The organism is Pseudogemmobacter bohemicus, from assembly GCF_003290025.1.
GTDB lineage: Bacteria > Pseudomonadota > Alphaproteobacteria > Rhodobacterales > Rhodobacteraceae > Pseudogemmobacter > Pseudogemmobacter bohemicus.
Window position 1 is genome coordinate 165054 of the sequence record NZ_QNHG01000004.1, and the last position, 54141, is coordinate 219194.

Annotated in this window: 61 protein-coding genes, 1 other RNA gene, 2 pseudogenes and 1 riboswitch (2 of these 65 running past the window's edge); of the genes and pseudogenes, 16 read left to right on the top strand and 48 right to left on the bottom strand. The window is 63.8% G+C overall.

Features of this window, described 5'->3' with window-relative positions; all coding sequences use genetic code 11:
* Positions 1-836, bottom strand: the 5' portion of a protein-coding gene (locus DRF71_RS19865; protein ID WP_112312701.1) for a vWA domain-containing protein. Its footprint begins 721 nt before the window's first position; only the first 836 of its 1557 coding nucleotides appear in the window; the start codon lies at positions 834-836; its stop codon lies beyond the left edge, outside the window.
* Positions 837-1013: 177 nt separating this feature from the next.
* Between DRF71_RS19865 and DRF71_RS19870 the strand changes: the two genes are divergently transcribed.
* Positions 1014-2582 carry an RNA repair transcriptional activator RtcR family protein gene (locus tag DRF71_RS19870; protein WP_112312300.1) on the top strand — a complete coding sequence of 523 codons (1569 nt, stop codon included), beginning with the start codon at positions 1014-1016 and terminating at the stop codon, positions 2580-2582.
* A gap of 15 nt (positions 2583-2597) precedes the next feature.
* On the opposite strand, the gene DRF71_RS19875 is transcribed toward DRF71_RS19870, so the two are convergent.
* From DRF71_RS19875 to DRF71_RS19885, 3 genes are read right to left on the bottom strand one after another with little or no spacing between them, the layout of a single operon-like run.
* Positions 2598-3110, bottom strand: coding sequence for a periplasmic heavy metal sensor (locus DRF71_RS19875; protein WP_157971199.1), 513 nt, complete (start codon positions 3108-3110; stop codon positions 2598-2600).
* A 12-nt stretch (positions 3111-3122) separates the two neighbouring features.
* The gene (locus DRF71_RS19880) at positions 3123-3554 is read right to left on the bottom strand and encodes a hypothetical protein (protein ID WP_112312302.1); all 432 of its coding nucleotides are present in this window, start codon (positions 3552-3554) and stop codon (positions 3123-3125) included.
* Between the two features lie 3 nt (positions 3555-3557).
* A complete protein-coding gene (locus DRF71_RS19885; RefSeq protein WP_112312303.1) occupies positions 3558-4172 on the bottom strand; it encodes an RNA polymerase sigma factor in 615 nt (204 codons plus the stop codon).
* Positions 4173-4578: 406 nt separating this feature from the next.
* Between DRF71_RS19885 and DRF71_RS19890 the strand changes: the two genes are divergently transcribed.
* Both DRF71_RS19890 and DRF71_RS19895 read left to right on the top strand, forming a co-directional pair.
* Positions 4579-4926: a DUF983 domain-containing protein gene (locus tag DRF71_RS19890; protein ID WP_232831637.1), complete on the top strand. Its 348-nt coding sequence runs from the start codon at positions 4579-4581 to the stop codon at positions 4924-4926.
* On the top strand, positions 4898-5512 hold the full coding sequence (locus DRF71_RS19895; RefSeq protein ID WP_112312304.1) for an NUDIX hydrolase: 615 nt from the start codon (positions 4898-4900) through the stop codon (positions 5510-5512). Before DRF71_RS19890 ends, DRF71_RS19895 begins: the two co-directional genes overlap by 29 nt.
* Before the next feature lie 69 nt (positions 5513-5581).
* Here DRF71_RS19895 and DRF71_RS19900 read toward each other — a convergent pair whose 3' ends face one another.
* From DRF71_RS19900 to DRF71_RS19920, 4 genes are all read right to left on the bottom strand, one after another.
* The gene (locus DRF71_RS19900; RefSeq protein ID WP_232831605.1) at positions 5582-6118 is read right to left on the bottom strand and encodes a lipocalin/fatty acid-binding family protein; all 537 of its coding nucleotides are present in this window, start codon (positions 6116-6118) and stop codon (positions 5582-5584) included.
* On the bottom strand, positions 6106-6789 hold the full coding sequence (locus DRF71_RS19905; protein ID WP_198672291.1) for a hypothetical protein: 684 nt from the start codon (positions 6787-6789) through the stop codon (positions 6106-6108). The genes DRF71_RS19900 and DRF71_RS19905 overlap by 13 nt, the downstream gene beginning before the upstream one ends.
* Positions 6790-6891: 102 nt before the next feature.
* Positions 6892-7932: an aldo/keto reductase gene (locus DRF71_RS19910; RefSeq protein ID WP_112312307.1), complete on the bottom strand. Its 1041-nt coding sequence runs from the start codon at positions 7930-7932 to the stop codon at positions 6892-6894.
* A 1464-nt stretch (positions 7933-9396) separates the two neighbouring features.
* Positions 9397-10953 (bottom strand): M10 family metallopeptidase C-terminal domain-containing protein, encoded by a 1557-nt coding sequence (locus DRF71_RS19920; protein WP_157971201.1) that lies wholly within the window; start codon positions 10951-10953, stop codon positions 9397-9399.
* Positions 10954-11166: 213 nt separating this feature from the next.
* On the opposite strand from DRF71_RS19920, the gene metG reads away from it, so the two are divergent.
* The 5 genes from metG (at position 11167) to DRF71_RS19945 (ending at position 15509) form a co-directional block, all read left to right on the top strand.
* The gene (gene metG, locus DRF71_RS19925) at positions 11167-12885 is read left to right on the top strand and encodes a methionine--tRNA ligase (protein WP_112312703.1); all 1719 of its coding nucleotides are present in this window, start codon (positions 11167-11169) and stop codon (positions 12883-12885) included.
* A 246-nt stretch (positions 12886-13131) separates the two neighbouring features.
* On the top strand, positions 13132-13563 hold the full coding sequence (locus DRF71_RS19930) for a hypothetical protein (protein ID WP_112312310.1): 432 nt from the start codon (positions 13132-13134) through the stop codon (positions 13561-13563).
* Between the two features lie 307 nt (positions 13564-13870).
* Positions 13871-14128 carry a hypothetical protein gene (locus tag DRF71_RS19935; protein WP_112312311.1) on the top strand — a complete coding sequence of 86 codons (258 nt, stop codon included), beginning with the start codon at positions 13871-13873 and terminating at the stop codon, positions 14126-14128.
* Between the two features lie 360 nt (positions 14129-14488).
* Complete coding sequence (locus tag DRF71_RS19940; RefSeq protein ID WP_198672292.1) at positions 14489-15073, top strand: hypothetical protein; 585 nt, start codon at positions 14489-14491, stop codon at positions 15071-15073.
* 133 nt (positions 15074-15206) lie between these two features.
* The gene (locus DRF71_RS19945) at positions 15207-15509 is read left to right on the top strand and encodes a DUF2218 domain-containing protein (protein WP_408634557.1); all 303 of its coding nucleotides are present in this window, start codon (positions 15207-15209) and stop codon (positions 15507-15509) included.
* A 1-nt stretch (position 15510) separates the two neighbouring features.
* Here the strand turns inward: DRF71_RS19945 and DRF71_RS19950 are convergent, their stop codons facing one another.
* From DRF71_RS19950 to scpA, 7 genes are all read right to left on the bottom strand, one after another.
* Positions 15511-16197: an ABC transporter ATP-binding protein gene (locus tag DRF71_RS19950; protein ID WP_112312312.1), complete on the bottom strand. Its 687-nt coding sequence runs from the start codon at positions 16195-16197 to the stop codon at positions 15511-15513.
* Positions 16194-16967, bottom strand: a complete 774-nt coding sequence (locus DRF71_RS19955; RefSeq protein WP_112312313.1) for an ABC transporter ATP-binding protein — start codon at positions 16965-16967, stop codon at positions 16194-16196. The genes DRF71_RS19950 and DRF71_RS19955 overlap by 4 nt, the downstream gene beginning before the upstream one ends.
* Entirely contained in the window at positions 16960-17931 is a 972-nt protein-coding gene (locus DRF71_RS19960; protein WP_112312314.1) for a branched-chain amino acid ABC transporter permease, read from the bottom strand. The genes DRF71_RS19955 and DRF71_RS19960 overlap by 8 nt, the downstream gene beginning before the upstream one ends.
* Positions 17928-18848, bottom strand: coding sequence for a branched-chain amino acid ABC transporter permease (locus DRF71_RS19965; protein WP_112312315.1), 921 nt, complete (start codon positions 18846-18848; stop codon positions 17928-17930). Before DRF71_RS19965 ends, DRF71_RS19960 begins: the two co-directional genes overlap by 4 nt.
* A 61-nt stretch (positions 18849-18909) precedes the next feature.
* Positions 18910-20061: an ABC transporter substrate-binding protein gene (locus DRF71_RS19970; RefSeq protein ID WP_112312705.1), complete on the bottom strand. Its 1152-nt coding sequence runs from the start codon at positions 20059-20061 to the stop codon at positions 18910-18912.
* Positions 20062-20200: 139 nt separating this feature from the next.
* Positions 20201-21031 carry a hypothetical protein gene (locus DRF71_RS19975; protein WP_112312316.1) on the bottom strand — a complete coding sequence of 277 codons (831 nt, stop codon included), beginning with the start codon at positions 21029-21031 and terminating at the stop codon, positions 20201-20203.
* Between the two features lie 66 nt (positions 21032-21097).
* On the bottom strand, positions 21098-23254 hold the full coding sequence (scpA, locus tag DRF71_RS19980; RefSeq protein WP_112312317.1) for a methylmalonyl-CoA mutase: 2157 nt from the start codon (positions 23252-23254) through the stop codon (positions 21098-21100).
* A gap of 80 nt (positions 23255-23334) precedes the next feature.
* Between scpA and DRF71_RS28770 the strand changes: the two genes are divergently transcribed.
* Positions 23335-23844, top strand: a complete 510-nt coding sequence (locus DRF71_RS28770) for a DUF4174 domain-containing protein (protein ID WP_232831606.1) — start codon at positions 23335-23337, stop codon at positions 23842-23844.
* A 97-nt stretch (positions 23845-23941) separates the two neighbouring features.
* On the opposite strand, the gene DRF71_RS19990 is transcribed toward DRF71_RS28770, so the two are convergent.
* The 25 genes from DRF71_RS19990 to bluB form a co-directional block, all read right to left on the bottom strand.
* Entirely contained in the window at positions 23942-25945 is a 2004-nt protein-coding gene (locus DRF71_RS19990) for an acetyl-CoA carboxylase biotin carboxylase subunit (RefSeq protein ID WP_112312318.1), read from the bottom strand.
* 130 nt (positions 25946-26075) lie between these two features.
* Positions 26076-26330: a hypothetical protein gene (locus DRF71_RS19995; RefSeq protein ID WP_112312319.1), complete on the bottom strand. Its 255-nt coding sequence runs from the start codon at positions 26328-26330 to the stop codon at positions 26076-26078.
* A gap of 193 nt (positions 26331-26523) precedes the next feature.
* The gene (locus DRF71_RS20000; RefSeq protein WP_112312320.1) at positions 26524-26922 is read right to left on the bottom strand and encodes a hypothetical protein; all 399 of its coding nucleotides are present in this window, start codon (positions 26920-26922) and stop codon (positions 26524-26526) included.
* 176 nt (positions 26923-27098) lie between these two features.
* Positions 27099-27230 (bottom strand): hypothetical protein, encoded by a 132-nt coding sequence (locus DRF71_RS29095; RefSeq protein WP_269814392.1) that lies wholly within the window; start codon positions 27228-27230, stop codon positions 27099-27101.
* Between the two features lie 222 nt (positions 27231-27452).
* Positions 27453-27593, bottom strand: a complete 141-nt coding sequence (locus DRF71_RS28180) for a hypothetical protein (protein ID WP_198672293.1) — start codon at positions 27591-27593, stop codon at positions 27453-27455.
* Positions 27594-27804: 211 nt separating this feature from the next.
* Positions 27805-28221, bottom strand: a complete 417-nt coding sequence (locus DRF71_RS20005; protein ID WP_232831607.1) for a DUF6497 family protein — start codon at positions 28219-28221, stop codon at positions 27805-27807.
* Positions 28222-28245: 24 nt separating this feature from the next.
* Positions 28246-29778, bottom strand: a complete 1533-nt coding sequence (locus tag DRF71_RS20010; RefSeq protein ID WP_112312321.1) for an acyl-CoA carboxylase subunit beta — start codon at positions 29776-29778, stop codon at positions 28246-28248.
* A gap of 410 nt (positions 29779-30188) precedes the next feature.
* Positions 30189-30860 carry a hypothetical protein gene (locus DRF71_RS20015; protein ID WP_157971202.1) on the bottom strand — a complete coding sequence of 224 codons (672 nt, stop codon included), beginning with the start codon at positions 30858-30860 and terminating at the stop codon, positions 30189-30191.
* 43 nt (positions 30861-30903) lie between these two features.
* Entirely contained in the window at positions 30904-31713 is an 810-nt protein-coding gene (locus tag DRF71_RS20020; protein WP_112309744.1) for a DNA adenine methylase, read from the bottom strand.
* Between the two features lie 162 nt (positions 31714-31875).
* On the bottom strand, positions 31876-32241 hold the full coding sequence (locus tag DRF71_RS20025; protein ID WP_112312323.1) for a hypothetical protein: 366 nt from the start codon (positions 32239-32241) through the stop codon (positions 31876-31878).
* Positions 32234-33055 carry a hypothetical protein gene (locus tag DRF71_RS20030; RefSeq protein ID WP_112312324.1) on the bottom strand — a complete coding sequence of 274 codons (822 nt, stop codon included), beginning with the start codon at positions 33053-33055 and terminating at the stop codon, positions 32234-32236. The genes DRF71_RS20025 and DRF71_RS20030 overlap by 8 nt, the downstream gene beginning before the upstream one ends.
* Entirely contained in the window at positions 33048-33335 is a 288-nt protein-coding gene (locus DRF71_RS20035) for a hypothetical protein (protein ID WP_112312325.1), read from the bottom strand. Before DRF71_RS20035 ends, DRF71_RS20030 begins: the two co-directional genes overlap by 8 nt.
* Position 33336: 1 nt before the next feature.
* A complete protein-coding gene (locus DRF71_RS20040) occupies positions 33337-33864 on the bottom strand; it encodes a hypothetical protein (RefSeq protein WP_112312326.1) in 528 nt (175 codons plus the stop codon).
* The gene (locus DRF71_RS20045) at positions 33864-36425 is read right to left on the bottom strand and encodes a hypothetical protein (protein WP_157971203.1); all 2562 of its coding nucleotides are present in this window, start codon (positions 36423-36425) and stop codon (positions 33864-33866) included. The genes DRF71_RS20040 and DRF71_RS20045 overlap by 1 nt, the downstream gene beginning before the upstream one ends.
* A gap of 25 nt (positions 36426-36450) precedes the next feature.
* Positions 36451-36585, bottom strand: coding sequence for a hypothetical protein (locus DRF71_RS29100; RefSeq protein WP_269814393.1), 135 nt, complete (start codon positions 36583-36585; stop codon positions 36451-36453).
* A 47-nt stretch (positions 36586-36632) separates the two neighbouring features.
* Entirely contained in the window at positions 36633-36977 is a 345-nt protein-coding gene (locus tag DRF71_RS20050; RefSeq protein WP_198672295.1) for a DUF7694 domain-containing protein, read from the bottom strand.
* Between the two features lie 2 nt (positions 36978-36979).
* Positions 36980-37225 carry a DUF2312 domain-containing protein gene (locus DRF71_RS20055; RefSeq protein ID WP_112312328.1) on the bottom strand — a complete coding sequence of 82 codons (246 nt, stop codon included), beginning with the start codon at positions 37223-37225 and terminating at the stop codon, positions 36980-36982.
* On the bottom strand, positions 37222-37806 hold the full coding sequence (locus DRF71_RS20060) for a phage protein Gp27 family protein (protein WP_112312329.1): 585 nt from the start codon (positions 37804-37806) through the stop codon (positions 37222-37224). Before DRF71_RS20060 ends, DRF71_RS20055 begins: the two co-directional genes overlap by 4 nt.
* A gap of 3 nt (positions 37807-37809) precedes the next feature.
* The gene (locus DRF71_RS20065; protein ID WP_198672296.1) at positions 37810-38112 is read right to left on the bottom strand and encodes a VpaChn25_0724 family phage protein; all 303 of its coding nucleotides are present in this window, start codon (positions 38110-38112) and stop codon (positions 37810-37812) included.
* A gap of 2 nt (positions 38113-38114) precedes the next feature.
* On the bottom strand, positions 38115-38477 hold the full coding sequence (locus tag DRF71_RS20070) for a DUF2730 family protein (protein WP_112312331.1): 363 nt from the start codon (positions 38475-38477) through the stop codon (positions 38115-38117).
* The gene (locus tag DRF71_RS27625; RefSeq protein WP_157971204.1) at positions 38474-38611 is read right to left on the bottom strand and encodes a hypothetical protein; all 138 of its coding nucleotides are present in this window, start codon (positions 38609-38611) and stop codon (positions 38474-38476) included. The genes DRF71_RS20070 and DRF71_RS27625 overlap by 4 nt, the downstream gene beginning before the upstream one ends.
* A 4-nt stretch (positions 38612-38615) precedes the next feature.
* Positions 38616-38852, bottom strand: a complete 237-nt coding sequence (locus DRF71_RS20075) for a hypothetical protein (protein ID WP_112312332.1) — start codon at positions 38850-38852, stop codon at positions 38616-38618.
* A 3-nt stretch (positions 38853-38855) separates the two neighbouring features.
* On the bottom strand, positions 38856-39065 hold the full coding sequence (locus DRF71_RS20080) for a hypothetical protein (RefSeq protein WP_112312333.1): 210 nt from the start codon (positions 39063-39065) through the stop codon (positions 38856-38858).
* Positions 39065-39295, bottom strand: coding sequence for a hypothetical protein (locus DRF71_RS20085; protein WP_112312334.1), 231 nt, complete (start codon positions 39293-39295; stop codon positions 39065-39067). The genes DRF71_RS20080 and DRF71_RS20085 overlap by 1 nt, the downstream gene beginning before the upstream one ends.
* A gap of 183 nt (positions 39296-39478) precedes the next feature.
* Complete coding sequence (gene bluB, locus DRF71_RS20090; RefSeq protein WP_232831608.1) at positions 39479-40240, bottom strand: 5,6-dimethylbenzimidazole synthase; 762 nt, start codon at positions 40238-40240, stop codon at positions 39479-39481.
* Positions 40241-40389: 149 nt separating this feature from the next.
* Positions 40390-40601, bottom strand: a riboswitch (cobalamin riboswitch).
* A gap of 291 nt (positions 40602-40892) precedes the next feature.
* Between bluB and DRF71_RS20095 the strand changes: the two genes are divergently transcribed.
* Entirely contained in the window at positions 40893-41294 is a 402-nt protein-coding gene (locus DRF71_RS20095; RefSeq protein WP_112312709.1) for a bactofilin family protein, read from the top strand.
* A gap of 78 nt (positions 41295-41372) precedes the next feature.
* On the opposite strand, the gene DRF71_RS20100 is transcribed toward DRF71_RS20095, so the two are convergent.
* On the bottom strand, positions 41373-41801 hold the full coding sequence (locus DRF71_RS20100; protein WP_112312335.1) for a DUF1489 family protein: 429 nt from the start codon (positions 41799-41801) through the stop codon (positions 41373-41375).
* 261 nt (positions 41802-42062) lie between these two features.
* Between DRF71_RS20100 and DRF71_RS20105 the strand changes: the two genes are divergently transcribed.
* Complete coding sequence (locus DRF71_RS20105; RefSeq protein ID WP_112312336.1) at positions 42063-44345, top strand: adenosylcobalamin-dependent ribonucleoside-diphosphate reductase; 2283 nt, start codon at positions 42063-42065, stop codon at positions 44343-44345.
* 55 nt (positions 44346-44400) lie between these two features.
* Here the strand turns inward: DRF71_RS20105 and DRF71_RS20110 are convergent, their stop codons facing one another.
* Positions 44401-45147: a YoaK family protein gene (locus DRF71_RS20110; protein ID WP_157971205.1), complete on the bottom strand. Its 747-nt coding sequence runs from the start codon at positions 45145-45147 to the stop codon at positions 44401-44403.
* 782 nt (positions 45148-45929) lie between these two features.
* Here DRF71_RS20110 and DRF71_RS20115 point away from each other — a divergent pair.
* A complete protein-coding gene (locus DRF71_RS20115; protein WP_112310399.1) occupies positions 45930-46862 on the top strand; it encodes an IS5 family transposase in 933 nt (310 codons plus the stop codon).
* 268 nt (positions 46863-47130) lie between these two features.
* Here DRF71_RS20115 and ssrA read toward each other — a convergent pair.
* Positions 47131-47479, bottom strand: a transfer-messenger RNA (tmRNA) gene (gene ssrA / locus DRF71_RS20120).
* 251 nt (positions 47480-47730) lie between these two features.
* On the opposite strand from ssrA, the pseudogene DRF71_RS20125 reads away from it, so the two are divergent.
* A pseudogene (locus tag DRF71_RS20125) lies at positions 47731-47855 on the top strand (IS5/IS1182 family transposase); the annotation flags it as partial.
* Entirely contained in the window at positions 47852-48217 is a 366-nt protein-coding gene (locus tag DRF71_RS29530; RefSeq protein ID WP_112312338.1) for a DUF3885 domain-containing protein, read from the top strand. The pseudogene DRF71_RS20125 and the gene DRF71_RS29530, both read left to right, overlap by 4 nt.
* 46 nt (positions 48218-48263) lie before the next feature.
* Here DRF71_RS29530 and DRF71_RS20135 read toward each other — a convergent pair.
* From DRF71_RS20135 to DRF71_RS20150, 4 genes and pseudogenes are all read right to left on the bottom strand, one after another.
* Positions 48264-49706, bottom strand: a pseudogene (locus DRF71_RS20135) (IS1182 family transposase).
* 376 nt (positions 49707-50082) lie between these two features.
* The gene (gene ppk2 / locus DRF71_RS20140) at positions 50083-50991 is read right to left on the bottom strand and encodes a polyphosphate kinase 2 (RefSeq protein ID WP_112312339.1); all 909 of its coding nucleotides are present in this window, start codon (positions 50989-50991) and stop codon (positions 50083-50085) included.
* A gap of 81 nt (positions 50992-51072) precedes the next feature.
* Positions 51073-51417: a DMT family transporter gene (locus tag DRF71_RS20145; protein ID WP_112312340.1), complete on the bottom strand. Its 345-nt coding sequence runs from the start codon at positions 51415-51417 to the stop codon at positions 51073-51075.
* The gene (locus DRF71_RS20150) at positions 51414-51992 is read right to left on the bottom strand and encodes a TetR/AcrR family transcriptional regulator (RefSeq protein ID WP_198672297.1); all 579 of its coding nucleotides are present in this window, start codon (positions 51990-51992) and stop codon (positions 51414-51416) included. The genes DRF71_RS20145 and DRF71_RS20150 overlap by 4 nt, the downstream gene beginning before the upstream one ends.
* A 939-nt stretch (positions 51993-52931) precedes the next feature.
* Here DRF71_RS20150 and DRF71_RS20155 point away from each other — a divergent pair.
* Positions 52932-53294 carry a DUF1428 domain-containing protein gene (locus DRF71_RS20155; protein WP_112312342.1) on the top strand — a complete coding sequence of 121 codons (363 nt, stop codon included), beginning with the start codon at positions 52932-52934 and terminating at the stop codon, positions 53292-53294.
* Between the two features lies 1 nt (position 53295).
* Entirely contained in the window at positions 53296-54051 is a 756-nt protein-coding gene (locus DRF71_RS20160; RefSeq protein ID WP_112312343.1) for a VOC family protein, read from the top strand.
* A gap of 75 nt (positions 54052-54126) precedes the next feature.
* Here DRF71_RS20160 and DRF71_RS20165 read toward each other — a convergent pair whose 3' ends face one another.
* Positions 54127-54141: the final stretch of an EF-hand domain-containing protein gene (locus tag DRF71_RS20165; RefSeq protein ID WP_157971207.1), read on the bottom strand. It continues 660 nt past the right edge of the window; 15 of the gene's 675 nt are visible here — the last part of the coding sequence; its start codon lies off the right edge, out of view; the stop codon is at positions 54127-54129.

A 54141-nucleotide genomic window follows, 5' to 3' on the forward strand; every position in this document is an offset into this window, starting at 1 on the left:
CGGGCCGGATCGCGCAGCACCGCCGCCACATGCTCTGTCACGCCGGCGACCTGGAAGGCGCCTTTGCGATGCAGCATGTTCAGCCCCTGACGCAGCATCTGCCAGGACCCTTTGCGCGCCACCTCCGCCCATTGATCGGGCGAGAGCGGCAGATCGGCCAGCATCTGGAACGGCACATCCGGCACATCGCCCGATGCCCCCGCCCGGAAGGCCAGCAGATCCCGCACCACCACCGGCAGCGCCGCCATATCGGCGGGTTTGCCGATCAACCAGGCATAAAACGCCGCCCGCGATGCCGTTTCCGGTTTGGGATGCACCATGCGGATCACATCCGCCAGCGAGGGGGCATTCCCAACCGAGGCCGCCAGCAATTGCGCATCGGTGGCCCGGTTCAGCCAGGCCTGCACCATCGCCTTGGGCCGTGAGCCCAGCGATTTCCGCCCCGTCTGCCCCGAGCGCAGGATCTGCACGAAACTCCGCAACATCCGGCCCGAGGTGATCACCCGCCCGAAAACCTGCGCAAACAGCGCCGGATCGCGGGCCGAGAGTACCGCAAGCAGCAGCGCCGGCGTATCCTTCATATGCCCCTTCTCGCGGACATGAAGTGCTGTCTGCGCCAGAAACAGCGGCTCGACCGCCATCGCGGCCTCAACCAGCGCCGAGACCTCGGCCTGCGCATCCTGATAGAATCCGCCGCCGAAAGTGCCGGTCATCGCCAGCTGCGCCAGCCGGTGTTCCGCCGTGTAATCATAGGCTATCGCCCCGGCGGCATTGAGGGAATTTGCCTGCGGCAGGAGCCGCCCCACCAGCGAAGCAAACACGGATTTGTTTGCCATGATCGTCGTCCTTTTCGTTTTCGCCCCCTCTTTTGCCGCAGTGGGCGGGGGAAAAGAAGAAAAAGGCGAAACATATGTAACCACATGATTTATATTGAATATTCGACTAGTCGGCGATTCTGTTGAAGAAAAATTATATCCTGTGGTATATAAATTTATCTCACAGGATCGTACCTCATGCGCAATATCGTCATCGGCTTTCTCGGCACCCAGCTCGATATGGGCAAAAGGCGCAGCTGGCGCCCCTCGGTGCAGCTTTGCGCCCATCCCGGTTTCCCGGTCGACCGGCTGGAACTGATCCATGACGCGCGCCATTATAATCTGGCCTGCACTGTTCAGGCGGCGATCGGCCATGTCTCGCCTGTAACCGAGGTGCGGCTGGTGCAGATCGACATGGCCGATCCCTGGGATTTCCAGGAAGTCTATGGCCGGCTTTACGATTTCGCCGCCGGCTACGGGTTCGACGAGGACCGCGAGCGCTATCATATCCACCTGACCACCGGCACCCATGTGGCCCAGATCTGCTGGTTTCTCTTGTCGGAAAGCCGCCATGTGCCGGCGCGGCTGGTGCAGACCGGCCCGCCCCGGAGTGAGGCCCAGCCCAGTGGCACGCTGGATGTGATCGACCTTGATCTCGCACGCTACAACGCGCTTCAGCGCCGGTTCGAGGCTGCCGCGCGCGCGCATTCCGCGCTGCTGCTGGAGGGTGTCGAGACCGCCAGCCCCGCAATGCTGGCGCTGGCCGAACGGCTCGACCTGGTCGCCACGGCGTCGGATGCGCCGATCCTGCTGACCGGCGAGCCAGGTACCGGCAAATCCGCCCTCGCCGCCCGCATCCATGAGCTGAAACTGATCCGCCGCCGGGTCAAAGGCCGGCTGGTACAGGTGAATTGCGCCACGCTTGCAGGGCCCGGCGCGCTGGCGGCCTTGTTCGGCCAGCGTCGCAGCGCCACCGGCATCCAGGGCAGCGAGCGGCCCGGCTTTCTGCGCGAGGCGGATGGCGGCGTGCTGTTTCTCGACCAGATCGACGCGCTTGGCCCCGCTGAACAGGCGGCGCTGTTGCAGGTGATCGAGACCGGACGCTATTGCCCCATCGGCTCCGAGGCCGAGGTGACCGCACGGTTCCACCTGATCGCCTCCTGCACCGGCGAACCCGGCGCGCTGGCGCAAGAGGGGCGGCTGCGTCCCGACCTTTACGCCCGGCTGTCGCAATGGGTCTTTCGCCTGCCCCCTTTGCGCGAAAGGCGCGAGGATATTGCGGCGCTGACAGCGGCGCTGCTCAGCGCCAGCGAGCGCGGCCTCGGCCGCCGCACCGGCTTCAACGCCGACGCGCTGGCGCGCTATCAGCGTTTCGCCAAAGACCCCGCCACATCCTGGCCCGGCAATCTGCGCGATCTGGATGCATCAGTGCATCGGCTTGCCGTCCTGGCCGAACGCGGCCGCATCACCGTGCCGATGGTCGAGGCGGAAATCGCGCTGCTGCAAGCGCAATGGCAGGCAGCCGGGGCGGATGGCGACAGGGCGCTGCTCACCGCTATCGTGCAGGATCCGGATTCCATTGACGAATTCGACCGGGCGCAACTTGCGGCTGTGATCCGCGCCTGCCGCGCCTGTCCCAGCCTCTCAGCTGCGGGGCGGCGGCTTTTCGCGGCCTCACGCAGCGAAAAATCCAGCCGCAATGATGCCGACCGGCTGCGAAAATATCTGGCGCGGTTCGACCTGGACTGGGGCATGATCTGCGCCTGAGCGCACAGGCCCTGGTCAGTCCTTTTTCTTTTTCGGCTGCAACGCCTTTTCCAGCCTTGCGGCATAGGCGCGGCGCTCGGTCTCGTTCAGGGTCGCCAGATAGGCGCCGATCACCTCGCTGGCGCTTACAAGGCGGCGGCTGTTGTTCTCCGAGATCGTCACCAGCGCGGCCTGCATGGCCTTCGCATCGAAAGGCTCGGCACGCAAAGCGGCCATCAGCGGGTCGTAATCGGCGAGCAGCTGTTCATGGCCGCGTTTCAGATCGGGATTCCTGCTGACCCAGGCCTCGCGCATCGCGCGCCAGTCCTCGCCGCGCATGGCGGTGGCCAGCGGGCCAAGCCCATTGTCGCGCCGCCCCGACCCATGCTCTTCGCTGCGCCCGCTGGCGCCGGTATCGGACCAGGCGCCCAGCCAGGCACCGGCAAAAAGCCCCGCAATCGCAAGATTACCCGCCAGCGAGAGTGCCAGCAGCGCCCTGACCCAGCCGCGGGTTCTGGCCTGCGGCACAGCAGTTTCCGGATCCGTCACCACGATACCCCCTCAGCCTCCGGCCAGAAAATAGATTGCCACCGGCTCGATCTCGATCCCGTCATCACCGTCCCCGGCAGGCGTGTCGGCCATGCCGGCAAGCGGCATCAGCGCCTCGGCGAGGATCCCGCCCGCGATGCCGGCGGGCGCGGTATAGCCGAGGAAAAGCGCGATGGCCGTCACGGCGCCAAGGCTTGCCACCACGCCGCTGCCGCCGAAACCGGCGCTGAACGAGGACCAGAGCTGTCGGAGGCTTCTCCGCATGCCCATGGCCGGTTGCGATGCGACAGGCGCCAGAGCCGCCGGCATCGCGGCCAGAGCATCGCGCATCACCCGCTCCATCAGCGCGTCAGAAGGGTCAGGCGCCCCGGCGCGCGCCCGGATGAACACCCGGTCGAGATCCGGTCCGGTCAGCGTTGCGCCGTTCAGCTCAGCATTGCCCATCGCTCATTCTCCTTCAAAACCCATCAGCGCCCGATACGGCCCAAGCGCCCGAGCCAGCCCCTTGCGGCCCCGTGCGGTCAGGCTTTCGACCGCCTCGACACCCACCCCCATCACCGCCGCGATCTCGGGGTTCGACAATCCTTCCAGATGGCGCAGCACCACCGCCTCACGCTGGCGCCCGGGCAATGCGGCCAGCGCAAGGTCCAGCGCCGCCATCCGCTCGGCCGCGATCAGCCGTGCCTCGACGCCGGGCGAGCCGTCCGCCGCCTCGGGCGCATCGCCCAGTTCCAGCAGCGCCCCGCCCGTATGGCGGTTCCGGCGCTGCCGGCTGCGGATCCGGTCGGTCACCAGATTGGCCACCACCCGGTAAAGCCAGGTCGAGACCTTTGCCTCGCCCTCGCGCCAGCCAGGGGCCGCGCGCCAGAGCCGGAGCATCGCTTCCTGCGCGACATCCTCGGCCTCGGCGCGGTCGCCGGCCAGCATACGGCAGGCAAAGGACAAAGCCGGCGGCAAGAGACGCTCGGTCAGGAGACGCGCCGCGCCGGCATCGCCAAGCGCGTAGCGCGCCAGCAGCGCCGCCTCATCCTCGTCATCGACCGTATCCCGGGGCATGTTCATTCCCATCTGTTAACCCGGAACACCGGTCGCCCGCAAAGCCGGCTTTTGCGCAATGACCGCGTACCGGGCCAATCCGCCCTGCCCTTTTCCTGACAATGCTGTAACGTGCGGGCGCGGCGCTTCCGTCGCGATTGCGGCGGTAAAAGTGCAGGCGACCGGGCACAGCTGGCACCCTGCCCGCCTGCCGGATGGTGGCTGCGACCAATCATCCCTGTGAAACCCGGTTCGAACTGCCTAATCTGCCGGCAGCGAAGAGAATCGAAATCGAAGAGGCAGTTGACGGATCATGCAAAGCAGCAATCCGAAATCCGCCTCCGGTCAGGATCTCAGGTCAGCGGGGATCGCCGGAGGAGCGGCGACAACGCTGGAGGGGGAGATCACCGGAGAAAGGCCGCTGAAACCAGCGATGCTGCGGGGCTGGCGTTGCCGCTGTCCGGCCTGCGGCGCCGGGCCGCTGTTTCTGGGCTATCTGAAAGTGCGCGACCATTGCCCGGTCTGCAATGAAGCGCTGTATCATCAGCGTGCCGATGACGGGCCGGCCTATGTGACGATCCTGATCGTCGGGCATATTATCGGGCCGCTGATGCTGGCGCTTTACGCCAAATGGACACCGGACCCGCTGATCACGGCGGCGCTTTTATCGGTGGCGAGCGTTGCGCTGTCGCTGTTTTTTCTGCCCCGGATCAAGGGCGCGTTCATCGGGCTGCAATGGTCGCGCCGCATGCATGGATTTGGTGGCAATGAGCGGGGATGAGCAAAGGATCCGCGATGCTGCTACCGTGATCCTCACGCGTCGGGATGGGGACGAGACGCGGATCCTGATGGGCCAGCGCGGCGCGAAGGCGGTATTCATGCCGTCGAAATTCGTGTTTCCGGGGGGAGGCCTTGATGAGGGCGATGAGGATGCGGGCGTGAGCGCGCTGGAGGAGAGCTGCGCCGCGCGGCTCGCCCAGGGCGGGGAGGCGCCGGGGCGGTTGGTCGCGGCGGCCCTGCGCGAATTGCGCGAGGAGACCGGGCTTGGCTATCTCCCCGGTGCCGCACGGCTGCGCTATGTGTTTCGTGCCATCACGCCGACCGGGCGCCCGCGCCGCTTTGATGCACGGTTTTTCCTGGCCGATGCGGCGGGGCTGGCCGGGGATCCGGATGATTTCTCGCAGGCCTCGGACGAGCTGTCGCATCTGGCCTGGCTCGGGCTGGCCGAGGCACGCGCGCTGGATCTGCCTTTCGTCACCGAGGTGGTGCTGGCCGAGATCAGCAATCTGCTGAAAGGCGGAGAGCAGCCCGGCGTGCCGTTTTTCGACAATTCCGGCGCGCGGCCGATGTTCCGGCGTATTCTCTGAGGCCGGGATCTCTGGCCGGCGGCGGATGCCTCCGGCGGGAGTATTTTTATCAAGAGGAAGGGTGCAGGTTCAGAAGGGTTTGAGGCGATCTTTTGCATAGCCGTTGAAATCGAAGATTTCGGCCGCCGCGCGCAGGCGGTCGGGGCCGATGCGGCCCCGGTCGAGCACGAAGCCGAATTCGCCTTTCGGGGTGGCGATGGCCAGGGTGCGGTAGCCGCTGTCGACCCAGATCACCCACCATTCCCCCATGCCCCGCACGGTGAAACGGCCGGGGCCGGTCAGGGTGACGGGGCCGGACGCTGTGACCTCGCGCCCGTCAAGGCAGAGCCGGGCTTTGACCAACAGCCCGCCCGCCGCATTGCGGCTGAACACCGCGCCGCCGGGGGCGCAGCCCTGCGCTGCGCCGGCGGTGAAGCCGGCGGCCTGGTGCCAGTCTCCCTCGATCCGGGCGGGCTGGAAGGCGGCGGCGGACCAGATCCCGGCCCCGGCTGAGCGGAACACTGTCCGGCTTACCGGATCTGGCGCGCGCGGACCACAGGCCTGGAGCAGCAGTACAAGACCGGCAAGTGCTGGCGCAAAGCGGCGCGGCAGGGTCATTGCAGGCATTCGGTCATCCTCCGCCCGCTGTCATCGAGAATCTCATTGCAGCCGAAAAGCGGTCTGTAGGGTGCGCAGGTGCCCGAGCGCGCGAGGCATTGGCCATCGCATTGGGTCGCGTTGGTGCAGCGTTTGCCGGAATCCTTTGTGGCCCATGCGCAGCTGTTGAAGCCGGTTCCGGTGCTGGCCCAAACGCCCTTGTCCTTTTCGCAGGCCAGGCGGGCGGCGGCATCGAAGGGGTTCACTTCGGGCGGCGCGGGTTTTGGATCAGCGGGTGCCGCCGCTGCAGCAGCGGCAGGATCGGTGCCAGCGGCTGAGGTTGGGTCTGCGCCTGAGGTTGTGTCTGCCGCCGTGGGATCGGGGTTTTTCCCCACCGCAGCCGCAACAGTGCCGCTCTCGCCTGCGGGTTTCTGGCCGGGCGCATCAGAGCTTTCTGCGGCTGCCGGGAGAGCCGCATCCTGCGCGCCCGCCTTCGCCCCGGCCTGTGCGGGCTTTGGCCCGCCGCCGCCGGGCAGCCCAAGCGGGGTCGCCTCGATCGCGTCGCCGGTGATGATATTCGTGCCGGTGGCTTTGCCCGCCCCTGTCTTGTCCCGTCCCGTCTTATCCAGCCCCGGCAGACACGCGGCCAGCGCCAGTGCCAGCATGACTGCCGCAACCGCAGTGAAAACCCGATACGCCATACCTGTCATCGGCTGACCCGCCGCTCTTGCCCGTGTTTATTGTTGCGCGCGAGACTGCCCGGAAACCGCCATATGGGCAAGCGGGAAGCAGCCGGGACGCGTTCAGAACGGGCGCGGATGGTCGCGATGCACCGCATCCAGATCGGCCAGCACCTCGGGCGACAGCGCCATCCCCGCCGCGCCGGCACAGACCGCCAGATCGGCAAGTTTCGTCGCCCCGATGATCGGGATCGTGGTGAAGGGGCGCGAGCGGCAAAAGGCAATCGCCATCTGCACCGGGTTCAGCCCGTGCTTTGCCGCCACCGCGAGACAGGCCGCCACCGCCGGAAACACCTGCGGCGTGATCCGGCCGCCCAGATCGGGCACCACCGCCCGCCGGCTGTCTGATGGCGTCACATCACCGGCATATTTCCCCGACAAAAGCCCGGTCGCCAGGGTGGAATAGGCCAGCAGCGGCACATCCTCTATCAGCGAAAGCTCGGCATGGTCGGTGTCGAATTGCCGGCACAGCAGCGAATATTCATTCTGACTGCTGACCATGCGCGGCAAGCCCAGCGTATCGGCCAGATGCAGCCAGCGCGCCGTGCCCCAGACGGTTTCATTCGACAATCCGATGGCCCGGATCTTGCCCTCGGCAATCAGGGCCTGGGCGGTGGTCAGGATTTCGGTCATCGCAGAGGTCTCGGCGGTGCGGTCGATGCCGGTCGGCGCATAGGCCCAGTTCTGGCGGAAATGGTAGCTGCCCCGGTTCGGCCAGTGCAGCTGATAGAGGTCGATGTAATCGGTGTTCAACCGCCTGAGCGAGGCCTCGGCCGCCTCGCGCAGGGAGGCGCCGCTGATCGGCTGGCCGGGGCGGACATGGCGCCCCCGGCCGGTGATTTTGCTGGCGATCACCAGGCGGTCACGCCCGCCCCGCGCCTTCAGCCAGGAGCCGGTGATCTCTTCGCTGAGCCCGATGGTCCCAGCCTGCACCGGATTGACCGGATACATCTCGGCCGTGTCCCAGAAGGTGATGCCGTGATCCAGCGCCAGATCGGCCTGGGCATGGGCCTCGGCCTCGGTATTCTGGCTGCCCCAGGTCATGGTGCCGAGGCAAAGTTCGGTCACGGTCAGGCCAGAGCGCCCGAGGGGAATCAGTTTCATATCCGCGCTCCATTTTCGGCAGGCCCGTATGGCAGACCTGGGGCGACACTGCCGGGAGCCAGCGGCAGAGGCAAGGCATGGACGCATCTGCACAGATATCATCGCGGGCAAATCGGCCCGGATTGCCCTTTCGCAGCCGCAAGATGACCTCATCAACAGCGGACGGGCCTGTCACATTCTATATCCCAAGGTGAAATCCGCGCATCCGTCGCCGTTAACATCCCGGAATAGTTTCGTAATCTTATTGGTGGCATAATAGATGTTGAGGTATTGGATTTGCAGCTTTCCGACCCGGCCGGAGCCCACCGGGACGAATGCGCCGCTGAAAGCCTGGCGCCGGTCAGATGGATATTGACCCCGATCCGCGACAGGTCGGTCAGGTGCTGGCCCTGCATAAAATCAATGATCCGGCTCCAGGACGGGGTATAGCCATTGTTCAGGCCGCTCCATCCGCCGGGCTCTTCCAACGCGAAAATGTCACGTCCGGCGCCACGATACCAGTCGCCGGAAATCACGCCACCGCGGTTATCGGGGCTGTCATGCCCCCCGTCACCCCATCGCCGATCAGGGCGCCGCGACTGCTGCCGCGAAACGAGCCGGCCTCCCCTCTGAAACCTGCCCCGGTTCAGGATGGTCGGGGATGGGACAATTGTCGCCGGATAGTCCAACGGGAAACCGCGATACCGCCCGGACAGGATCAGGCCATGGTTTTGAAAAAGGCCGGAACGCCGGTCAGACCCCAGGCGAGCGCCGCAGCCCCGGCGCCGGTCGCGCGGGGGGCGGTGGCGGTGGCGGGAAAGACCGCTTCAGGGCATCGGCATCCGCAGGGCAGCGCCGGCCCCGCTTGCGGCCCCAGGGGCCGGCAGCCTGTGATGCTGCCGGCACTGGAAAAGAGCGCGCCGCCATTGCCGTCGATGCTCAGCGGATCGGGTTCCGCTATGGTGCCGGATTTACACCCGGCGCCGTTGTCCGGGGTCATCAGACCGACGAGATCGGGTCTGTCGAACCGGCCGGGATGAACAAAGCGCCCATTTGGAACCGATGGTCAGCGCATGGGGCAAAGCCGCACCCGGGCAAAAGGACAAGCAATTGAAATAGTTTATCGCCAGGACCAGAGATCCACCATGACGGTCCCTTTGGCTCCGTTCAAAACCAGCGCATCCATGTTTTCCGGAGGGAAGCGCCGCTGCCCGCCCCCCTGCAACAGCCACCCCGACAGGGCCCGAACGTCCCCCCCCCGACAGGATCCGGATATGGGACGCCGACGCAGGGTGCTGACAGGCGGTGCCCAAAGGTCGGCATCCGGGTTGATATCCGTCACCGATCTTCTGAAGGCTCCGCGATAGATATGGGCCGGTTCAACAGGGATAGGATGCGCCTGGCCTTTGCCTGGTGCGAGGAGTGTTCAGATCCCCGGGGCGGAGGGCATCCGCCCCCGGGGCAAGGCGATCAGGTTCTGGCGGCTCAGAGGAAGAAATCAGCCGCCGAAAGCACCGCCGGGCGGGTGATGATCGCAAAGGCGAGATCGGCCACCCCGTCGCCGTTCACATCGCCGCTGACCAGCCCGGTCGCCGCATCATAGCGCAATTGCCCGGCGACACTGGAAAATGCCGCCGCCCCGATAAAGCTAAAGGCCTGATCGCCGGCGAGGGTTGTGTTGGCGTCGATCTGCGTCAGCTCGATCATATCCTCGCCGCTTACGAAATCCATGATCCGGTCGCGGTCGGCCACCACCGCAAAGGGGCTGTCCGAGACGCCGTTGAACACGAAAACATCCTGCCCCGCGCCGCCGTAAAGGAAATCACCGCCGGCACCGCCGACAAGGCGGTCATTGCCCTCATTGCCCTGGATCGTATCGGCGCCCGCGCCGCCAAAGACGGTATCATCGCCGTAACCGCCAGAGATATTGTCATTGCCCGCGCCGCCATCCACCAGATCCTGACCCTCGCGCCCGGCAATGACGTCGTCGCCCAAGCCGCCGTAAAGACTGTCATCCCCCTCGAAACCGACGATACGGTCATTGCCGTCATCGCCATAGATCACATCGGAATTCATCCCACCGAACAGGGAATCCGCGCCCGCGCCGCCATAGATCGTGCCATTCACCACCGCGTTGAGCATGCCATTATAGGTATCGGCGCCGTCTCCCAGCATCACATCGCCATCGACCCGGCCATTGCGGTTGTCGAACAGGTCGTTGCCGCTGCCCAGATCGACCCGGCCGCGCAAGAGCCCCCGATTCATCAGCGCATCGCCATTGGCGCTGCCCAGAAACGCCCCGTCACCACCGCTGATGCTGCCCCAGTTGAACACCCGGATCGCCGCGCCACTTTCAGGGGCAGTCTCAAGGCTCACCCCGAAATCCTGCAGCGACTCGATCAGCCCGGAATTCATCAGAACGCCGCCTTCAGTACCTGCTCCGAAGCGGACGCCGGCACCGGTTTCTCCGGTCGCGGTTATGACGCCTGTGGCCAGATTCGTCACCGAAGCAAAGCTGCTGTAATCGACGACAAGACCGTTATTGTAGCGGTAGTTGACCGACGCATCATTGGCGCTGGATGCCGCGATCCTGCCGCCATTCACAACCCGCGACGCGTTCGCATCATAGACGAAAACTGGTGAGGCAGCCGATATGTCACCATGATTCGTCACAATAATCCCGGGGGCACGCGCAAGAACGCCGATACCCATCGACGCGTTCAGACTGCCAAAATTCGTAAAACTGGCGTCGCTGCCAGAGAAAAACAACGCCGCATTGACAGCAGCCGTCTGAAAAGAGGTGAAGCTGCCGCCACTCAATATGGTCATATCCGCCCCGATGCGGAACGTCTGCATATTGCCGGAGACGACCTCGCCCGCGATTGTAAGACCGAGAGCTTCACGGTCGATACCCGCGAAAACCGGCCCCGTGGTCGAGGCGACCACAGCGCCGCGCGCGACATAAAGCTGATCACCATTCGCGGCAAAAGTGAACTGGGCACCGGCGCCGATAAGATTGGAGGTCACAATGGTAAGGGTCATCGGAATTGTCCTGTCATAGGGGCTGCCGATTTTCATCAGCCGGGGCAGCAGGCGGCCTGCATTGCCGGAAATCTACTCCGGCGCCGCACTCGTCCAAAGATGAATCTGCGCGGGCCGCAGACCCGGCCCCGCCCTGACCCCACGGCCTTTGCCGCACTGGCATGGCCGCGCATCCTGCGCTATGGGAGCGGGACGATTGCAAAGGGCACATCCATGGCACGCATTCTGATCACCTCGGCCATTCCCTATATCAACGGGATCAAGCACCTGGGAAACCTTGTCGGCTCGCAGCTGCCCGCCGATCTCTTCGCGCGCTACAAGCGCGGGCGCGGCGATGAGGTGATGTTCATCTGCGCAACCGACGAGCATGGCACGCCCGCTGAGCTGGCCGCCGCCAGGGCCGGCCAGCCCGTCGAGGACTATTGCCGCGAGATGCATGTCGTCCAGGCCGATCTGGCCAGGGGATTCCGGCTCAGCTTTGACCATTTCGGCCGCTCTTCCAGCCCGCAAAACCACCGCCTCACCCAGCATTTCGCCGGGGTGCTGGCCGATAACGGGCTGATCCGCGAGGTGAGCGAGCAGCAGTTCTATTCGGTCGATGATGGCCGCTTCCTGCCCGACCGCTATATCGAGGGCACCTGCCCGAATTGCGGCTTCGAGAGCGCGCGGGGGGACCAATGCGACAATTGCACCAAGCAGCTGGACCCGACCGATCTGATCAATCCGCATTCGACGATTTCCGGCTCGACCAATCTTGAGCTGCGCGAGACCAAACATCTCTACCTGCGCCAGTCGGCGCTGAAGGGCGAGATCGGGGCCTGGATCGACAGCAAGAAAGACTGGCCGATCCTGACCACCTCGATTGCGAAGAAATGGCTGCATGACGGCGACGGGCTGCAGGATCGCGGCATCACCCGCGATCTGAAATGGGGCATCCCGGTGCAAAAGGGTGACCAGCCCTGGCCGGGGATGGAGGGCAAGGTCTTCTATGTCTGGTTCGATGCCCCCATCGAATATATCGCCTGCACGGCGGAATGGGCCGATGCCCAGGGCCGCCCGGCAGACGACTGGGAACGCTGGTGGCGCACCGATAAGGGCGCGGCAGATGTCACCTATTACCAGTTCATGGGCAAGGACAACGTCCCCTTCCATACGCTGTCTTTCCCGGCGACGATCCTTGGCTCGGGCGAGCCGTGGAAGCTCGTGGACTACCTGAAATCGTTTAACTATCTGAATTATGACGGCGGCCAGTTCTCGACCTCGCGCGGGCGCGGCGTGTTCATGGACCAGGCTTTGTCGATCCTGCCTGCCGATTACTGGCGCTGGTGGCTGCTGAGCCATGCGCCGGAAAGCTCGGATGCGGAATTCACATGGGAGAATTTCCAGGTCTCGGTGAACAAGGATCTCGCCGATGTGCTGGGAAATTTCGTCTCCCGCATCACCAAATTCGCGAAGTCGAAATTCGGCGATGAGGTGCCTTCGGGGGGGGCTTACGGCCCGCAGGAGACTGCGCTGATCGCCGATCTGACGGCGCGTGTGCGCGAATATGAACGGCTGATGGATGCGATCGAGGTCCGCAAGGCGGCGGCAGAGTTGCGCGCGATCTGGGTCGCGGGCAATGAATATCTGCAATCCGCCGCGCCCTGGACGGTGGTGAAAACCGATCCCGAGGCCGCCCAGGCAATCGTGCGTTTCGGCTTCGGCCTGATCCGGCTCTATGCGGTGCTGTCGCGCCCCTTCATCCCGGATGCGGCGGCGGCGATGATGGCGTCCCTCGACCATGAAGACTGGACCTGGCCCGACGACGTCGCCGACGCGATGGCCGGGGTCGCCGCCGGCAGCCCCTTCAGCGTGCCGGAAAACCTCTTCCGCAAAATCACCGATGAAGAGCGCGCCGACTGGCAACAGCGCTTCGCCGGCATCCGCAGCTGACCCCCGGGGCCGGCCGCACAGGCAAGGCCGGCCCCGGCAGGGGCTGCAACGGGTGGCGAAAATCTCCTCCGATGACGGGCTGAAACAGCGGTCTGCCCGCCCATTCCGGCTTTGTGACGATGATTTTCATTTGCCGGAACTCTCTGGATCCAGCAGTCTTGCAGCGTGCCGCAGACAGATCCTGAGCGAAGCGACACACCCATTTTCAACCGGAGCACGACCGCCGTTCCGGAACCGGAGATAAAAATGAAACGCTTTTTCACCCTGCTGGCCTTTGCCGCGGCCGTAGCCACATCCGGCATTCCGGTAACCGCCGAAACCCCCACCGCGCCCCCCGCGATGAAGCCCGCCGAACAGGCTGAAAAGGGCTCCACCCTGCAAACCGCCAATGCGATAATCAACTATGGTCGCTCCAAAGGCGATGCACTGGCGATGATCGCCGGCGTGCAGATGATGCTCGACGTTTCCGCCGGCACCACGATTGAAACCAGCGGCACGCCGGTCGATCTGGGCAAGGTGCTGGACGAGGCCGTTGCGCTTGCCAAAGACGACGCCCTGGTCGTCGCCAAAGCCGAAAGCCTGCGCGATGCCGCCGAAACCCAGAACCGCGCCATGTGCTACTGGGAATACTGGTGCGACTGGTATGGCTACTGCGAATACTGGTATGTCTGCTACTGATCAGGATCACCACATCCTGTAGAATCCGACCCTGCCTGCGCAATCCGGCAGGGTTTTTCTATCGCTGTGCCCTCCGTCATGGCGCCGACGATCCTGCCTGCAGGACGCCGCAATGCTGCAGATGCGAAAAAATTCCCGCAGGCGCGAAGAATTCAACAGATGGATAGCCGGCCCTTACAGAATTCGGCAGAACACAGGAACATTTTCCCAAAACATCGCAATAAGTGAGAACCACAAAGCCCCTGTTTCATGCCAGACTGCTGCCATAGCTCGTTCCGGTTCCCGAAGCTGCCCGAGGGAGAATGACATGAACGATATTTCGCAGAAGCGGGGGCTCTTGCGCGGCCCCATAGTCGCCACGCTGCTTTTCGTGCTGGTCTATGGGGCGGTGATGCTGCTGGTGATCGCGCCGCGCAGTTTCCTGACCGGCCCGCAGGTGCTGGCTGAGGATTACGGCGTGATTTCGGATATCGCCGATACCGGCGGCACTGCTTCGCCGCAACTGCTCCGGGCCGGCTTCATCGCCGGGTCCTCCGACACTGTCACCTATGGGGTCCGCGACTGAGATCACGGCGCCAGATCTGCCCCTGCCGCCCGGCCCGGAGGATCCCGCGCCGGGCGGCCTTCCTTTTACGGAGGGCCACATGCGGCGGCATCCAGCCGCAGAGGCTCGCGATGCCCTGAAAAGGCAGGGTATTTTCAGCTTGCATAATTCCGAGTATTTTAATAGGAAATAATCGTCCAGCTTTCGCCAGATGTGCCAGGGCCTCAGCCATTCCACCACCCCGGCTGCCCCATCCAGGATGCCTGTGCGCGAATTGCCGTCCCCGTTTTCTGCAATCCCGTCCGTTTTCGCCTGACCTGACCTCATGGGCCAGGTCCGCGCTTTCGCGAAGCGGCCCCCCGACCGGAGCCCCCTGCCCCGATGCCTGACCATCTCGCCTCTGCCGATGCCATGCCACTTGCCACGCTCGGGCTTGACGCCTTCGAGACCGGACTTCTGGCCGTCACCCGCCATTTTATGACCGCTTTCGCCCGCCCGGAAAGCCAGGCCTGGCAGGGCGCCTATTCCATCGCCGCCGAACGCTGGGGCCAGGCGCGCGGGCCGCAGATCGCGCATGGACTGCTGGCGGTGATCCAGGCCCTGCGCCAGGCGCGCGAGGCCGATTTCCACTATGCCAACCCGCTTTGCATATCCTGCCGCGACCAGGTGACGCCGGAAGAGGCCGCCTTTTGCCTCATGCTGCATGCGATGCGGCGCGACCGGGCCGATCTGGCGCGCGGCCCGGTGCTTGAGGTGACCGGCGGCAGGATGGATCCGATGCTGATCCAGGTGGCGCTGTCTTTTGCCGCCCGCTTCCCGGCTGCGGATGCCGAGAAGACCGCAGCCGCCAAAGCCGCCGCCCGCGCCGAGAGCCTCGCCTCGATCCCGGCCAGCGCCGCCTCTCAGCGCCCGTCGCAACAGCCGACCCATCGCCCGGCAGCCCGGCATCTGCGTCTCGTGCACTGATCACAGCTTTGTCGCCACATGCCTCCCTTTGGTGCGCCAAAGCACGACAGGAAGGCCCCGTTCTGCAATTCCCGGCCTTGCCCACAGGGAATTCCCCTCTTAGATCCTGAGGGGTAAAGAAAAGGATCCCGCGATGCTGACATCCTCGGCCCGTTTCGAGACCCCGAATGGCTCGAAATATATGCAACAGCTGTTCAAACATTTCGCCCATAAGATCGAGGTCGAGGTCGATGCCCATCATGGCCGCGCCACGCTGGGCCCGGGCCCGGTCGAGATGGCGGCCGATGCCAGCGGCCTTACGGTGAAGGTCTCGGCCGAGGATGTGCGCGGGATCATCGAGGCGCGCTATATCGTCGACAAACACCTGGTGATCTTTGCCTTCCGCGACGGGTTTTCCGGTTTCGCCTGGACGCTGGACGAGACGGCGACCGCCTGAGCTACAGGCCCAGCCAGCGGTCGGCCTGATCCGGGGCAAGGCTTGCCGGCGCCCCTTCCCAGACCGGTCGTCCGCGCTCAAGGATCACCGCGCGGTCGGCCACCTGACTGATTTCCTTCAGAAGTTTATCGACGATCAGCAGCGACAGACCATCGGCTTTCAGCCGGTTGATCGCCTGCCAGATCTCCTGGCGCACCACCGGCGCCAGCCCCTCGGTCGCCTCATCCAGCACCAGAAGCTGCGGATTGGTCATCAGCGCCCGGCCAATCGCCAGCATCTGCTGCTCGCCCCCGGAAAGCGTGCGGGCGGGCTGTGCGCTGCGCTCTTTCAGGCGCGGGAAAAGCGCATGGACGCGGGCAAGATCCCACGGCCCCCGCCGCGCCGCCACGGTCAGGTTTTCCAGCACGCTGAGCGGCGCGAAACAGCGCCGGCCTTCGGGCACGAGGCCGATCCCCAGCCGCGCCGCCTGATGCGAGGCGAGGCCGGATATATCCTGCCCGGCAAAGCGCACCCCTCCGCCGGTCAGCGGCATCATCCGGCACAGCGCCCGGATCGTGGTCGATTTCCCCATGCCGTTGCGCCCCATCAGCGCCAGCACCTCGCCCTCGCCCAGGGCAAAAGACACGCCGAACAGCGCCTGGACGGGGCCATATCCGGCGGTGACCTGATCAAGCTGCAACAGGCTCATGCATCCCCCCCGAGATAGGAGTGGCGCACCTCCGGATTGGCGCGGATCTCGGCCACCGTGCCGGTTGCGATGATGCGGCCATAAACCAGCACCGAGATGCGGTCGGCGAGGGCAAAGACCGCATCCATATCATGTTCGACCAGCAAAACCGGAGCCTGATGCCGCAGGTCTGACAAAAGCCGCGTCAGGTCTTTCGCGCCCTCGGCCCCCATCCCGGCCATCGGCTCGTCCAGCAGGAAGGCCCTGGGCCTCAGCGCCAGCGCCATGGCGATTTCCAGCCGGCGACGTTCCCCATGCGAGAGGAATGCGACCTGGATCGCCTCACGCCCGGAAAGGCCAGAATGTTCGATATGTGTAAGCGTTTGTGGCAAAAGTCGCGGATCCTTCAGAGGATTGCGCAGGAAATGGAAAGCACCGCCCGAGGCTCCTGCCACCGCCAGCAGCACGTTCTGCAAGACCGTGTAATCGGGCAGCAGCTGCGAGACCTGAAAAGAACGCGCCAGTCCCAGCCTGCTGCGTGCCGCCGGCCCAAGCCCCGTGATCCCGGTTCCGGCGAAAAACACCGCGCCGGAATCGGGACGGACCTCGCCGGTGATCTGGCGGATCAGGGTGGATTTCCCGGCGCCATTGGGTCCGATCAGCGCATGGATCTCCCCCGGCAAAAGAGTCAGGCTGACATCATCGGTCGCGGCCAGCGCGCCGAAGCGTTTCACCAGATTGCGGATCTCCAGCACCGGACCAGCCGCCGGATCAGTCCCCGGATCAGCCATGTCGGGCCCTCCCGCTCAGGATCCCGATCAGCCCGCCCGGCGCCAGCATCACCACCGTCAGCAGCACCAGCCCGAGAAGGATCTGCCAGTAGTCGGTAATGCCGCCCAGCAGATGCTCCATCAACACATAGAGACCCGCGCCCGCGACCGGGCCGCAAAGCCGCCCCACACCGCCGAGGATGACGAAGACCATGATTTCCCCCGACATATGCCAGCTGAGCATGGTCGGGCTGACAAAGCGGTTCAGATCGGCATAAAGCGCCCCCGCAAGCCCGGTGATCATCGCGGAAAGCACGAAAGCGGTCAGCAGGACGGGAAAGGGGCGGATGCCGGCGGCCTCGACCCGGATGCGGTTTTGCCGCGCGGCGCCCAGCACAAGGCCAAAGCGCGACCGCGTGATCAGCGCGATCACGGCGGTGACCACGACCAGAACCCCGGCACAGATCAGGAAAAACCCGAATGGTTTCAGCGTATTGATGCCAGGAAACTGGTTGCGGGTGTAAAAACTCATCCCGTCATCGCCACCATATTGCGGCCAGGAGATCGCGAAATAATAGACCATCTGCGCGAAGGCGAGCGTCACCATGATGAAATAGACGCCGGAGGTGCGCAGGGAAAGCGCCCCGATCGGCACCGCGATCAGCCCGGCCCCCAGCATCGCCAGAGGCCAGATCAGCAGCATCTGGTTCGACCCGCTCCAGCCCGCGACCAGTGGCATCGCATTGGCCGCATGCAGCGCGAGGATGCCGCAGACATAGCCGCCGATCCCGAAAAACGCCGCATGGCCAAAAGAGATCAACCCGCCATAGCCAAGGCAGAGGTTCAGTCCCATCCCCGCCAGCGCGAAGATCGCGGCCTTGGTCGCAAGCGTCACCACAAAGCCCTGCCCGGCCAGATGCGCGATCACACCAGTCAGGATCAGCACCGCCAGCATCGAGAGGTTGATCAGCATCTCGCGGCTCATGCCTTTGCTCCGAACAGACCCTGGGGGCGGATGACCAGCACCAGCGCCATCAGGATATAGATCAGCATCGAGGCAAGCCCCGCCCCCATCGTATTGGCACTGGCCTGGGGCATGAAACCGGCAAGCAGCCCCGGCAAAAACGCTTTGCCGAGCGTGTCGGTCATGCCCACCAGCAATGCGCCGGCCAGCGCGCCTTTGACCGAGCCGATGCCGCCGATCACGATGACGACGAAGGCGAGGATCAGCACCGGCTCTCCCATCCCCACCTGGACCGACTGGATGGTGCCGACCAGCGCGCCGGCAAGCCCCGCAAGCCCGGCGCCAAGCGCGAAGACCAGGGTGTAAAGCTTCGCGATATCAATGCCCAGGGCGGCGGTCATCTCGCGGTCGGCCTCGCCGGCGCGGATGCGGGTGCCAAGGCGGGTGCGGGTGATCAGCAGGTAAAGCGCCAGCGCCACCAGCGTGCCGACAAGGATGATCAACAGGCGAAACAACGGGTATTGCAGCCCGCCCGGCAGGGTGACCGCCCCCGAAGCCCAGGGCGGCAGCGTCAGATAAAGCGGGAAATTCCCGAAAACCCAGCGGCAGCCCTCGGAAAACACCAGGATCAGCGCGAAGGTGGCCAAAACCTGATCGAGATGGTCGCGGGCATAAAGCCGCCGCAGCACGGTGATCTCGACCAGCGCGCCGATGCCTGCAGCCAGCGCAAGGCTTGCGGCAAGTCCCATGAGATAGGACCCGCTCATCCCCGCCACAAAGGCGCAGGCAAAGGCGCCCAGCATGTAAAGCGCGCCATGTGCGAGGTTGATCAGCCCCATCACGCCGAAGACCAGCGTGAGCCCGGCCGCCATCAGGAACAGCATCATCCCATATTGCAGACCGTTGAGGATCTGCTCGGCCAGCAGCATCAAACCCATTATCCTTCAATGCATTACGGGCCGCAGCTTATGCGGCCCGTGTCTTTTGCGCAGCAAGGCGTCACATCTGGCATTCGGCCGCATAGGCGTCGGAACGGTCTTCCAGCGCCTTGTCGATGATGCGGTTGGTCAGGGTGCCATCCTCGCGTTTGATTACCTCGCGCATATAGATGTCCTGGATCGGGTGCTGGTTCGGGCCAAAGCTGAACTTGCCGCGCACGGTGGCGAAATCGGCCTCTTTAAGCGCGGCGCGGAAGGCATCGGCGTCGTTGATATCGGCCTTTGCCATCGCGGAGAGCAACAGATTGGCGGTGTCATAAGCATAAGCCGCGTAAAGCGAGGGCAGACGACCATATTCGGCCTCGAACCCGGCGACAAAGGCCTTGTTCGCCTCATTCTCGAGATCTGGCGACCAGTTGCCGGAATTCTTCGCGCCCAATGCCGCATCGCCCACCGCCGGCAGCACGTCCTGGCTGAACGAGAATCCAGGCCCGATCAGCGGGATTTCCGAGCCGGATTCCGCATATTGCTTGATGAAGGCAATGCCCATGCCACCCGGCTGGAAGAAGAACACCGTATCGGCACCCGAGGCCTTGATCTGCGCAATCTCGCCGGCGAAATCGGTCTGGCCGACCTGGGTGTAAAGCTCGTTGACGACCTCGCCCTCGTAGAACCGCTTGAAGCCGGTAAGGCTGTCGATCCCGGCCGGGTAATTCGGCGCCATGATGAATGCCTTGCCGTAACCGGCCTGATTGGCATAGGCGCCGGCCGCCTCATGCAGATTGTCATTCTGGTACGAGACCGAGAAATATTTCGGATTGCAGCCCGCGCCGGCCAGCGCCGAGGGCGCCGCATTGGTCGAGAGGTAGAACTTCTCCTGCGCCACCGCCGCCGGCACCACCGCCATGGCAAGATTCGACCAGACGATGCCGGTCAAAAGATCAACCTCATCGGACTGGATCATCTTATCGGCGATCTGCACCGCGATATCGGGCTTTTGCTGGTCATCCTCGATGATCAGCTCGACCGCCTTGCCGGCCTCGCCCGCGTTTTTCAGCGCCAGCAGAAAGCCGTCACGGGTATCGACCCCAAGCCCCGCACCGCCGCCGGACAGAGTGGTGATCATGCCGACCTTCACCCCTTCGGCCTGCGCAAGAACAGGGGCGAGGGCAAGAGCGGCAATACCGCTTACCAGCAGCGATTTCAGTTTCATCGGTTTCTCCCCGGTCAGCATTCTGGTCAGCATTTTTATGCCATTCTTGCGGTTTTCCCGCGCGCCGCAAGCGCTAATGCCGGGTTTTCCGGTATTTTCAAGGCCTTCGCCCAGGCTGGCTGTGGCAAAGGCTGCCCCGCTACTCCATGCGGCTCCAGTCCTGTTCCAGCGGCTGCTCGCGGCAAAGCGGCGGGCGTGGAGTGCCCTTCTTCTCATGGTCCCAGCCCTGTTGCCACCCGGCCGCCATCGAGAGGAAAAGCAGCTCGACCACGAGCCAGACATTCTTTGCCCCGCGCTCGCTCCAGTCCTGTTGTATCGGCCCGATCCATCCGGAAGAGATCGCGGCGCCCTCTTTGCAAGCGACATAAGAGCCCGCCTCGCGGATGATCTGATCGAAATGCGCGGTCAGGAAGTCATGGCTGGCACGGATCTCCGCCACGCCCGGCCCCTGATCACAACCCGGTCCTATATAGCGCGAAGAATAAGGCGTCTCCAAAGGGTTCTCGCCGTAAAACCCAACCTCGCCCGAGGCAAACCCCGCGCCAAGCAGGCGGAAATATTCACGATTGGCCTTCGCCTCGTCCCAGCCCCGGCTTTTCATCAGCGCCCGAACCATATCATCGACATAACCGATAAAGCAGCCCGGCCCGCTATAGTCATCCACGCCTTCGGGGCCTGAGATCAGTGCCGCAATGTCGGGGTCGGTGAAGGAAAGCTCTGTCCCGATCTTCGGCATCAGAATCGTGCAATCCTCAGGCGCGATCACCAGCCATGCGCCCTCCCTTGTGGTCGCCGCATTGTCCATGAAAGCATCGAACTCCAAAGCCCGGATCCCCGCCGCCAGGGCCTTGTCACGGGTGGCAGGCCCGACCGCGCAAGCCTCCTGGCCAAGGAAATCCAGAAGCCGCGTTTCCGCCTGCGCAGGCCATGGCAGGATCAGCGAGAATGACAGCAAAGCGGCAAGACGCAAACCTGGATACTCCGCATGAAAAAGGGGGGCGGAATCGCCCCCCTTTCCCACATCATAGCGCAGCCTTCAGCTGCGGGCAGCCCGGATCAGATCGAGGATCTCTTTTGCGGCGTCGGGGATATTGGTGCCCGGACCGAAAATCGCCTTCACGCCCGCGTTTTTCAGATAGTCGTAATCCTGCTGCGGGATCACGCCGCCGCAGATCACCATGATATCGCCGGCGCCCGCCTTGTTCAGCGCCTCGATCAGCAAGGGCGCAAGCGTCTTGTGCCCCGCCGCCTGCGACGAGATGCCGACGATATGGACGTCGTTGTCAATCGCGTCCTGGGCCGCCTCTTCCGGGGTCTGAAACAGCGGGCCGACATCGACGTCGAACCCGATATCGGCAAAGGCGGTGGCGATCACCTTGGCGCCGCGATCATGGCCGTCCTGGCCCATCTTGACGACGAGCATCCGGGGGCGACGGCCCTCTTCCTCGGCGAAAGCCTCGACGTCTTTCTGGATCGCCTCAAAGCCCGCATCGCCCTCATAGGCCGCGCCGTAAACCCCTGCCAATGTCTTCACCTCCGCCCTGTGACGCCCGAATGTGCCTTCCATCGCAAGACTTATCTCGCCAAGGCTGGCCCGCGCCCGCGCGCATTCCACCGCCGCCTCCAGCAGATTGCCGCCCTCGACCGTACGCCGCCCCAGTTCAAGAAGCGCCGCATCACAGGCCACCTGGTCGCGGGTGGCACGGATATGATTCAGCCGCGCGATCTGGCTGTCGCGCACTTTCACATTGTCGATCTCCAGAATGTCGATCGGGTCTTCTTTGGGCTTGCGATATTTGTTGACGCCGACCACCACCTCTTCGCCGCGGTCGATCAGCGCCTGGCGCCGCGCAGCCGTCTCCTCGATCCGGAGCTTCGGCATCCCCGTGGCCACCGCCTTGGTCATGCCGCCCATCGCCTCGACCTCTTCGATCAGCTTCCAGGCCTCTTCGGCCAGCTGCGCGGTCAGGCTTTCGACATAGTAGCTGCCGGCCAGCGGGTCGATCACATGGGTGATGCCGGTCTCTTCCTGCAAGATCAGCTGGGTATTGCGTGCGATCCGGGCCGAGAATTCGGTCGGCAGCGCAATCGCCTCATCCAGCGCATTGGTGTGCAGGCTTTGCGTACCGCCCAGGGCCGCCGACATCGCCTCATAAGCGGTACGGATCACGTTGTTATAGGGATCGGCCTCTTGCAAGCTGACACCCGAGGTCTGGCAATGGGTGCGCAGCATCAGCGAGGACTGCTTCTTCGGCTCGAATTCCTGCATGATGCGGGTCCAGAGCATCCGCGCCGCCCTGAGCTTTGCCACTTCCATGAAGAAGTTCATACCGATGGCGAAGAAGAAGGAAAGCCGCCCCGCGAAATCATCGACATTCATGCCCGCCGCAAGTGCTGCCCGGACATATTCGCGCCCATCCGCGAGCGTATAGGCCAGCTCCTGAACGAGGTTCGCCCCCGCCTCCTGCATGTGATAGCCCGAGATCGAGATCGAGTTGAATTTCGGCATCTCTTTCGAGGTATAATCGATGATATCCGCAATGATCCGCATCGAGGGTTCGGGCGGATAGATATAGGTGTTGCGGACCATGAACTCCTTCAGAATGTCGTTCTGAATGGTGCCGGACAGCAGGCTGCGCGCGTGACCCTGCTCTTCGCCCGCCACGATGAAACTGGCGAGGATCGGGATCACCGCGCCATTCATCGTCATGGAAACAGAGACCTTATCCAGCGGAATGCCGTCGAACAGGATCTTCATATCCTCGACGGAATCGATCGCCACCCCCGCCTTGCCGACATCGCCCACGACACGCGGGTGGTCGCTGTCATAGCCCCGGTGGGTCGCCAGATCGAAGGCGACCGAGACCCCCTGTTGCCCCGCCGCGAGGTTCTTGCGGTAAAAGGCATTGCTCTCCTCGGCGGTCGAAAAACCGGCATATTGCCGGATCGTCCAGGGCCTGCCGGCATACATGGTCGCGCGCGGGCCACGGGTAAACGGGGCCACACCGGGAAGCTCGCCCATTTGCGGCAGCCCTGCGAGATCGCTCGCCGTATAAAGCGGCTTCACCTCGATCCCCTCCAGCGTCTGCCAGTTGAGGCTGGAGGCAGGCTTGCCTTTCAGCTCCTTCGAGGCCAGCGCCTCCCAAGTGCTCAGATCCGGGGTGCTCAGATCGGGGCTTTTCTGATCGCTCATTCTTCCACTCCGTTCGCGAAAGGCACAGCTGCGCCATCTCGCCGCTTGGGGTTTTGCCCGATCCGCCCTATATCCGGAGCATGGATTACAAGCTCGACCGCCGTTCCCTCGTTTTCATGGCCGCGATTGCGGGCCTTGTTCCCGGCATCCTGCCCGATTTGCTACAGGCGCAGGAAACCTCGTCAGATGAGCCTCCGGCGGCAAATCCCGCCTTTGGCCCTGAATTCGTCCCGATGCCCGCCTCAGAAGTGTCCGAGGCAGACGAGTTGTATCTGCGTCGCCCGGTGATCGTCTTTGCCGACAATCCGCATGACCCGAATTTCATCCGGCAGATGGAGATCCTGCCCGACCTTTATCCGCAACTGGCGGCGCGCGACGTGATCCTGATCACCGATACCGACCCGGCAAACCCGTCAGAGATCCGCCAGAAGCTGCGCCCGCGCGGCTTTTCGCTAGTGATGATGGACAAGGACTGGAAATCCCCCATCCGCCGTCCTTCGCCGCGCGCCGCGCGCGAAATCATCAACACAATCGACAAAATGCCGATTGCGCGCACAGAGGCGCTGGAACGGAACCCCGCAGGGCGCTGACCGCAGCCAGTGGCCCCGGTTTCTTTGAAGAAACCGGTCCGGAATTCGTAACGAATTCCGGCACCCTCGCGCAAATCGCGCCCCTGCCGTGCGGGGATCATTCGAATTCCATGATCACGTCATCGACGCGCAGGCTTTCGCCCGGTTTGGCCTTGATCAGCTTTACCACGCCCTTCCTCTCGGCCTTGAGGATGTTCTCCATCTTCATCGCCTCGACGGTCGCCAGCGCCTGACCTTCCTGCACCTCCTGGCCTTCCTCGACCTGGATTTTCACCACCAGACCCGGCATCGGGCATAACAGGAAGCGCGAGGTGTCGGGCGGCAGTTTCTCGGGCATCAACCGCGCCAGTTCAGCCGCGCGGGGCGTGCGGACATGGGTTTTAAGGTCGGCACCACGCGCCCGCAAACGAAAGCCCATCGGGATCTTATCGACCTTCATCACGAGATCAGTGCCATCGACCGCGATCCGCGCCAGCGGCCGGCCCGGCACCCAGTCCGAGCTGACGCGCAGGCTGGAGCCATCGGCGAAGCGCACCGTCGACCCCTCGCGATCCGCCGCGATCTGCACCGCGAAATCCTGGCCGCCAAGGCTTACGACCCAGTCATCGCCCACCCGGCGCTGGTGATTGTCCATGGTGCCCGAGATCCGGGTGCGCCGGATTTCGGCCACGCGGTTCATCGCCGCCGCTGCCGCCGCCATGCGCTTCAGCTCGCCCTCAGGCAAAGTCGCGCCCTGGAAGCCCTCGGGATATTCCTCGGCGATAAACGCTGTGGTGATGTCGCCGGCGACGAATTTCGGGTGATCCATCACCGCCGCCACGAAGGGAAGGTTATGACCGATCCCCTCGACCTCGAACGTATCCAGTGCCAGACGCATCTCGCCAATCGCGCCCTCTCGGGTCGGCGCCCAGGTACAGAGTTTGGCGATCATCGGGTCGTAATACATCGAAATCTCGCCGCCCTCATAGACGCCGGTATCGTTTCTGACGATGCCGCCGCGCGCGGTCTGACCTTCCACCGGCGGGCGGTAGCGGGTCAGGCGACCGATCGAGGGCAGGAAATTGCGATACGGGTCTTCGGCATAGAGACGGCTCTCCATCGCCCAGCCGTTGATCTTCAGATCCGACTGCGCGAAGGGCAGTTTCTCGCCCGCCGCCACCCGGATCATCTGCTCGACCAGGTCGATGCCGGTGATCAGTTCGGTGACGGGGTGTTCCACCTGGAGGCGGGTATTCATTTCGAGGAAGTAGAAATTCCGCGCGCCGTCGACGATGAACTCGACCGTCCCCGCGCTGGTATAGCCCACCGCTTTCGCCAGCGCACAGGCCTGTTCGCCCATCGCCTTGCGGGTCGCCTCGTCAAGGAAGGGCGACGGCGCCTCCTCAATGACTTTCTGGTTCCGGCGCTGGATCGAGCATTCGCGCTCATGCAGGTAAACCGTATTCCCGTGCTTGTCGGCCAGCACCTGGATCTCGATATGACGCGGCTGCGTCACGAATTTCTCGATGAAGATCCGGTCATCGCCGAAGCTGTTCGCAGCCTCGTTTTTCGACGACTCGAACCCTTCGCGCGCCTCGGCGGCATTCCAGGCGATCCGCATCCCCTTGCCGCCACCTCCGGCAGAAGCCTTGATCATCACCGGATACCCGATCTGATCCGAGATCTTCACCGCCTCATCCGCGTCAGCGATCAGGCCCATATAGCCCGGAACAGTGGAAACCCCGGCCTCCTGGGCCAGTTTCTTCGAGGTGATCTTGTCGCCCATCGATTCAATCGCTGGCGAAGGCGGGCCGATGAAGACGACGCCCATCTTCTCAAGCGCGGCGGCGAAATCCATCCGCTCGGAAAGGAAGCCATAGCCCGGATGCACCGCTTCGGCACCGGTCTGGCGGATCGCGTCAAGGATCCTGTCGATCACGATATAGGACTGGTTCGCCGGGGCAGGCCCGATATGCACCGCCTCATCCGCCATCTGCACATGCAGCGCGTTGCGGTCGGCATCGGAAAAGACGGCGACCGTTTTGATGCCCATCAGCCTGGCGGTCTTGATGACACGGCAGGCGATCTCACCCCGGTTCGCAATCAGGATCTTCTTGAACATGGCTCTCCCTCAGCTCCCACCCGGGCCAACGGGTCGGAAAAACAAAAAGGGCCCTCCGGGCATGACACCCGGAAGACCCTGTTTCAGATTGTCGGTAACGCGACCCTGCCCCGCAAAAGCGGGGGTCAGGTCAGTTGCAGTTGTTGACGCCCGGCACCATGCAAGAGCCGCCGCCAACCACGGCGCCGATAAGCGCGCCTTTGGTTTTCGAGCCGCCGGTCGCATCGGCAACCAGAGCGCCGGCCGCCGCGCCGCCGATGGTGCGCACAGCGGCGCTGTCCATGGGCGAAGAGCTGCCATAACCGTTGTTATAGCCGCCGCCATTATTGACGCAGCCAGCCAGCGGCAAAGCGAGAATCGGGAAGAGCAGGACAAGTTTACGCATGGGATACTGCCTCGGCTTGTTATGATTGAGGCCGATTCTAGCGTATTCTTTTGCAATGCAAAAGAGTCGTCGGCAGTTCTCACAATAATGCGACGGTCAAAGCGGCTGAAAGCCGCCAGGGAGGATTTGACGCCCTCCCCGTCCCGGATCACACCGGGCTGCATGTCATGTGAAAAGACTGCCGGCAGGAGGATCATTCCCAATCCTCCCCATCGTCTTCGTCAAATCTGATTTCAGGCGCATCCGGAGCGAATACAGCCGGGAATGCCGCCTCGGCGCGTTTCACGTCGATCCGCAAAAGCGCGTCATAGGAGGCCGGATCGAACGGATCCTCTGCTGCGACCACCTCGCGGCCGAACAGCCAGGACAGGCGGCCGGCATCAAGATTGCCGCGCTCGAACACCTCTTCGCCGAAACAGGCCCAGAGCGCTGCCAGAAAGGCCTCGTCAGCCTTGCGGTCGACGAATTTGCGATCCTTGAACCGCTCGCGGCGGATGATCTTTGACGCACCTTCCTTGAGATTGGCGCGGCGGATGGTGAACTGGAAATCGGTTCCGGTAAGACGCCCCGGAAAGCCCTTATGCTTTAGCATGGCGCGGTTCCTTTCTTTGCGGAACCGGCTTTAGCAGCCAGGGCAGGCGTGACGCCAGCGGCGCCGGACATCTTTGTCCGGAATCCGGACCGGAATGCAGACCTTTTTGCGGCCCGAACCCCGTCAGCAGGGAAAGCCGGGCGACCGATCCGTCAGGGACCGGCCGCCCTGCGAAATCACTTGTACTTGCCGGTATAGGTCGGCTCAACCGAGACGGGCTCGGAAACAACGACGGTCTCTTCGACTTTTTTGGCGCAAGCGGCCAGGGTCGAGAGGGCGAGAAGAGCGACGATAGCAGTGGTCCGCATGACAACCTCCAGTGCGAATCAGGATAATGTGCCGCACCATATGGTGTGCGTCCACAGAAGGGAATCAGAGATTTCACTGAATTTGCATTCACCTGTGCGACAAATGCGGCCACAGGCAGAGCCCGCCCGAAACGGGCAGAAATACGGTCGGCAAAGCCCGCAACCGGGCGCCGGAGAAACGACGCAGCCCGCCCGGCAACCCGGGCAGGCTGCGCAACCGTCTTACTTATATTTGCCGGTATAGACCGGCTCGACCGAAACCGGCTCGTCGATATAGACGACTTCTTCTTCAACTTTCTTTGCGCAGGCGGCAACGGTGCCCACGAAAGCAAGTGCGACAACAATACGGATAGTGCTCGACATCTTCTGCTCCATTCATTCAGGGATCTTGAGGCCGACCCGATGCCGGCCCTGTCCCTTTTCGAGGTAAAGGCCGCTTGGGTTCGGCCTGCGCCGAGAATAGCGGAATCCGCAGATGAAAAACACGCGGAGGTGAGCAAGTTGCTGCCCTGTGACTCCAATACATCAGAAGCTGCTGTTTTGCCCCTGTTTTCAACCAGATGTAGTGGCATCTTCAGAACATCTCCCAGATGCAGGCGGCGTTTTCCAGGCGATATGCCTCGAAAAGCTGCACGGCTTCGGGATCGGCCTCACCAAAGGGAACCGGGCGATCGGCCAGCATGATCACAATCTGCCGCGGCGCGGGCACCATGCCCGCGACCCGCTCCAGCGCGAATGTGTCACAAAGGGTCTGCATATCTTCGCTGCGGTCCTCGCCCGGTTTCAGGCTCTTATCGATAAAGCGGAAACGCGCGGTCGCGCCTTCCACACCGGCTGTATCAGTCCTGACGTCAAGCCATTCGATGCTCTTGCCCGAAGGCAGCGCGATGGCCCCTTCCGCTGCCGGCGCCTCCTCATCATCACAGCGCCCGGCCGCAAGGCTCAGACTCAGAAAGAGGGCAATAAAAAGACGCCGATACAGAGAAGACATAGCCCGACCTCACCTCATGGGGATTCAAAGCGGGATATTGTCGTGCTTCTTCCAGGGGTTCGAGAGTTTCTTGTTCCTGAGGCTGGCAAAAGCGCGCGCCACACGCCGCCGCGTCGAGCGCGGCTGGATCACCTCGTCGACAAAACCCTTCTCAGCCGCGACGAAAGGATTGGCGAAACGGTCCTCGTAATCCTTCGTGCGCTCGGCGATCTTGTCCTTATCGCCCAGCTCGCTGCGATAAAGGATCTCGACCGCGCCCTTCGCGCCCATCACCGCGATTTCCGCCGTAGGCCAGGCATAGTTGAAATCGCCGCGCAGATGTTTCGATGCCATCACGTCATAGGCGCCCCCGTAAGCCTTGCGGGTGATGACGGTGACCTTCGGCACTGTCGCCTCGCCGTAAGCGAACAGGAGTTTCGCGCCATGCTTGATGACGCCACCATATTCCTGGGCCGTGCCCGGCAGGAAGCCCGGCACATCCACCAGCGTCAGGATCGGGATCTCGAACGCATCGCAAAAGCGCACAAACCGCGCCGCCTTGCGCGAGCTGTCGATATCAAGGCAGCCCGCCAGCACCATCGGCTGGTTCGCCACCACGCCGACCGTCTGCCCCTCGATGCGGATAAAACCCGTGATGATATTGCCGGCAAAATCCTTCTGGATCTCATAGAAATCGCCCTCATCGGCGAGTTTCAGGATGAGTTCCTTCATGTCGTAAGGCTGGTTCGGATTGTCCGGGATCAGCGTATCAAGGCTTTGCTCGATCCGGCCCGGCTCGTCGAAGAAGGGCCGCACCGGCGCCTTTTCGCGGTTATTGAGCGGCAGGAAGTCGAACAGGCGACGGATTTCCGCCAGCGCCTCGACATCGTTTTCAAAGGCCCCATCCGCCACCGAGGATTTCTTTGTATGGGTCGAGGCGCCGCCAAGCTCCTCGGCCGTCACCACCTCATTCGTGACCGTTTTCACCACATCGGGGCCGGTGACGAACATGTAGGACGTGTCTTTGACCATGAAGATGAAGTCGGTCATGGCGGGCGAATAGACCGCGCCGCCGGCGCAGGGCCCCATGATCACCGAGATCTGCGGCACCACGCCCGACGCCATGATATTCCTCTGGAACACATCGGCATAACCGGCCAGCGAGGCGACACCCTCCTGGATCCGCGCACCGCCGGAATCGTTGATCCCGATCACCGGAGCGCCATTCTGGATCGCCATATCCATGATTTTGCAGATCTTCTGCGCATGGGTCTCGGAAAGCGAGCCACCAAACACGGTGAAGTCCTGGCTGAACACATAGACCATGCGGCCATTGATCGTACCCCAGCCGGTGACGACGCCATCGCCCGGCGGCCGATCCTGCTCCATCCCGAAATCGGTGCAGCGATGGGCAACAAACATGTCGAATTCCTCAAAGGAACCCTCGTCCAGCAACAGCCCGATCCGCTCGCGCGCCGTGAGCTTGCCTTTGGCATGTTGCGCATCAATACGACGCTGCCCGCCCCCGGCCCGCGCCACCGCGCGACGGTCTTCAAGCTCTTGCAGGATATCTTTCATGGCGCACCTCCCCGGGAATCGGGTGGACAATAATATTGCGCAACGGGAAATGAAAACGAAACTTCGGAAATTTGCAAATTATTGTCACGGCATATTATGCAAAATGAATATCCGCAAATAATCCCATTTCAATACGCTCGTACCGCACTGCTGTTGTTATGACGGTTGTTGTAGCGGGACAGCGAAACTTGCACTGTTTGACATCTAAAGTTGCACCATTCGACTTTTGAAAACCGGGGCGTGAGCGCCCTGCCCGACCCCGGTTAAACGCCCCCTTAAAGCCCGGCTTAAACACCCACCAGAGAACTGTCTCGACTCCCGTCCGTACTTCGCCAGAACTCTGCGGAGAGCATTTTGACCAGGGAGATTCGAGGATGGCCCAAAGCCCTCGCGACGGCCAAAGACAGCGACTAAGCGGGCCGGGTGATGGCAACCCGTGAGATTTCGGAGGCAGGCACGACTGTAATCTCATAGCCCCAGGCCGCGTTGTCTGCGTCAAATGGTGTGCGGGCCTTCCAGTCGCTGTCACTGTCCGGACGCTCGCTGGTAACATACAAGGCGACTGATCCATCTGGTCCGAAGAGGCAAGGGCCAAGCGGGGCATCATCAAAAGGCCGTGTGTCATCACACATCAGCTGGCGGCCATTGGTCAGTGTGATGACAATGCGATTAGGCGCAAGAAGTCCTCTTGTGATCATGCTCTCCCAGGCGCTGCGCCCGCGATCATGATCAGAAATGCCCCAGACCCGCAGCTTTTTCCAGATGAAGGGCGAGAGAAACACCCTCCAGAAGGCTGCGGCGCCCAGGGTCATGCAGATCGACAGGAAGACCCCGGGCCAAAACCAGTCTCCGCAGACCCAAAGGACAGCAGAAGCCAGCGCGGAAAACGTGAAGGACAGGAAGACCACATCCACGGTCGAATGAGCGCCGTCATGCCCAATATAGGCAATCCTGTAGGCCACATATCCGGTCGCCAGCACGATCAGGGTGCTGAGCGGCAAAAGCAGAAGATCCGAAATTGTGAGCATTTTCCTAATCCTGTAGTCCTTGTTGAGACTGAATACATGTGCAGGGCATAGCAAGGGGTTTACCCTACCCGGCTGCCGGTCGGGGCCGGCAACGCGGTCACAGGCTGCCGCCCCGGATCAGCAGCTCTGGCGCCTTTGGTCGATCACCTTTACCGGCGATGGAATAGGTGGTGTCGACCTCCTCGATCCGCGCCCAGGCAAAGAGCTCGCGGATCTCGGGCACGTCATTGATCGAGAGCAGAAAGCCGCCTTTGATGCCCCTTAAAACCCCGGCCAGACGCTCGAAATCCGCCCTGGTGAAGAGGGCTTTGCCATAGTCGCCCTCGCTGCCCCAATAGGGCGGATCGAGATAGAAGAAGGTGCCGGTGCCGTCATAGCGGTGGATGAACTCGCCGAAGTCGAGGCATTCGATGACGACGCCTGCAAGGCGGGTGTGCAGATCCTCCAGCATCGGCTCCAGCGTGGTCAGATTGAACCGTGCGCCGCGATCTGCCTGTACGCCAAAGTTCCGACCCGAAACCTTGCCGCCGAAGGCCGTGCGCTGGAGATAAAGGAATCGACCGGCGCGTTCGAGATCGGTCAGGGTGTCGGCCCGCGTGTCGACCAGCCGGTTGAACTCAGCCCGGGTGGTGAGCTGGAACTTCAGCGTGTCCAGAAACTGCGGGTAATGGCGCTGAAGGATGCGGAATAGGTTGGCGACGTCGCGGCCATAATCGTTGATCACCTCTGCGCGCGGACGTGATGTCCGCCGCAGGAAGATGCCGCCCATGCCGACGAAAGGCTCGGCATATGTGGTGCAGGGGATGGTGTCGAGGATGGCGCAGATCCGCTTTGCCAGATTGCGCTTGCCGCCGATCCAGGGTGCAACAGGTCTGACCGGATCGACGGGAATCAGTGACTCTCTCATTTGCATGTGGTCCAAGGATGCCGCCCTCGCGAGGGTGGAGCGGCCATAAGCTTTTGCTGGTCGGCGGGGTGTCGTAGCTGGTGTCCCCGTGTCAGAGGGGGTTGCCTCCCCCTCTGGCCTCCCTTGAGGCCCTGCCGCCGGCCGGGGCCGGCAGCAGTCAGTTCAGATGCTTTCGATCCGGGTCAGGCCCAGCTCTGCCAGCGCGGCGGGCACGTCATCACCAATAACGGCGGCGATCTGGCCGGGGGCCGCTGGCCCGCCGATGCGGATCAGCGCCTGGGCACGAGCGGCGGCGGCCATGTCGGCGCCCCATTCGGGGGCGGTCAGAGGCGAGACCGCCGCCTCTGGAAACACCGGCGAGACCAACCCTGATGCGACCGCGTAGCGATTGCCGGCAGCGTCCTGCCAGATCGCAGCGCCATAGGTCTGATCGTCAGCCTCGCTGTAGCCAATCACCCGTGCCAGCTGGTTTGCGTCCTGGATCAGGGCGGCGGGGCATGCGATGGTGATGCGGATCTGATCAGGCATAGAGACCTCCCCAATAGGCGCGGATCTGCGCCTCTTCTGTCGGGCTGAACGCCCCCTGGCGCAGGATCACATCGGCCTGTAAGGCGCCAACAGCGGACGGGATCAGGGCGTTGACGGGGTCGGTGACCGTATCGACCGTGACCACGCCGGCAGCGCTGACCCAGGCGCGGCCATAGGTGCCGGAGGGCAGCGTGACAGACAGGCTGTCGTCAATGCCATCGGCCTCCAGGCACCATTTGCCCGAGACTTGCCGCAGCGTCGGGCGAGATAGCGCCACCTCCTGACTGGCATGGTTTCCCGCGATCAGCCGCAGCGTCGGGCGGCAGACAAGGCCCGACGCCGCATTGGTGTTGATCCGCAACAGGCTGCCCGGGCGGGCGATAACATCGGCCTCAAGGATGGACGGGGCGAAACTAAGCGCCCCGGCAATGGCTGGCTGTGTCCCCTGCTGGCGCGCCCGCCCGTCACCGCTGACAATCTCCATGTCAAAGCGATAGAGGCCCTCGACCGCCGCCGTATGGACAGGCTGATTGGCGGTGCTGATAGTGTATTCTGCGGCAGACAGCTCCGGCCCGAGGGCGCCGCCCTGCGAGCGATCCGGCACGATCCCGACCTGTTGACCCACAGCTGTCACCCGCGCCACCACGCCGGACGCAGTTTGCCAGAGCCGCGCCTGGGTCGGATCGTAGCCGCCCGGCCAGTGACCGGGCTGGCCGGCGGCAAAGAGGTCGGAGGGCGCAAACGGCACCGGGGCCGGGCCGCCGCCATGCGGCCGGGCGGCAAGCGCGCCGAATCGGCCGCGCCGATCAAACATGGCTGACCGAAACTTCGCCACCGGAGGAGCACCTGACCCAGATATGGTCGGCACCGGTCACGCCCGGGAAGAGTTGCGCCAGCGTGAGATCGGGGAGGATGACATCCTGATAGCGCAACAGGATCGCACCGACCTCCGATGCCGGCCCGGCGGTGCCGGCGGTGGCCTGCACCTCGAGCGGATCGAGGCCCCGGTTTTGCAGCCTGAGCGCGGTGACCGCCGCGCTGGTGACGCGGGTCCAGGTCTTCGGCTGGATCTGAAGGGTGGCGTGTTGCGGCATGTCAGGTCTCCTGAGGGGTAAGGGCGGCCAGCGCCGCCGTGATGTCTTCGGGGGTCTGGGCGGCAGCGATGGCCGCGAGCGTCGAGAGGCGCAGCGCCTCGAGGCTGGCTGCGGCCGCGCGCCAGAGATCGGCCATATTGAGCCAGAGCTGCGCCAGCTGGCCGGCGTCCGGCGCGGTGATGCCGGTCTCGGCCGAGAGCAGCGGGAAGGCTGCGATGTCGGGATCCGTCGCCCCGATCCAGGCCCGCGCCTCGGCCTCTTTGGCGAGATAGATCATGTCCTGACCGGGCAATGCCGTGATCAGCCCGGCGCGCGTGGTGGTGATGAAGGCGGTCAGCACCGCCCGCGCCTCGACCCGCAAGGGCTCCAGCGAGACCCGGACCAGAGCGCCGCCGATCACCGCCCAGGCACTGAGATCGCCCAGCTCTTCGGCGCTCAGATCGCTTTCGATATAGTCGCCCGGCAGATCCGCCGCCCCCGTCAGCGTGTAAAGGATCCGGCCATCCGCCGGGTCATACCAGATCCGCATCAGCCCCAGCTCCCCATCGCGTAGAAGACGTAAAAGACGGTGTAGCTGGCCTCGCCGCCGGTATAGGTCGGGGTCTGGCTGCTGATCAGCGTGGCGGAGCCATCCTGATAGGCTCGCACCACATTGCCCGGCGACAGCGTCACATAGCCAAGGCCGATGCCGGTCGTGGCGGTGTTGCGGTGCAGGATCCAGAGCCCCGCCCCGAGATCCGGGAAGGCCCCCGCGCCCGTGGTGGTGGTCACGAAACTGCCCACCGCCGTGGGTTCCAGCGGCACCACATCGGCCCGCACATCGCGCGCGGCGCTGTAGGACATGACCACCCGGCCGGGTGTGCCGGGATCGCCGGTATTCCAGCCTGCCCCGCCGGCGCCGGGCAGACCGCCGGCACCCAGCGTGATCCTGATCCGGGGCGTGGCGTAGCCCGAGAGATCAATCCAGTCGGTGACCGTCGCTGCTGCCGCCCAGCCGCCTTGCGACGGAAAGCCGCCGGTGCCGCTCAGCCCGCCTTTGCCGCCGCTGCCCCAGGCGGCGCCATGGGTCGAGACCGTGCCGCCATTGGTGTTGATCCCCCGCCCCTCCTGGCCGCCGGCCGAGACGAAGCTGTGTTTGAGCGTGGCGCCGTCATAGACTTCGACCGTGGTATCCCCGCCAGGATAGCCCCAGGTGGACTGGCCGCCGCTGTTTTGCCGTGTGCCGCCGCCGCCCCCCCCGCCGATCAGGTCAAAGGCCATGCGGCTGGTACCGGCCGGCACAGTGATGATGCCAGCGGTCGATGCGGTGTAAATCATCTGGGTGGGCACCGCATCGCCCGAGACGAAATGCCGGGCATTGAGGATCTGAAGCCCGGTTGAGCTGGCGAGTTTGAGGCTCTGGCGCTTGCCCGCATTGGTGCGGCTGGCCGCCAGACCAAAACGCCCGCCATCATGCCCGAAATAGATACCGTCCGTTTCGTCAGAGGCGACAGAGGCCTTGCCATAGCTCAGCCCGGCACCCTGCTGCACCGTCAGGAGGCTGTTGACCTCAAAATATTCCGCCTGGATCAGCCCGCCGACCAGCCAGTTGACCGAGAGGAAATCCGCCGTCACCGATCCCTCGAGCAGGATATTGTCGGCCGAGATCCGCGCCAGCGAGGCGGAGCCGGTCGGCCCGGAGGTCGCGACCAATTCGAGAAGTGCGCCGCCGGAGCCAGCCACCGCGCGCAGCCCGATCACCGCCGACTGGATGCCCGCCAGATCCGCCACCGCCTGCTGATAGATCGAGGTCTGGCTGTTCGACAGCACCTCCTCGAAGTCCAGCCGGTGCAGCCGGAAAGTGGCGCTGGCCCGGGTCGCGCCACCCTGGGTCGATGTCGCCATGAAATCGACCGCGAAATTCGAGGCACTGCCCGGCACGGCGCCCGCCGGGCGCGGCACATAGATCTCGACCACCTGCACGATGCCGGTGGTGGCGGTGATGTAATTCTTCAGCTCCCGCACCTCGAAACGCGAGGCGGTATCGACCCAGAGCGCGCGCAGGAAGGCGCCGCCATTGGCCAGATTGCCCGCGATATATTCGATCTCGGCACGGATCAGGACGCCGGCCGGCGAGAGCGCGCAATCAAGGGCATTGGTGACCCGGTTGAGGCGCAGGAATGGCCCATCCGTGGTGCCGGCCCCATAGAGCTGCGCGACCGAGCTGTAGCGGATGCCGCTGGTGATCCGGCTGATCGCATTGCCCGCCCCGAGCGTGACCTGCATCCCGAGCGGCGTCGATCCGGTCCAGTCGTTGAAGACCGGATTGCGGCTGACCCCGCCGCCGGTCAGCCGGGCTGCGGTATTGCGGTAATCCAGCGCCTGGGCGGCGTAATTCCCGGCCTCTGTCGCCCCGGTTGTGGCCAGCGCGCCACTGGCGGCGGCAGCGGTGGCACTGGCGCCGGCGGCACCGGCCGAGCCGGCGGCGGCGGTCTCGGAAGAACGGGCGGCGATCTCGGAGGCGGTCGCACCGGCCTGGGCTGCAAGGGCCGTGTTGCGCGCCAGCACTGCCGCCGCCTCGGCCGCCTGCGCGGCTGCGCGGGAGGCATCCGCCAACCCCGCCGCCTCGAGCGCATCTTCCATCGCGCCAACGACATCCGTGGTCAGATCGACGCTGCCGATCCTGACATCCGGCGTCGTGACTGCCAGCCAGCCCGTCCAGGTGGTGGCCCGGTTGAGGATCGGTCGTGCCCGCACCAGGTACGCCGTGGCAGGCAAAAGCCCGGCCACCAGCCGCAACGCGCCCGAACTGACATTGTTATAGCTGCCCGAGAGGCTGGCTGCGGCCTCACTCGCCAGCCTTGCTTCCCAGAGAATGCCGCGCGCATCGCTCACACCGGCCGCGTTCCAGCTCAGGGTGATCGCCGGCCGGCGCGCGGTCGCGCCGGCATCCGTGATCACCGACGCGACGGCTGCGAGGCCCGGCACGGTCTGGGGCGGCGGCGGCGTGGTGATGACGGCGGGCGGGCTCCAGGGGATCAGCTGCGACGGCGTCCAGCTGAAATCACTGCTGTCGCGCTCCCTCAGATGAATGCCCTGATTGAGGTTCATCAGGATATCCGTGACCCGGGCCACTTCAAACACCTTGGCGGTGTAGCCATAGCGCGTCGAGGTCCATCACCTTCGTGCAGCCGCCAGCCGCGAGCATCGCCTGCTCCGCCTGATCTTTGACAAAGGCGACATATGCCGTGATCCCAATGATCACGACCATAACTGTACCCGAGAGCGCAGTGGTGGCTCGATCTGCGGAACGGCTCCTCACCGGAATGCCCTCTCGGCCGCGAACCAGGCGCGGTAGCTGCGCTGCTCCAGGCTGTCAGCGCAAATGCCGGCAAAACGACCAGCCTCATGCCCGAGCAGATCCGGCGCGAAATCCGCCTCCCCCAGCCGCCAGAGGTGCCGCCACTGCCCGGTGTTCACCACATCGCCGGCGCGCGGATAGACCTCAATGGCGCGGGCCCCACGCCCCCAAACCTCATTCTTGATCGCCTGGAGCTGCTCCCAGGTGATAGAGCCGTCATGCGCGACAATCAGATGGCCGAGATCCTCGTAAAGGTCACACTCAAACCCGAGCACCGTCATCTGGCGAGGCACACCATCCATCATCATTGCATCCCCAGGGCGGTCAAATAGACCTCAAGGATGGCATCAGCTTCCTGGCGTTCGTTCGCATCCTGCTTGCGCAGCGACACGATCTTGCGCAGGGCCTTGGTGTCGAAGCCCCGGCCCTTAGCCTCGGCATAGATTTCCTGAAGCTGCTGAGCGATGTCCTTCTTCTCGGCCTCAAACTGCTCGATCCGCTCGATCATCTGACGCAGCTCGTCTGCGGTAATGTTGAAAGCATCGCTCATCTGGTCACCCCCAGGATTTCGGCTTTGATGGCCTCGGTGGTTTCAGCGGTCAGGCCGCGCGCTTTGGCGGTGGTCTCGACGGCTTCGGTAAGGCGCTTCTGCACATCAGCCGTGATCTTGGCCTTGCGGTCAGAGGAGAGGTTCTGGGCCAGCTGAGCCGCCTTAAGACCATCGGCAAGACGTTTAAGATCCTCGGGCGCCGTGGCATCGTCAGCGTCACCAAGCGTATGCAGCACCGCGGCTTTGATCATCTCGGCCGCGATGACGGTCAGATCGTCAGAGGCCTGGGCATCATGCTTCTGATGCAGGACCGCCACGATCTCGCGGGTCTGATCGAGGCGGCGTGACATTCGCGCCTGACGCACCGAAAACCGATTGAAGCTCGAGAAGGCCGGAATGACGAATTCCAGCTCGCCCCGGTGCTCGGCCATCAGGGCTTCGCACTTCCCGACAAACTCGGCATAGATATCAGTCTGCGTCCTGTCCCGGTCCGCGAGTTCGCCGGCCGCCCAGGCGACAATGCCATCGGCCTCCCCCGGCAGGAGATCGAAACTGGAAAGGCGCCCGCGCCCCGACGCCATGGCTCAGGCCCCCGGCAGACTGGGGCGGTCGATACCCTCGATATTGATGGTCATGCGCAGGTGGCGCAGGCCCTTTTCGGTGATCATGGCGACATGGACCGAGCCCGGACGGGTCACGGTGACCGCGCCCATTTGCTCAAGCCAGTCAAACTCGCCATGGATCCACTCGCGCTGCCGGTCGATGCCGAAGCGCAGCAGTTCTTTGCTGATGTAACCCGAATGCATCCGCAGATCCGGCTGACCAGCCAGCGCCTTCAGAATGATAAGGCGGGCATCGGGACGAATGGTGTCGTTTTCAAAGTTCATGATCAGGACTTCAGCTTGAGGAGGTGATCTTCGTGGCGGCTGACTGTCGCCTCGAGCCGGGACATGATCTGGGTCACACCCGCGAGCTTTTCGGTCATCGTCGCCAGCTCGCCGCCCAGCTTCGTCATGGCGATATCGAGTTCGTGGATATCGTCTTTGTCGGGCAGCGCTCGCTGGGTTTGCTCGATTGCAGCCACCCGAAGCACAACTTCATCCATCGCAGCCCCGAAGCTGTCGAGCCGGGCACCATTCTTCCGGGACGGGCCCGAAAACAGGTTCCAGAGCAGCAGCATCATGTTGACGACCGTAGAAATACCCGCCGCCACGACGATCATGCCCTGCAAGGTGATTTCTTCCGGGGTCACTCGCGGCTCTCCATCTGACAAGCGCCGGCAAAGCCAGCAATCAGCTGCTGGCCGGTCACCACCGACTGGTCACCGCCATCATGGACGAGCGCCCGGGCATGTGCCCGGGCAAACGGATCAAGGGAACGGCACATCACCTCACCGCTGGTCGGGATCGGCTCGGGCGGCGCCGAAACGCCGCAGCCAGTCACGAGCAGAAGGAGGATCAGGGGTCTGACGGGTGGCATCGACAATCCTTCGTTCGGTTTCCAGCGCCTCGAGGGCGTCATCCCGTTGGGCTTTGGCGGTGGTTTCGGCCCGCCAGGCGAGGCGGAGCAGTGACAGCAAGGCGAGGATGAGCCCGGCAACCACCGCCACCGCGAAAAGGACATCCATGCGTCACACCTGTGCCGGCGCCGAAGCGATCAAGGGGAAGGTGTTGGCCGTGGCCTCGCGCAGCTTGCCCTCGACCAGATCATCGAGAACCGCATTATCGGGGTCGAGCGCTGCCAGCGCGTCGGGGACTGAGCGCCGCAGATAATTGAGCACCGCCGCCTTGGCATCATCCCAGCTCAGCCCGCGACTGACTGCGGCAATGGCACCCGACATCAGAGCCGAATGCAGCGCGTCGCGGTGGCGGGCCTCAGCCGGACGGCGATGCCGCGCCCAAAGGTGCCCATCGGTCGTCGATGATCACCCGTCGCAAGGTGCTGACCGCGCCAGTCGTGACGCTTGATATGGGCTTCAACTCCCTGCCGGGAGCCGGGCAGATCCGGAAGCTTCGCAGCCGCGATCACTTCCGCCGTCCACCATTCCTGATAAGGGACAAGCCGTGCCATCAGCTGGCGCTCCCCGTCATACGGCGCGATGCAAACCCAGCCGGGTTGTCGGCAACATGATCGGGCCGCGCTGCTCCGCGATTTCTTCCATCACCGGAGCCAGATCATCAAAGTGGGTCGCGAGGAAGCGGCGCAGAGTCTCTTTCGGGGCGCGCTCGTGGACCTTTCCGCCGCAGCAGGCTGTCATTCCGGGCCGGCATCGCCCCTTCCCCAGCGATCAGCAAAGACCATATCCTCCAGCCGATGCCGCTGCCCCCAGCCCCGGATCTCCAATTCGGGCCGGTCGTAAAGCGCGCTCACATGGCCGATGCAGAGCAGCGCCACCGGCACCACGCCCCCGGGCAGATGCAGGATGCGCTGCAGCGCACCCTCGCGGAAGATGCTCACCCAGCCGACACCGATCCCCTCGGCCCGCGCCGCCAGCCAGAGGTTTTGCACCGCGCAGACGGTGGAATAGAGGTCGGTCGCCGCATCATGGGTGCGCCCCAGCACCACCGGCCCGCCGCGCGAGCGGTCGCAGGTGACGCACAGGCAGAGCGGCGCCTCGGATATGCCCTGGAGCTTCAGCTGCGAATAAAGCGCCCGCCGCCCCTCGCCGAACATCGCCGCCGCCTCGGCATTGGCGGCCCCGAAGGCCGCGCGGATCTCTGCCCGCACCCCGGCATCGCGGATCAGGATGAAATTCCACGGCTGCGACAACCCGACCGAGGGCGCGGCATGGGCGGCACTCAGCAGCCGTAGCAGGACCTCGTCGCTGACCGGATCGGGCAGGAACTGGTCGCGCACATCGCGGCGCTCGAATATAGCACGGTAGACGGCGGCCCGCTCTGCGGCATCGAACGGAGCGGCGGGGCCATCGGGACCGAGGGATGCGGCGGCATGGCCTGCTGACCCAGGCGCGGCTTTCTCTGGCCCGGTGTTCTCGGGCCCGGTGCGCTCAGGCACGGTGTGCTCAGGCGCGGCGGTCTCGCCAGCAGCGGGTCCGGAAGCGGTGGCCCCGGAACACAGATCGGACGCTGCCGCGGGCGGCATGGAAATCGGCATGACAAATCCCCTGTCAGGCAAACCGGCGCCCCTTCTGCCGTCCGCGCAGACGGGGCCGTTCTGGTCTGGCCGGTCTTCTGGCTTGGCTTCACTCCGGAACAGCGCCTTCCCGGCCAAAGCCAGTGGCATCTGCCGCCCGGTCCGCAGGGTTGCGGTCGACCTTACAGCGTTGGGCACGCGGCGGATCTGCACCGCCTTCCCGATTATCCTCCGGCCGCTCCGGGCAGGGCATGCCGCCAGAGCCGGGCCGGAAAGCACCAGACACTGCCAGTATCGGCAAAAACCCGCAAAATGCAATCAGCAGCCTGCCTGATTCGCGCCGCCGCGCTGGCATCTGGCCCGGCGAAATCCCCTTGCCGCGGCGCGGCGGGCATGCACGCGCCCTGGCGTCTTTTCCCCCGGCCGCACGCTGGTCGCGCCCCGTCCCATCCCCACCCATGTCACAGTTTCGGCAGAAAACCGGCTTTGCCCTGCCCATCCTGTCGCAGTCCACTTGACCCTGGCAGCGCAAACCCGCCTTATCGCCGGCAAGACGCTTTCAGAAAGATCCTCCATGTTCTCGAAAACTGCCGCTCCGAATGGCGAGCCCGGACAGGCTGGCTCCCCGACGACTGCTCCGGGTGCCGGTGCCAGCCGCAGCAATGCCACCCGTTCCGTACTTGGTTCCGATCTGAAGATCACCGGCGAGATCAGCTCGACCGGCGCGCTTGAGGTGCTGGGCGAGGTGGATGGCAATATCACCGCCGATGCGCTGGCAATCGGGCAGCATGGCCGCGTCTCGGGTTCGGTCAGCGCCAAATCGGTCGAGGTGAATGGCAGGCTGGACGGCAAGGTCGACAGCCATCACTTCACCATGCGTGCTTCGGCGCAGGTCACCGCCGATATTTCCTACGATACCCTGGTGATCGAAAGCGGCGCCACGATCGAGGGTCGGTTTACCCGCAATCGCGGCTGATCCTCGCAGGGATGATGCAGGGGCCCAGACCGGACGCGAAACCGGACGCGAGGCTGGGCCCGCAACCGGGCCCGCGCCTCAGCGCAGCCCGATCTCGGCCAGCGCGCGCTCCAGTTCGGGCGGCAGGCTGTCATCGCCTGCGCGGCCCGGGGTCAGATCGCGCGGCACCTCATCCGGGCCGATATAGCGCCAGCCCTGAAACGGCCGGCGCGGTGCGGATTCGGTGCGGATGATCTCGCGGTCCATCACAATGGCGCAGCGGCTGATGCCGTCGCCCGCCTCGACCCGTTCCAGCCCGAGAATGCGCTGGCGACAGAGGATCACCCCCTTGATCACCCAGTAAAGCGAACCGCCCGCCAGCACTTCGGCCTCGCGTTTGGGCCACATACGGGTGACATGCACCGCCCGGCCCTCGGGCCAGCGCGCGGCGTTTTCCTCTTGCCAGGTGGCAAGATCAGCGATGCTTTCGGCACCGACGCAGAGTTTGAGTATATTGACGAATCCCATGGCCGGATCATAGGCGCCCCAACCGCCCCTGCAAGATCGGGCGCAAGAGTGAGCGCAAGATTGACCGGCAGCGCTGCCCCCCTTATCCTGTGGCTCAGGCCGGATCCGGCGCAACTGCTGGCCTTTCCTCGCGCCGCTGACGGCCCTTTTTGCCGGAGGGTCTGCCCCTTGCCCGATACTGTACCAGATACTGCGCCCGATGCTGCGCGTTCGCCTGCCGGTCACATCACCGGCCACGCTGCGGATCACGCGCCCTTTGCCATGCCCATCGCCGCGCGGATCTGGGATATGAAATACCGGCTGAAAGAGGCCGACGGCACCCCCATCGACCAGACCGCCGCCGACAGCTGGCGCCGCGTCGCCCGCGCGCTTGCCGTCGCCGACTCCGGGGACCCCGGGCGCGAGGCCGAATTCTTCGCCGCGCTGGAGGGGTTCCGCTTTCTGCCGGCAGGCCGCATCCTCGCCGGGGCCGGCACCGATCGCTCGGTCACCCTGTTCAACTGCTTTGTGATGGGCACGATCCCGGATTCGATGGCGGGGATCTTTCAGGCGCTGAAGGAGGCGGCCCTGACGCTGCAGCAGGGCGGCGGCATCGGCTATGATTTCTCGACCATCCGGCCGAAAGGCGCGCTGGTGGCCTCGGTCGCGGCGGATGCTTCGGGGCCGCTGAGCTTCATGGATGTCTGGGATTCGATGTGCCGCACCATCATGTCGGCCGGATCACGGCGCGGTGCGATGATGGCCTGCCTGCGCTGCGACCATCCCGATATTCTCGACTTCATCACCGCGAAACAGGATGCGGCGCGGCTCAGGATGTTCAACCTTTCCGTGTTGGTAACGGATGAATTCATGGCGGCGGTCCGGGCCGATGCGGCCTGGGATCTGGTCTTTGACGGCAAGATCTACCGCAGCCTGCCGGCCCGCGCGCTCTGGGACCGGATCATGCGCGCGACCTATGATTATGCCGAGCCGGGCGTGATCTTCATCGACCGCATCAACCGGATGAACAACCTCGCTTATGCCGAGACGATCAGCGCCACCAATCCCTGCGGCGAACAGCCCTTGCCCCCCTATGGCGCCTGCCTGCTGGGCTCGGTCAATCTGGCGGCGCTGGTGGTGGATGCCTTTACCCCGACCGCACGGATCGAGGCGGCAGAGCTGTCTGGCCTCGTCGCCACCGCCGTGCGGATGATGGATAATGTGGTCGATATCTCGCGCTTTCCGCTGCCCGAACAAGAGGCCGAGGCCCGGGCCAAGCGGCGGATCGGGCTGGGGGTCACCGGCCTGGCCGACGCGCTTTTGATGTGCGGGCTGCGCTATGGCTCTGATGCGGCGGTGGCACAAACGGATGCCTGGCTGGGCGCGCTGTCGCGGGCGGCTTACCGCGCCTCGGTCGATCTGGCGAAAGAGCGCGGGCCCTTTCCGCTCTTTGACACCGATGGCTTTCTGGCCAGCGCCACCCTGGCCACGATGGATGCGGATATCCGCGACTCCATCCGCGCCCATGGCATCCGCAACGCACTGGTGACCTCGATCGCGCCCACCGGCACCATCTCGCTTTACGCGGGCAATGTCTCCTCGGGGATCGAGCCGGTCTTCGCCTGGAGTTACCGCCGCAAGGTGCTGGAAAAAGACGGCAGCCGACGCGAGGAGGAGGTGCAGGATTACGCCGTAATGCGCTGGCGCGAGATGCAGGGCGACGCCCCCCTGCCCGCGCATTTCGTCACCGCTCAGGATCTTGAGCCGCTGGACCATCTGCGGATGCAGGCGGCGGCGCAGCGCCATATCGACAGCTCGATTTCAAAGACCATCAACTGCCCGGCGGATATCCCCTTCGAGGCGTTCCGGGATGTCTATCTCGCCGCCTGGGATATGGGCTGCAAGGGTTGCACCACCTACCGGCCCAATGCGGTGACCGGCGCGGTCCTGAGCGTCACGCCGGAACCGGAGGCTGGTGACAGCCCGCTGCCCCGCCCCACGACGCTTTCGGGCGAGACCTACAAGATCCGCTGGCCCGGCTCGGAACATGCGCTTTATATCACGGTGAATGATATCGTGAGCGGCGGGCGGCGGCGGCCCTTCGAGGTCTTCATAAACTCGAAAAACATGGAGCATTTCGCCTGGACCGTGGCGCTGACCCGGATGATCTCGGCGGTGTTCCGGCGCGGCGGCGATGTGTCTTTCGTGGTCGAAGAGCTGAAGGCGGTGTTCGACCCGAGGGGCGGCGCCTGGATCGGGGGGCGCTATATCCCGTCGATCCTCGCGGCCATCGGCGGTGTGATCGAGCGCCACCTGATCGCCATCGGCTTTATCGCGGGAGAAGGGATGGGGCTGAAATCCGATCCCGGCGGCGCGCTGGCGGCAGCAGTGGACGATCCGGTATCCGCAGAGGAAAACGGGGAACCGGGGACGGAACAGGACGTATCGCAGGCAGCGCCCCAGGCTGCACCTCAGGCTGCCTGCCCCAGTTGCGGCTCATACGAGCTGCGCATGGCCGAGGGCTGTCTGACCTGCGCCAGCTGTGGTTTTTCGCAATGCAGCTGATCGCCCGAAGCACCGCCGTCAGGCTGTGACCAAAGCGACGGCCTAAAGCGACGGCCTAAAGCGACTGGCGGTAGCGCCACAGCGCCGGCAGCGCCATAGCCAGCAACAGACATCCCAGCGGCAGCGAGAACAGGAACCCCACCCGCGCATAGCCAAGCGCCCCGGTCACACCGCCGAGGAAGAAGGTGAAAACCAGCTGCGCCATCAACCGCATCCGATGCCAGTCGACCCTGGGTGTATGCTCGGGATCATGGCGGCGATAAAGCGCGCGGCCCAGCCCGATGCCGATATCGGTGACCATCGCGGTGGCATGGGTGGCGCGCAGTCTGCCGCCCGAGATCTTGCTCACGGTGGCGTTCTGCATCCCCATGGTGAAACAGAGGCAAGCCGCACTCCAGAGCCTTCCGGGCGGGCTTTCAAACCAGCCGCCAGTGGCGAAGAGCATCAGGAAAAGGCCCTGGACCGCCACGCTCAGCGCATATTGCCGGCCCGGCATATGCACCCGAGCCCAATGGATCAGCAGCGAACAAAAGGCGGCTCCGGTGACGAAGGCACCGATGGCGGCGATGGCGACAAGGCAGATCCACCATTCCGCCACCACCAGATGATCGGCCAGCTGCGACAGATACCCCGTCACATGCGAGGTATATTGCCCAAGCGCGAAGAAGCCGCCCGCATTGGCCGCTCCTGCGGTAAACGCGATCACGGTGGCCAGCACCAGATCCGCCCCGGCCGTGCGCCGATGCCCCAGAATGATCCGCGCCGATTGCAGCGGATGCAGGATGTGACGATGCCGCTTCACAGACGAGCCTTTCCGGCCGGTCGGCCGCCTGTCTGCGGACAGCGCCCGGTCCTCTGTCCCATAGCGCGGCGGGGGCGGCGAGGAAAGGCTTCGCCGCCCCCTGCCCGGCCAGCTTCCCCGACCGACAGGGCGCGGCGGGATCGGACACAGAGGTCAGATCAGGATCGAAAAGTCACGCCTTCCGGTCATTTGCGCAGTCTCAATGCGCCCATAAGCGGGGTTCCCGGTCCTGTTGTGGCAGCCTCTGGCTACAAGGATTTTTAGGGTCGGGCCATGGGTTGCTGGCCGGCGCTCGCCCGGCAATCGTCCCGCAGCCCCCCCGGGGACCGGATCCGCTTCAGCAATGCCTTGCGGCCTCAGGGGCGCGGCTCCGGCCGGGCAGGCGCAGGGCATGGTTTGCCCCCATATATGGGGAAGCGGGCGGCGGTCCGTTGTTCAGCGATACCGCGATCCGGCTCCGCCTCAGGAGGCGGCTCCTGTCCGGACAGCGCTTGCGTCAGATCGCGCCGGATTCCGCCAGGGGGCAGGATCCCGCGCGCGCGAGGCGGGGCTGCGGGCATTCTGCCCATATATGGCCGCGACAGGCCGGCTCCGGGCTTGCCGGCCCCGAGCAACAGAGGCGGACCCGATCATGCCGGAGGTCGCGGCCCCAACTTCCGGGGCGCGGCGCAGATCGTCACGCTGACAGGGCGGGGGCGATCATCTGGCCCCGTCATGGCGTTGTTACAGAACTCATCTTGCGAAGGATTCCCATTACGAAAGCATGCGGTTAGACGTGATGCATGAGCAATCCTGCATCCGCCCGCTACCGCACGACGCACTGGTTCAGCTACACTGCTTCGCTTCGCAAGCGCGGGTCGCTACTGATTTGGCTGGACAAGGAGATGACCTGGCTCGCGCCGCATGACCGCAGCCCCGGTCGCCCCGCGTTGTTCTCGGACGCGGCGATCCAATTCTGTCTGACCATCAAGGTCCTGTTCAAGCTGCCGCTCTGGCAAACGACCGGGATGGTGGCCAGTTTGCTGAAGTTGGCGGGCCTGAACTGGGCGGTGCCGGACTACACGACCCTGTGCCGTCGGCAGAAGACGCTCGCCGTCCAGATCCCGTATCGGCGCGCCGATGGCCCCCTGAACCTGCTGGTTGACAGCACCGGCATCAAGTTTCCCGGCGATGGAGAGTGGCAGGCGCGCAAGCACGGTGTTCAGGGTCGTCGTCAATGGCGCAAGGTGCATCTGACCATGGCTGCCGCCACATCTGACATCCGCGCCGTGGAATTCACTCCCGGCAGCGATGGTGACAGTCCTGTCTTGCCGGAACTGCTCAACCAGATCCCCGAGGGCGAAGAGATCGGCACCGTGACCGCCGATGGCGCGTATGACACGCGCCGCTGCCACGCCGCCATTATCGACCGTCAGGCCTCGCCGATCATCCCGATCCGCAAAAACGGTCGGCCGTGGAAAGAGGACTGCCCGGCGGCAATCACCCGAAACGAAACACTTCGCGCCACCCGGCACTATGGCAGGGCGTTCTGGAAGCGATGGACCGGATACCATGTCAGAAGTCGTATCGAGGCGAAAATGCGGTGCCTCAAAGCCTTCGGTGATCGCATCGCAGCGAGAGACCCGGACCGTCAGACCGCCGATATCCAGATCCGCATCGCCCTCATCAACCGCTTCAATGCGCTCGGCACCGCTGAGATCGTCCGCGTGGCGTGACACCAACCGGGAAAGGAGACATCATGCATCACCCATGAGTTGCGCAACAACGCCAATCACAGGTCGCAGATCAGCAGAATTCCTTTTGTCAAAATGACCCAAGAGGGATTTCCTGCTTTATTAAATCTACGCCTGTTAAAAAAACAATCTGTTAAAATATACACGAAGGATGAGCACAGCCTGTTAGCCAGACGCCACCCAATTTCCCATAAAATCCGGAAACTCACACCAAAGATGCGGCAATCTTAAAAATCGGGAATGAAGGCAAGGTCCAGGATTCTGTTGCCAGGCTCCTGGGGGCCCCGCCTTAAGCGGCTAAGCCTAAGGACTTAGTTTTGGTATTGAGAGCTGCTTACGCAGCCATCGCCACCGGAGCACGGTTGTCATTGGCAACTATTGTGCTTGCACCGATAACGGTAGTAGCTCACCGGGATAAAGCTAACATCTTTGACTGTCCGTCGATCCTGTTTCGGCCCCAGAAACCCGCAATGCCGGGCTTTGTGGTGGAGCCGGCGGGCACCGCCCCCGCGTCCGATCCAGCTATTCTATGCGCGTTTATATCCATAGTCCTTGCGGACGGGACATACATAACATGCATTGTTAAAGAATGCAAGAGGGGGCAATCTACTATTCTTTTAATTAAGCTGGCGAAGGCCTTGCAGCGGAGGGCTTCTGGCTCCTAATTGAGAATAAATCTCCATCCACAAAATCAATCCCTTCATCGAACAATATGTCGTTGAAAAAATGACGTATATATTCCTGATCAGATTCTGCGAACAAGAAACCGCTCGATGGAGGTTTATGGGTATCCGAATGCAAAAGTCTATTCACTTGAGGTGCGGATACCGTCCTGACGAACTCATCGAGCAACCGCATCGGGATCATGTTCGGCAGGCTCAAGGACTGGAGGCGCGGTGCGACCCGATACGACAGGTGCCCAAGGTCTTCCTGTCAGCCATAGCTCTCGCTGCAACCGTCATCTTCTGGTTATGAGCAGAGAACGAGTCCTGACCCTAGGGCGTTCCTGTGAAAATCGAGACGCTTTGCTATGGGTATGCATAGCGCGCGAGATCGGCATCTTTCCGAAAGCGAGATGGTTGAGCAGGATCTATATCGTCGATTTCGACCAGAGCATCGTCCTGAACGTTTACGATGACCGAGGCATGGATCTCGTTGCCCTTGACCCCGGCAAGCTGCGTCCAGTCTGTCACGCGTTCAATGAATGGCTGTTGGATTATGACCGTGAGAAAATGCTTAAGACCTTCACGCCCAGAGACACGACCGTCCGCTATGGGCCTAGGCTGTATGGAAACTCACCGCGGATGATATCTGACGCGTTGCTCCGGCCAAGATGAGGCGACCAGCAACAAATCTCGACAGGACGTGGTTTGGCGGCCCTTTTCAGGCCTTCACCGCCGCCATCAGCCCTTGGATCCCGATCAGCGCCATCATCCGTTTGATGTTACAGGCAAGGACGTTCAGCGCGATCTCGGTCCTCACGTTCCTCAGCCTGCGGGTCAGGAAGTGGGTCGTGCCCATCCAGGCCTTGATGGTGCCGAAGGGATGCGCGACCGTGCCGCGGCGGATCGTCATCGGCTCAGTTGGTCCGATCAACCTGGCCCGTGCCGCCTCGATCAGATGCTCGTGCGCCCACCGGGTGATCCGGCGCTCCTTGCCGGTTGTGCAGCGGGCCTTCATGGGGCATCCGCCGCACTCCCCGGTCCAGTAGCGGCGCAGTTCCAGCCCGTCTTCCTCGGTCGTGTAGCGGTAGAGGTCAGCGCTTCGCCAGCGGGGCAGCGGTAGACATCCGCATCGGCCTCGTAGGCGAAGTCGGGCTTCACATACATACCCTTGATCCTGTTGCCGGACGTCTCCGGCTTGGGGATCGTTGTGGTGATGCCAGCCTCATGGCAGGTCAGGATCTGCCGTCCGCTGAAGTAGCCCTTGTCGGCCAGCACATGCATCGTGTCACGATGAAGCGCCTCCTGCGCGGCCAGCGCCATCGGCACCAGAAGATCGCGGTCATGGCCCTGATTGGTGACGTCATGCACGACGATCAGGTGCGTTTCCGCATCGACGGCGGTCTGGACGTTGTAGCCGACCATACCGCTGTTGCGGGCGCTCGTGGCCATGGCGCGGGCGTCAGGATCTGTCAGGGAGATCTGACCGTCCGGTGCATCGGCCAGCGCGCGATCCATAGCTTGCAGATGCTGGATGTGCTGGCGGACGCGGCCGTAGCGCTTGGCCAAATGCGCGACCTTCTCGGCCCGAACCTCGCCTTCTTCTTGTTGATCGACGCGGACCATCTCGGCGATGTAGCGTTCGACGTCCGCCTCCAGATGGGCGATGCGGCTGGCGACCTTGCCCTTGGTGAAGTTGCGATCCCGTGCATTCACTGCCCGGAACTTGCTGCCGTCGATGGCAATGCACGCGCCCTTCAGCACACCGATGCGGCGGCACAGCTCCACAAACTGGGCGCAGGTTCGGCGGATGCCAGCGCCGTTGTCGCGGCGGAAATCGGCGATGGTCTTATGATCGGGCACCAGCCGGCCCGTCAGCCACATCAGTCCGACGTTGCGGCCCCGCCTCGCGCTCCAGCCTGCGGCTCGACGGGATCCGGTTCAGGTAGCCGTAGATGAACAGCTTGAGCAGAACAGCAGGATGGTAGCCGGGGCGACCCGTGCGTGCCGCTGCCGACCGCACGAAGCCGAAGTCAGCCAGATCAAGCTCATCTACGAAGAGATCGACCACCCGGACCAGATGATCCTCATGGATCCAGTCCTCGAGCCGATCGGGGAAAAGGACTGTCTGCCCGCGCGCTACGCCTTCGATGAAACCTGACATGCCGATCCCCGCAGCCATGCAGAAGTCTACCATAGAGCGGAGTTTCCACACACCCTCGGCTCAAACCAACATCCTGCCCAACCGTGTCATGCTCGCCGCCTGTCAAGAGACGTTCGGATCACCGCGGCGCTTCGGTCCTGAAGCTGATCTTTGAATGTTGCCAGCGACGGTTATCGGACTGCCGGAGCCGAACGCATCGTATTGCGCCCACAGATCTGGCCTCTCCGGGCGCAACCACAGTCTCAACCAAGAGGACAGGGCGGATTTCGGAGGTCTGTGCACCGCTTACGATGCATGCGGGCACGCATTTCATCTGTCCTTAAATATCCCCGCCGGAGGCCTTCCGGCGCCGGAAAGGCGCCGGGACGTCTGTTTCTCAGTATTTCAGCGGAACGTAGAGTTCCGGCGGCAGCACGGCGCGCTCATAATCGGGGTTGAAGACGCGCTCGGGCAGCTGGATTTCCTCATGCGGCACATCCTCATAGGGGAAGAGGCCCAGGAGGTGGTCGATGCAGTTCAGCCTTGCGCGTTTCTTGTCGGTGCCCTCGACGATATACCAGGGGGCTTCGTCGATATTGGTGCGGGCGAACATCTCTTCTTTCGCCTTGGTATACTGCTCCCACCGGACCCGGCTTTGCAGATCCATCGGCGAGAGTTTCCACTGCTTCATCGGATCATGGATGCGCATCAGGAAGCGCATCTGCTGTTCCTCATCGGTGATCGAGAACCAGTATTTCACCACCCTGATCCCCGAGCGCACCAGCATCCGCTCGAATTCCGGCACGTCCTGGAAGAACTGTTCCACCTGGTCTTCCGAGGCAAAGCCCATCACCCGCTCAACCCCGGCACGGTTATACCAGGAACGGTCGAAGAGCACCATCTCGCCGCCCGCCGGCAGATGCGGCACATAACGCTGAAAATACCACTGGGTTTTCTCGCGGTCCGAGGGCGCCGGCAGCGCTACTGTGCGCGCCACACGCGGATTCAGCCGCTGGGTGATCCGCTTGATCACGCCGCCCTTGCCGGCGGAATCGCGGCCCTCGAAGATCACGACCACCCGTTCCTTGTGGTATTGCACCCAGGATTGCAGCCGGATCAGCTCGGCCTGCAGCCGGATCAGCGCGCGCAGATACTCCTTGCGCTCCATGCTGGGCCCGTGGCGCTTTTTGTAGATCTTCGCGATTTCCTGCGACAGCTCGGCATCTTCCAGCGCGAGTTCGTAATCCTCATCAAAGGAATCCGAGAGTTCAGCTTCCAGCCAGTCCTGCGGGGTCGGTTCGTTCATGGCATCCGTCGCGCGTGAGGGGATTTCGGCATCTCAATGCCAGCGAAGCGTAACGGAAGCATGACATCCCGGTAACGGAAATCAATGCGGCGCCGAATGGGAGAAGAGATTGATCACAAGGACGCCGGCAAGGATCAGCGCGATCCCGATCACCGCCGCCAGATCCAGCGACTGCTTCAGCCAGATCCAGCCGATCATCGAAATCAGCACGATGCCGAAACCCGACCAGATCGCATAGGCGATCCCCACCGGCAGCGTCTTCAGCGCATGCGACAGGAAGAAAAACGCCGCCCCGTAAAGGCAGAGCATGGCCGCGGTGGGGATCAGCCGGGTGAATTGCCGCGTCTGCGGCAAGAGCGAGGTGGCCATCACCTCCAGCGAGACGGCAAGGATCAGGGTTCCATAGGTGATCAGGCTGGGATTCATGGGCCGGGTTCTTTCAGGGTCAGGGCAAGCAGCTGGTCGCGTATCGTGGCAGAGGGTGCGCGCAGATCGGGTTGCACCTGCCAGAGATCGGCCAGCCAGAACCCGTCTGCCGCATGGCGCAGGACGCTGAACCAGGGGTCGCTGTCGGTCGCCGCGTGGCGCAGGAGCCTTGCGCGCAGCCAGTCCGACCAGACCTCGCGCATCCGGGTATTCATCAGCAGCACCGCATTCAGCGGCGCCGAGGCCGCGATCGCCGGGTCAAGTGTCGCCCGGATCCAGGCGCGCGTGAAACAGCCGCGCTGTTCAGGGTCCTTCGCCATGGCGCGGTCGATTTCGGCATCGAACAGGTCGAGGAGGTCGCGCAGCAGGGCGTCGATCAGCGCTTCCTTGTCGGGGAAATGGTGAAAGAGGCCGCCTTTGGTGACACCGGCGGCACGGGCCACGGCCTCGATGGTCACCGCCTGGACGCCTCCCCCCACCGCCAGCGCCGCCGCCGCATCCAGCAATCTGCGGCGCAGGATTTCCGGCTGGCGACGGCGGGGCGCGGATCGGGTCTCTGGCGGGGTTTGCTCCATGTGGGGGATTACATACCTTTTGGTATGTAATGGGCAAGAAGTTTCTTTACCGAGATATTCCATTCCTGTCCTGCCAGCCCCGGCCACCGATTGCGCGCGGCGGGAGAGGCCTGGAACTCTCTTGCCCGGGGCGGCCCGGACTATGGCGAGAAACGCGGCTGCAGCGGACGGATCGAAGCTGGGGCTTTCAGGCAAGTCATCGGAATCCTCCGCTGGCCAGTGCATCGCAAGGGCCGTGTTGCACAAATCCCCGCTGGATTCCTCCTGGGAATCCAACAGGGCAGCTGAGCGTCAGGAGCAGACCGACACCGGCCATAACCGGTCAGCCTGTAACAAAACGCTCAGGCGCTGTGGCGCGCTGAGGATCTGGTTCGCCCCAGGGATCAACGGGCCTGTCGCGCCGGGCGGCAGGCGTTGCCGACAACAGACCTGCACCTACAGACCTGCATCAGCGCCTTCGGGCAGATTTTCGGGCGCATCTGGCGTGAACACGCCCCGATCTTAGGCTGACCAGGAGGAAACACCCCTGGACCAACGAGCAGCTCGAACGGATGAACCGCATGATCAGGGAGACCACCGTGAAGCGCTTCCACGACGAGCGAGATGATCCGCTTCGCGCAGATCCCGGCGCCTCCATCGCGGCCTGCACCTGTGCCGGCAGGTTCAGGACAGGCAACGGTCTTGCGCCCGACACATCCGCAAGCCCGGGACCTCAGGGCGGGATCGTTGCATCGTAAATCCGATCCGCCAGAGGCCGGGACCGAACAGCTGAATATCCCCGGATTGGGCTGCAAAGCCGCGAGGGGGGCTGGCCCCTCGTCTATACCGGCCGCCTGCGCAAATGGTCACTTCCCGCCCATCATGGAAATTTGGGTTGCTTTTGCACCCCATCGGCAAAACCCTTTCCGGGCAAGGATTGATGGCCAAAGGGAGGCTCCCATGACCTATATCGACGGCTTTCTGATCCCGGTCCGCAATGAGGACCGCGAGACCTACCGCGCGCATGAACAGAAATGGTGGAAGGAATTCAAAGCCCTCGGCGCATTGACGCTGGTTGCGGGCTGGGGTGACGATGTCCCCGCCGGCAAACAGACCGATTTCCTGCGTGCGGTCGATCTCCAGCCGGGGGAAAGCGTGGTCTTCTGCTGGATGACCTGGCCCGACAAGGACACCCGCAACAAGGCCTATGCGAGTATGGAGACCCGGGCCGCAAGTGATCCGGATATGCAGCCCGGCGCCATGCCTTTCGACGGCAAGCGCATGGTTTATGGCGGTTTCAGCCTGCTTCTGATGGAGGATTGAGATGAGCTTTCACGGCACACCCTGCTGGTACGAACTCTGCACCGCCTCGGCCGAAACCGCGCGCGCATTCTACGGCCCGCTTCTCGGCTGGAGCTTTCAGGATGCCGGCATGGAGGGCTTCGCTTACGGGCTTGCCGCCCGCGACGGCGCCATGATCGCGGGCATTATGGAGCCCGACACCGCCATGCCGGAATTCTGGATGGTCTATTTCGCGGTTGATAACTGCGACCAGTCGGTGGCGAAGGCAAAGGTCCTGGGCGCCAATGTCCACCGCGCGCCCGAAGACATCCCCGGCACCGGCCGTTTCGCGATCCTCACCGATCCCCAGGGCGTGACTTTCGGCGTGTTGCAGCCGCTGGATGGCCAGGAGGGGACTGCCTTCGACCAGGCAAAGCCCGGCCATGGCCAGTGGCATGAGCTGCATTCCACCGATCCCGAGGCCGGTTTCCAGTTCTACGCCGCCCTCTTTGGCTGGAGCGCCACCGATGCGATGGATATGGGCGCCGATGGCAAATACCAGCTTTTCGCCCAAGGCGGTCGCGATATCGGCGGCATGATGGGGATGGTCGGGATGGAAGGCGCGCCGCCGCATTGGCTCCCCTATTTCGGGGTTTCCGGGGTCGATGCGGCAACGGCGGCCATTCCTGTCGCGGGCGGCAAGGTGCTGCATGGGCCGGTCGAGGTTCCCGGCGGCGCCTGGATCACCATGGCGCTGGACCCGCGCGGCGCGGCCTTTGCCGTGGTCGGGCCGCGCTGAGGCCCGCCGTCCCCAAAACCAGGTTGCGCGCCCGGGGCCGGACCCCTGGGCGCGCTATTACCCCTGGGCGCGCGATTATCGCCCGGCCCG

Bases quoted from the DNA above. Each gene is read 5' to 3' on its own strand.
- DRF71_RS19870 (WP_112312300.1), top strand. From the start codon at position 1,014: ATGCGCAATATCGTCATCGGCTTTCTCGGCACCCAGCTCGATATGGGC.
- DRF71_RS19880 (WP_112312302.1), bottom strand. From the start codon at position 3,554: ATGGGCAATGCTGAGCTGAACGGCGCAACGCTGACCGGACCGGATCTC.
- DRF71_RS19885 (WP_112312303.1), bottom strand. From the start codon at position 4,172: ATGAACATGCCCCGGGATACGGTCGATGACGAGGATGAGGCGGCGCTG.
- DRF71_RS19890 (WP_232831637.1), top strand. From the start codon at position 4,579: ATGCTGCGGGGCTGGCGTTGCCGCTGTCCGGCCTGCGGCGCCGGGCCG.
- DRF71_RS19895 (WP_112312304.1), top strand. From the start codon at position 4,898: ATGGATTTGGTGGCAATGAGCGGGGATGAGCAAAGGATCCGCGATGCT.
- DRF71_RS19900 (WP_232831605.1), bottom strand. From the start codon at position 6,118: ATGCCTGCAATGACCCTGCCGCGCCGCTTTGCGCCAGCACTTGCCGGT.
- DRF71_RS19905 (WP_198672291.1), bottom strand. From the start codon at position 6,789: ATGGCGTATCGGGTTTTCACTGCGGTTGCGGCAGTCATGCTGGCACTG.
- DRF71_RS19910 (WP_112312307.1), bottom strand. From the start codon at position 7,932: ATGAAACTGATTCCCCTCGGGCGCTCTGGCCTGACCGTGACCGAACTT.
- DRF71_RS19920 (WP_157971201.1), bottom strand. From the start codon at position 10,953: ATGACCCTTACCATTGTGACCTCCAATCTTATCGGCGCCGGTGCCCAG.
- metG (WP_112312703.1), top strand. From the start codon at position 11,167: ATGGCACGCATTCTGATCACCTCGGCCATTCCCTATATCAACGGGATC.
- DRF71_RS19930 (WP_112312310.1), top strand. From the start codon at position 13,132: ATGAAACGCTTTTTCACCCTGCTGGCCTTTGCCGCGGCCGTAGCCACA.
- DRF71_RS19935 (WP_112312311.1), top strand. From the start codon at position 13,871: ATGAACGATATTTCGCAGAAGCGGGGGCTCTTGCGCGGCCCCATAGTC.
- DRF71_RS19940 (WP_198672292.1), top strand. From the start codon at position 14,489: ATGCCTGACCATCTCGCCTCTGCCGATGCCATGCCACTTGCCACGCTC.
- DRF71_RS19945 (WP_408634557.1), top strand. From the start codon at position 15,207: ATGCTGACATCCTCGGCCCGTTTCGAGACCCCGAATGGCTCGAAATAT.
- DRF71_RS19950 (WP_112312312.1), bottom strand. From the start codon at position 16,197: ATGAGCCTGTTGCAGCTTGATCAGGTCACCGCCGGATATGGCCCCGTC.
- DRF71_RS19955 (WP_112312313.1), bottom strand. From the start codon at position 16,967: ATGGCTGATCCGGGGACTGATCCGGCGGCTGGTCCGGTGCTGGAGATC.
- DRF71_RS19960 (WP_112312314.1), bottom strand. From the start codon at position 17,931: ATGAGCCGCGAGATGCTGATCAACCTCTCGATGCTGGCGGTGCTGATC.
- DRF71_RS19965 (WP_112312315.1), bottom strand. From the start codon at position 18,848: ATGGGTTTGATGCTGCTGGCCGAGCAGATCCTCAACGGTCTGCAATAT.
- DRF71_RS19970 (WP_112312705.1), bottom strand. From the start codon at position 20,061: ATGAAACTGAAATCGCTGCTGGTAAGCGGTATTGCCGCTCTTGCCCTC.
- scpA (WP_112312317.1), bottom strand. From the start codon at position 23,254: ATGAGCGATCAGAAAAGCCCCGATCTGAGCACCCCGGATCTGAGCACT.
- DRF71_RS28770 (WP_232831606.1), top strand. From the start codon at position 23,335: ATGGATTACAAGCTCGACCGCCGTTCCCTCGTTTTCATGGCCGCGATT.
- DRF71_RS19990 (WP_112312318.1), bottom strand. From the start codon at position 25,945: ATGTTCAAGAAGATCCTGATTGCGAACCGGGGTGAGATCGCCTGCCGT.
- DRF71_RS19995 (WP_112312319.1), bottom strand. From the start codon at position 26,330: ATGCGTAAACTTGTCCTGCTCTTCCCGATTCTCGCTTTGCCGCTGGCT.
- DRF71_RS20000 (WP_112312320.1), bottom strand. From the start codon at position 26,922: ATGCTAAAGCATAAGGGCTTTCCGGGGCGTCTTACCGGAACCGATTTC.
- DRF71_RS29095 (WP_269814392.1), bottom strand. From the start codon at position 27,230: ATGCGGACCACTGCTATCGTCGCTCTTCTCGCCCTCTCGACCCTGGCC.
- DRF71_RS28180 (WP_198672293.1), bottom strand. From the start codon at position 27,593: ATGTCGAGCACTATCCGTATTGTTGTCGCACTTGCTTTCGTGGGCACC.
- DRF71_RS20005 (WP_232831607.1), bottom strand. From the start codon at position 28,221: ATGTCTTCTCTGTATCGGCGTCTTTTTATTGCCCTCTTTCTGAGTCTG.
- DRF71_RS20010 (WP_112312321.1), bottom strand. From the start codon at position 29,778: ATGAAAGATATCCTGCAAGAGCTTGAAGACCGTCGCGCGGTGGCGCGG.
- DRF71_RS20020 (WP_112309744.1), bottom strand. From the start codon at position 31,713: ATGAGAGAGTCACTGATTCCCGTCGATCCGGTCAGACCTGTTGCACCC.
- DRF71_RS20025 (WP_112312323.1), bottom strand. From the start codon at position 32,241: ATGCCTGATCAGATCCGCATCACCATCGCATGCCCCGCCGCCCTGATC.
- DRF71_RS20030 (WP_112312324.1), bottom strand. From the start codon at position 33,055: ATGTTTGATCGGCGCGGCCGATTCGGCGCGCTTGCCGCCCGGCCGCAT.
- DRF71_RS20035 (WP_112312325.1), bottom strand. From the start codon at position 33,335: ATGCCGCAACACGCCACCCTTCAGATCCAGCCGAAGACCTGGACCCGC.
- DRF71_RS20040 (WP_112312326.1), bottom strand. From the start codon at position 33,864: ATGCGGATCTGGTATGACCCGGCGGATGGCCGGATCCTTTACACGCTG.
- DRF71_RS20045 (WP_157971203.1), bottom strand. From the start codon at position 36,425: ATGAACCTCAATCAGGGCATTCATCTGAGGGAGCGCGACAGCAGTGAT.
- DRF71_RS29100 (WP_269814393.1), bottom strand. From the start codon at position 36,585: ATGGTCGTGATCATTGGGATCACGGCATATGTCGCCTTTGTCAAAGAT.
- DRF71_RS20050 (WP_198672295.1), bottom strand. From the start codon at position 36,977: ATGGATGGTGTGCCTCGCCAGATGACGGTGCTCGGGTTTGAGTGTGAC.
- DRF71_RS20055 (WP_112312328.1), bottom strand. From the start codon at position 37,225: ATGAGCGATGCTTTCAACATTACCGCAGACGAGCTGCGTCAGATGATC.
- DRF71_RS20060 (WP_112312329.1), bottom strand. From the start codon at position 37,806: ATGGCGTCGGGGCGCGGGCGCCTTTCCAGTTTCGATCTCCTGCCGGGG.
- DRF71_RS20065 (WP_198672296.1), bottom strand. From the start codon at position 38,112: ATGAACTTTGAAAACGACACCATTCGTCCCGATGCCCGCCTTATCATT.
- DRF71_RS27625 (WP_157971204.1), bottom strand. From the start codon at position 38,611: ATGTGCCGTTCCCTTGATCCGTTTGCCCGGGCACATGCCCGGGCGCTC.
- DRF71_RS20075 (WP_112312332.1), bottom strand. From the start codon at position 38,852: ATGGATGTCCTTTTCGCGGTGGCGGTGGTTGCCGGGCTCATCCTCGCC.
- DRF71_RS20080 (WP_112312333.1), bottom strand. From the start codon at position 39,065: ATGTCGGGTGCCATTGCCGCAGTCAGTCGCGGGCTGAGCTGGGATGAT.
- DRF71_RS20085 (WP_112312334.1), bottom strand. From the start codon at position 39,295: ATGGCACGGCTTGTCCCTTATCAGGAATGGTGGACGGCGGAAGTGATC.
- DRF71_RS20095 (WP_112312709.1), top strand. From the start codon at position 40,893: ATGTTCTCGAAAACTGCCGCTCCGAATGGCGAGCCCGGACAGGCTGGC.
- DRF71_RS20100 (WP_112312335.1), bottom strand. From the start codon at position 41,801: ATGGGATTCGTCAATATACTCAAACTCTGCGTCGGTGCCGAAAGCATC.
- DRF71_RS20105 (WP_112312336.1), top strand. From the start codon at position 42,063: ATGCCCATCGCCGCGCGGATCTGGGATATGAAATACCGGCTGAAAGAG.
- DRF71_RS20115 (WP_112310399.1), top strand. From the start codon at position 45,930: ATGAGCAATCCTGCATCCGCCCGCTACCGCACGACGCACTGGTTCAGC.
- DRF71_RS29530 (WP_112312338.1), top strand. From the start codon at position 47,852: ATGAGCAGAGAACGAGTCCTGACCCTAGGGCGTTCCTGTGAAAATCGA.
- ppk2 (WP_112312339.1), bottom strand. From the start codon at position 50,991: ATGAACGAACCGACCCCGCAGGACTGGCTGGAAGCTGAACTCTCGGAT.
- DRF71_RS20145 (WP_112312340.1), bottom strand. From the start codon at position 51,417: ATGAATCCCAGCCTGATCACCTATGGAACCCTGATCCTTGCCGTCTCG.
- DRF71_RS20150 (WP_198672297.1), bottom strand. From the start codon at position 51,992: ATGGAGCAAACCCCGCCAGAGACCCGATCCGCGCCCCGCCGTCGCCAG.
- DRF71_RS20155 (WP_112312342.1), top strand. From the start codon at position 52,932: ATGACCTATATCGACGGCTTTCTGATCCCGGTCCGCAATGAGGACCGC.
- DRF71_RS20160 (WP_112312343.1), top strand. From the start codon at position 53,296: ATGAGCTTTCACGGCACACCCTGCTGGTACGAACTCTGCACCGCCTCG.